We start from the raw sequence: 57,671 nt of genomic DNA, 5'->3' as shown, positions 1-57,671 counted from the left end.
TATGTACAAATGTTAGCGAAACGTTATGTGACAGCAACATTATTTTTACAAAATTTAGATGTGAAGCCGTAAAAAATAGGAGTAGAAGTGCTCCTATTTTTTTAATTTCTATACTATTTTGCACTCCTTAACTCTTTGCATCTCATACATTTTCAGCTGATTTTCTACATACGATTCAGTTTTTTTGAACCCAGCTTTCTCATAGCATCGCATTGCCCTCTTATTATCTTCCCTAACTTGCAATACAACCGCTTTTATATCAGGGTCTAAAAATGATTTAGTGATAAAATAATTTGTAATCTCTGTTCCGAGCCCTTTTGAGTATAAATTTGAGACGCCAATCAAGATTGAGTACTCCATCACATATATATCGTCATTTCTCTTCTTTTTTAATCCAACTCTCCCTATTACTTCATCCTCTACTACGATCACATGATAACTTGCATAAGATCGAGACAGTTTTTCTGTCCAATACTTTCGAAGTTCTTCTATTGTATATCGTTTGAATGGTCTCACGTCCGCTATGTTATGTAATTCTTCGTCATTATACCACTCTAAAATAATTGGTAAATCATCCATTTCTAATAAACGTTCATGCCAATCCATATTTTCACCCCATCCACTTTTCGAATTACTCGGCTAATCAAATTGAATACGCATATTCTTTTTTCGGCAAATTCACTATGTCTTGAATGTAAGATGATCGTTCCATAATATCTTCTAACTGACCATTCCTATAAACATAAATACCACTTACATATGAACTGTAAGCCCTTTTCTCAGTTATTATCGCTAATTTATTATTTTTCTCGTTAAAATCACCTTCAAGCCCTTTTTCAAATGGTAAGCTTTTGGATGTTGAAAAATAAAGCTGAATTAACGATGCTATTTCTACGTGATTTGATTTTGCAAAGCACTTTATTTCATTAGAAATTATTTCATCCTGCAACGGAAGAAAGTCCTTCACTTCTATTCTCTTTGCTTTACGAAAGAAATTTTGCAGCTCCGGAGTATGGAACGAAATGTGTTTCTCTTCTATCTTTTTGAAAATAAATTGCAATAATAAGTCTTTACCTACTACAAATGGATGACCAAATCCATGATTATAAAGATCTTTTTTCATTTGAATCAATTGTTCAATATAAGGTATACCATTCTCTTCAATTACAAGCTTTCCATCTATAAAACGCATAGTCGAGATTAGTGCTTTAATCTCAATACCTTCTAACTCAAGCGATGAATAATATAAATCTCTATTCCAAAAATCTAATTGATCCATTCCTAGTGAGTTAAATAATAGCTCATCTATAATCGGAAAAACTCCATCTTCTGTTAAACCTTTCGTTACATCTTCTAATAATCCAGTAGTCTTATTTAAAATCGCACGTATTTCATCATCCTCTTGAATAATTCGAACGGTCAAATCGCCATGATCCTCACCTGAGATTTTCTGAAAGCAATGCGAATATGGACCATGTCCAATATCGTGTAGAAGTGCTACAGTAGAGACTAATTTCCGTTCATATTTTGATAAATGAATATCACCAATCTCTATAAGATGTTCTATTACTTTATTTACCAGTACATATACACCTATCGAATGTTCTTTCCTTGTATGTATTGCGTTCTTATGTAAAAAATATGTATGCCCTTGCTGTTTTATATAGGCCAATCTTCGAAACGCTTTAGTATCGATCAATCGTATGATGTCTCTATTGTGAATAATAATTGGTCCGTAAATAGGATCTGTAAAACGCATAACTTCTCCCCCTTTGTAAATTCAACACTTACATCATTACACAAAATTTTCAGTCTACTATCCCTTTTATTCTCTTTAAATATGAGAAATTTTTAATACTCCTTTCATTCTCTCTTCATGAAAACTCAATTTATATCGTTTACTATAAAAAATAGGAAAACTAATACAAAACATAAAAACTATTAAAATGGCAATACATTCATTAAATAAGGTATAATTTGCATATAGTGAACTTTTTATGTTATTAAATAAAAAGAGCTTTTACTCGAAAAATCTTATGAACTAGAAGGTGCAACAATGTTAAGTAGTTTTATTCATTCAGTATTAACATTTTTTGAAGGATTAGGTTATTGGGGCATAATGCTCGGACTTATGATTGAGATTATTCCAAGTGAAATTGTCCTTGCCTATGCGGGATACTTAGTATCAAATGGAAGTATCTCATTTGTAGGCGCAGTTATATTCGGTACCATTGGTGGAGTCATTGCCCAAGTCTTTATTTATTGGATTGGACGATACGGTGGTCGCCCTGTATTAGAACGTTACGGAAAGTATATTTTCATTCATAAAAAACAAATTGACGCTGCTGAAGATTGGTTTAATCGTTACGGAACTGGCGTAATTTTCACTGCACGTTTCATTCCAGTCGTTCGTCATGCGATTTCAATTCCTGCCGGGATTACAAAAATGTCAATTTCACGTTTCATTACTTTAACAGGACTTGCGATTATTCCTTGGTCTATCATTTTCATTTATTTAGGTGAAAAACTTGGAGAAAACTGGGGTAATATAAATGACGTTGCCGGACCATATGTGCAATCTTTCGCTATTGGCGGCGTTGTTCTTATTATTTTGTATTTCGCAATAAAAAAATGGGCAAAGAAACGTAAAAAGCTGGCTTAAATTTTTAATCAAACCGCTATAAATTCATTTAGAATTATAGCGGTTTTTATTATTGGCTTCGCTAAGTTTTAGGAATTGTATAATTTCTTCTTTATGTTTTAAATCATGTTGAATGAGTGATGAAAAATAATCGTTTAATCTCACTCTTTTTGTGCCGAATTGGTAGTCACCATTAAAATTCTGGGCAGGAATTTGATTAATTTGATCAACTAATTGTTTACGGGTGGATATAAACTGATCTATTAGTTCTTCTTTTGAAATACCAGACCTCGCATATCTCATTGCACTCTTGTTCATTTCTTCCACATCTGTTGGAACATCAGGTACATATTGCGAGCTTATAAAGTACAAAATTCTATATTTCATTAAAAACCCATCCCAAACGATAAAATGCGAAACCACATCCGCAATTCCCCATGAACCTTTTCTAAAAGGTTCAAACCATACATCATTAGTTACACACTTCAATGTTTGGCACCATTCTATTAGTCTTAACTTTTCTTCTAGAATACTTTCTTTCTCCATAATTCATTCCTTCCTCTTTCACACTAATAATCGATTCATATATAACTTCTAGACATTACATAAAAACCCCTCCAGTTTAAGATTTACGTGGATAAGCAACAATTCAGTCATATAATTCGTATAGTAACTCAAAAGGAGTGATTCCCCTATGCACTGGCAGCAAAAAGTACCATACTTAATTGGACGCCCTGTTGGTGTTTCTCTCATTAATGGGCAAGGGACATCCGGCGTTTTATGCGGCGTACAAAATAACCAATTATTTGTTTATGAATACCTTTACCAAGCTCAATTTGCAATGAAACATTATGATTTTAGACAAATTCAAGATATACACGCCTTTCCAAATTGCCCACACCAAAATCCTTTATACTAAAAAACAGGAACGGCTTAATTGCCATTCCTGTTTCTAAGTTGTTATTTCTCAGAGTAAAACTTCTGCACTGCTTCATCGAAATAAATCCAGCCTTTCCAGCCCAAATGAATCGTATCTTTTAAGAAATACTTATCATATTCATGGCTAGAGAAATCGACTACTGGGTATCCCGCTTTCTCGACTTGATCGCGAACCTTACTATAATACACATCACGGCGTTCTTTTGGGAAACCAGCGTAATCATACCACGGTCCGTTTACAGGTACAGAAATAAAGAGTGGTTTTACATTTTTTTCTTTGAAAAGATCTAAAACAATTTGTAAGTCATCATATTCTGGTGATTCATCATACGATTCATTTGCTCTAAAGTTTTTTAACCCTTTTAATTTTTTCTTTAAATTATGTTTATAATAATACGGATTTTCAATTCCGAATGTATTTGTTGTGGATTCCGCCTTACCTTCTTGTTCCGCTTGTTTACGTGCATCTTCCCAAGAAATTGAACGTAGTCCCGTATTGGTTTTCTCTTTCATCGGTTCGATCTTAAATAGAGAATTAAATAAATCTCGATGATCTAAAATATTCCGGTACATATATGCTAGCGGTTTAGCTAGTCCAGCTTTTATATTATGCTTCGTATCGTTATATACAATACTTTCTAGAGAACTACTTAATATCGCATCTTTACGAACAACTTTGTAATCTAATAAACGCTTCGCGATTTTTTTCTTCATTTCAGGATTTATTTCGTCATTAAAAATAAAGTGATAGGCTTGTTGTTTGGAGAAATTATTTGTAAAATCCCCTTGTGATACACCGGTTTTTGTAAACCATTGTGGTGAAAGAACAAAGACTACCTTTTTACCTTCTAATTCATCCATTGTAGACGTCATATTTAAAATATGGGCCAAGCTTTGCGTACCACCAGTCCCTATTAAAAATGGAGTAAAACCTGCCGGATTTACTTTAAAATAATTAGACGGATGATATGCATCCATTCGTAAAAATTCTGATGAACCATACATCGGTAAATACTGCGAATTCTCTAACATTTTTTGCTGTAAGAAAACACTTTGCAATTTTTCTTTTTGCAAGGAAGTTGCTGCATCTTCTACCTTTTTATCGCTTATTAGTGATACTAAACTCTTAGAGGGAATAAGCAATACAATGAAAAAAAGTACGCAGGCTAAAATAATTGGTCCGAAAGCATGCTTCATCTTCATCTGCTATTCCTCTTTCTAGTACTATTAAATTGTAACCCTTGTTTTTGACACGTCATCATTTCTCTCCTTTTTCTCTATACATGCTCCATTCTATTTATCTATTATTTACATGTATGTATTCCATTTCTTTGCACTATTAAGTTAAATACTTATAGAGCAAGAAAGTGTTTCCAAAGAAACATGTTAATTATACAAGATTCTACATAAATTTCACACTGGAATTTTAGTAATAATTTTATTTTTAAGTAGTGAAAAAACACATAAAATGTCTATAATTCATCAGATGATGTATTGAGTTCAAAATATGATAATAAACGCCCACTATGATCAACATCTTGAGTATATGTAAAGCCTTGCTTGTGTAAAAGTTTTTTCGAATTCTCATTAGCTACTTTAACCCTAGCAATTATTCTTTTTAAATTCATCGTCCCTGTTGCATATTGAATGGAAGCCTCTGTTGCTTCTGACGCATATCCATTCCTCCAATACTCTGGATCAAGGAGATACATAATTTCTGTTTCCCCTGTTTCATTTACCTTTCTTAAACCACAATGTCCTAATAACTGGTCTGTTTCATTTTTGAATAACAGCCATACACCAAAATCATACTGTTCCCAATGCAATATAAGTTGACTAATATAATCTTTAGTTTCATCTATCGACATACCTCTTGATTTAGCAAGCCATTGACCAACAGCTTCTTTTTTCAATATGTTATACAATTGATCAACATCTTCTATATTCGGTTTTCTCATCACCAATCTTTTCGTATGTATTACTTTCCCCTTTACAAATACAGACATAGTGCCCCTCCTAATACTGTTTATAGACTAGTAAATTATACCATGAACTATCATCGGCTTTAACTAAGAAAAAACAGACTATCACATACGTGAAGTCTGTTTTTTCTCTTTCTTTACTTTTGTATGTCCGCCCATTTCAAGCTAGTTGCTGGACCAAATTGGTGAACATATAAATCTTTTACATACGGTTTTTGTAAGTAAGATAGTCCACGCTGGAATACCGGTGCAATTACTGCATCATCAAGAAGTACTTTTTCAGCATCTTGCATTGCTTTCCAACGAGCTTTTTCATCATTACCTAATTCTGTTTTAATATTCTTAATTAACGCATCGTATTCTGGATTTGCATACCCTGTATTATTAACGGTACTTCCCGAAAGGAAAACTTCTAAGTATGTCATTGGATCTGGATAATCAGGTAACCAACGTGATAACGACATTTCATATTCTTTTTTCTTCTCTAACGCTAGTTTTTGAGTATGTGGTTGTAGTTTCACATTTACTTTTAAGCCTGGTAAGTTTTTCTCAAGCTGTTCTTTAATATACTCTCCTACTTTTTTAAAGTTTTCTAAATCATAATTTAATAGTTCTAACGTAACTTCATTTGTACCGGTCTCTTGTTTTGCCTTTTCCCAATATTCCTTCGCCTGTTTTACGTCCGTCTTATTAAACTCTCCTGCTGCACTTCTAAAATCTTTCTTATCTGGTCCTTTTAAAAATCCTTTCGGGACGTAGTAGTTGGCAGCTACCGAACCATCATTTAAAAATGAAGTCGCAAGTCCCTTCTTATCAAAAACTGTGCTAAGTGCAAGGCGTGCGTTTTTATTTTTAAGAATCGGTACATTTTCATTGAAACGGAAGAAATACATAACTGGATCTGTATATTGTTTCAATTCTTTATTATTTTTATATTTATCTACGAATTCTGTAGAAATGACAGCCCTATCTACCTTATCTGTTTCATATAAATTTACCGCAGTTGAAATTTCTTTAACAACTTGGTAGTTTACTTCATCTAATTTCACTTCTTTTTTATCCCAATATTTATCGTTTTTCTTCATTGTAAAGCTCGCTTCGTGCTTCCACTCCGATAATGTAAACGGCCCATTATATATCGCTTTACTTGCCTCTAACCCGTATTTATCACCTTGCTCTTTCGCAAATTTTTCATTAATTGGATAGAAAGACGGTAAAATAAGTAGTTTCGTAAAATACGGTACTGGATGTTCTAACTCAACAACGAATGTTTTATCATCCTTTGCTTTCACACCTAATTCTTCTAAGCCTAATTGTTTCTTATTTATCTTTTCCGCATTCTTCACATCGTACGCGATATATGCATATTGAGAGGCTGTATCTGGATTTATAAGTTGCTTCCAAGCATATACGTAATCTTGAGCTGTTACCGGATCACCATTAGACCATTTCGCATCACGCAAGTGGAATATATATGTCTTTCCGTCTTTACTCACTTCATATTTTTGTGCCCCGGCCTGAATCACTTCATCATTTTTCGATAAACGAAATAATCCTTCCATAACATTGTTTAAAACATTAAACGATACTGCATCTGTTACTTTTCCAGAATTCAGTGATGGAATTTCACCCGTTTCTAGTAGTTGTAATACTTTTTTCTCATCTTTCGGCTTCGTAGCTGTTTTTTCTTTCGCACAGCCTACTAAAAATGAAGAGACGAGTAAAGTACTAACTAATGAATAGCGAACAACCTTTTTCATATAAAGCCCCCCTATCTTTTTTAAGGTAAGTAACGACGAGCACCAGCGTATTCTTCTATATATCCTGGTGTATTTAACGGTATAATTTCTACCGATCTTTCAGCTCTTGGTGAATGAATCATATTCCCATCACCAATATACATCGCAACGTGATGAACACTGCCTTTTCCTTGATTGTGTGCAAAGAATATTAAGTCGCCCTTTTGTAAGTTTTCTTTATCAACCGCAATTCCTGCTTTTGATTGTGGTCCAGAATCCCTCGGTATTGTTATGCCATGCGATTTATAAATTGTATGTGTAAATCCAGAGCAATCAAAACCAAACCCACTTGTACCAGCCCATATATATGGTAATCCTAAAAACATTTTACCGGTGTTTATTAAATCATCAGCTGTTGGTGCAGGAATGTCATTTTGAGAACGGTGAACAGTTCCATCATTTTTCCGTAGCCATGCCTTTTGACCATTCGGCAACAACACGCGGTATGAAATCGTATCTTCACTTAATAGCGGTAAACGCGTATTATAGCTGACTTCAAGGGATTTATATTTTTCAGAAGGATTAATATATAAAATAGCTGTCGGTTTCGTTATTAATACGAAAGGTTGGTCTGTTTTATCTGCAAATTCTTGATTATACGTTAATTGCTTTTCAGGCACCCATCCCGGGTAGCCTTCTTCATTTCGTGGTGTTGGTTGTCCGTGGACTACTACTTTCACCCAATCACCTTTCTTATCAATAACTGTTACTTCTTGACCTAGCAGCGCTTGCGTTTCTAATTTATTCGCACTCGTTAACCATAACTTCTCATCAAGAGTCATTGATTTCGTCCATTTCCATAAATCAACTGGATTTGTTGCGCTTGGTGTATCAATTGGTCGTAATGAATCAGGCGCAGTCCAAAGCGTTGCAGCAGATACATCTATAAATGCTTTATTATCTTTCTTCTCTTCAGCATTTGCCGAAGTAAACGATGAAAATATAAATAAAGTTGTTAAAAATGCAGTTCCTACTTTTTTCATATATATCCCCCTTAAAAGATAGTTTACTAGGTACTACTTCTAAGATTGTATATTCACTACAGAATGCAGGTTTACCTTTGGACCAGTGTAAGTCATCCCTTCTGGCTCTTCTACTAACCATAACGGTGCATCAAGATCAAAGTAATGAATATTCGGATGAGCCGCAGCTAAATGTGCAACAGCGCTAACTGAAAGTGAAGATTCCATCATACTTCCAACCATACATTTCACACCTGCTGCGTCTGCAATATCCGCAATTTTCCAGGCTTCTCGAATACCACCGCATTTCATTAATTTAATATTAAGTAGGTCTGCATACCCTCCTTGGACAATCTTTAATGCGTCGCTTGCCGAAAACACACTTTCATCTGCCATAATAGGCGTTTGTACATTGTCCTTCACGTACTTTAATCCTTCCCAATCTTTCGCATGAACTGGTTGTTCTACAAATTCTATATTTAAATTTCTATTCTCCATTTCTCTAATAATAGAAACCGCTTCTTTCGGATTCCATCCTTGATTTGCATCTAAACGTAACGTCGTGTTCTTTGACACTACGTTTCGAATTGCCTCTATGCGTTCCAAATCTAAATGCGCCTCTTTACCCACCTTAATTTTTAATGTTTGGAATCCCTTTTCGATATGCTTTTTCGCTTCTTTTGCCATTAATAAAGGTTCATCCACACTTACAGTAATATCAGTATAAATCTCTTTCTTTCCACCTAGTAATGCGTATAACGGTATGTTGTGAAATTGACAATATACATCGTATAAAGCCATATCTACCGCCGCTTTCGCACTTGTATTTCCTATACAGCTCATTTGAATGTGTAACAATAACGTTTGAAATTGCAGTACATCTTTATCAACTAATGCAGAGCGAATTGGCCCTAATATTGCTTCCTCAATCCCGTTGGCAAAATCACCTGTAATAACCGGCGTTGCTGTAGCAGCTCCTTTTCCAACATCCCTTCATCTGTATGAATAACCACATCTATACTTTCGATTTCCGTTACAGTACGAAGCGCTGTTTTAAACGGTGTATGAAGTTTTACGTGTCGGCGTTTTACCTTCACATCAGTAATTTTCATTTTGTTCATCCTTTCGTTATCTTTAGAGCGAAATTTTAATCCACATGAGGTTTTTATTCTGCCTATTAATGCGAAATAAAAAAATCCAGCCATAAGAAAATTCTTACGGCTAGATTTTGTCTATGAATGGGTAGACAAAGCAGCGATCTGATTATATTTTTTCTGTGCATCCTTTAGCGCTACAAGTAGCGCCTTTTGAGACGAACCGAAATACCGATTTTTTATTTCTGTTACTAATGCTGGATCATTAATATTTTTATGTAGAAACAAATATTTAACAAATTGAGATGTTAATGCAATTGTCGCTGAGCAATCTGCATCTACAATTTCCCCTGTATCCTTCACAAGTACAAATGCTACAAAATAGCTTTTAAACTTTTCGGTAATAGGATTATTTTGAGGTGCTTTCGCATCCCCTACGACATAAATTGTATTTGAAGCGTACACAGCTATCTTCCTTTCTTATACGAGGATAACGGTTTTCTTAACAGACGTATGAGCTGTTCACTCAACATTGATTAAAAAATGTATCCGCTTACCTTGTATTATATACAATTGACAGAATTTTAACAATATTTATCTCGGCATATATTCCATAATTATGAAAACATCTTAAAATAATTAAAAACGGCTCAAACTTCTCATTTTTACAATATGCCATTGCTCCTTGTACCATGACATTCACACTACAAACTCCTTTTCTCTCATACATCAAAAAACAGTTAGCTATCGCTAACTGTTCCACCACTTTACTTCGGCAATACGAATATCGTTTCGTTTGACTTTGAAAATTGATACTCTTTTCTCGCAAACTTCAAAATTTCTTCTTCATTATCCGTTAAATTCTCGATGTTAGTCTTTAAAGAACCTTGATCTTTCTTTAAAGAAACTAATTGTTTCTTTTGATTCGTTATTGTATCTTTTTTTTCATTAATTATTTCTTGTTGTTTCGTTAATATATATTGAACGTACAAAGTAGTCGCAGCAATAAAGATAAACATGAATATAAATCGCCTTAATTTCTTCTTATTAATTGTTCGATTTTCATTAGGCTGTGATAGTTGCTCTGGTATATTGGGAACATTTACTCTTTTGAGTTTCCTCATTTTCAAATCCCCCTAACCCATATTTTTTCACTACCATCGGCACGATCCTCTTACTAACTTAAATTCTATTCTTATAAAATAAGCTCCTTCACAAAAAAATCTCACAAATTAACCAATTAGAGATAGCTTTCGACGACATTTCCGTATTTGATATAAAAATTTTTATTTATGCTGCTATAAAATAGTAGTTTATGTTATTCTTTTTCCCCAATTGTAGAAAACATTTTTACACACATTACCTCCTGCTATGCATACCGATGTTATAACATGCTTACAAGGAGGAAAAACGATGCACTACCGTACATTAGGCAAAACTGGGATTACCGTTTCGGAAATTGGCTTTGGAGCGTGGGCAATTGGCGGCGATGAATGGGGACCTGTTAACGACAAACAATCTATAATCGCTATGAAGAAAGCAATTGAATGCGGCGTAAACTTTATTGATACTGCTGATGTATACGGTTTAGGACATAGTGAAAGGTTAGTAACTCAAGCAATAAGAGAGCACCGTAATAATATCGTTTTATCAACGAAAGGCGGTTTAATTGGGCATCACTATGATCCAAGTGGAGAGCCTGTTTATAATACTGCCGAAAAAGTGATCGCAATATTTGAAACTAGCTTACTTCGCTTAGAAACAGATTATATTGATGTTTATTTCTGTCACATTTGGTGGGATAAACAAGAAGAAACAGAAGCATTTTTACGCGCATTTGAAATATTAAAACGGGACGGAAAAGTAAGAGCTGTTGGTGTTTCAACTCACGACCTACAATATATAAAACATTTCAATAAAAACAATGAAATTGATGTTGTGCAACTTGATTACAACATATTAAACCGAAAACCAGAAAACGACATACTGCCCTACCTACAAGAGAACAATTTAGGAGCTGTTATACGCGGGCCTTTAAAAATGGGGATATTAACTGGGAAATTTACAAATAAAACAACTTTTCCTGACGGAGATTTACGCAAAGAATGGCCAAAAGAAAAGTGGTTTCAAGAAGATTTACAAAAAGTAGAAAAATTAAAGTTACTCTCAAATAAAAATCAGACACTAGGGCAACTTGCACTTCGCTACGTCCTCTCCCATCCAGCAGTATCGGTCGCAATTCCTGGCGCAAAAACAGAAACACAAGCGAAAGAAAATGCAGATGCAACTACCCGTCCGATCCTTACAGATGAGGAATTAGCGTATATTCAGTCAATATAAAACAAGACCAGCAGCTGGATTTTTCAACTGCTGGTCTTGTTTTACTTTTAATATTGTAAATCTATATCATATTCCATTCTCTTCGCTGTTTCTTCAGCAATCCGAGCACCTAACAAGTTTTTCACAATATGAAATGACATGTTAATTCCGGCTGAAATTCCACCCGACGTAATAATATGCCCCTCATCTACAAACTTTACATTTTCTAATACTTCAATATTCGGAAAATCATTTCTAAAACTTTCAATACTTGCCCAATGTGTTGTCGCTTGTTTTTCTTCAAGTAAACCTGCTTTCGCTAACAAAAGCGCTCCAGTACAAACAGAGGCCATTAGCTTCACTTCTTTCATCTGCTTACGAATCCAATTTATTACAATTTCATTTTCCACTTCATTTTCTCTAACACCTAACCCACCAGGAATAATTAAAATATCGACTGGAGGCAAGTTTTCGATACTATAGTCCGGTTGTACCTTTATTCCATTTCTTGCTGTAATCATTTCTCCATCTTGACTAACAGTATGAACTGTAAATGGTTGACCTTCACTTGTTGCTGTAACGGAAAAAACTTCAAATGGGCCGGCAAAATCTAACACTTCCACTTCATTAAAAAGAAAAATCCCTACATTCCAGTGGCTAATCATAAGCTCACTTCCTCTTGCAAATGATGTAAAAGATGCTCATGCCCTTTCTCTACAGCGATATCAAATGCAGTTTTCCCATCATTTTTCTTAGTCGTTTTATTGGCCCCATGTTCAAGAAGCAATGTAATTATATCTTCATCTCCTAATAATGCAGCTTCATGAAGTCCTGTCCAGCCACCACTTTGCACTGCATTCACATCTGATTCCTTTTCAATTAAGAAAGATACAAGTTCGATTTGTTTGTTTGCAATTGCCGCTTGAAGTGGCGTATTTTCATTTTCGTTTTTCGCTCTAATATGTATATTTGCTCCATGTTCTAAAAGGAAACTTGCTATTTCTTTCTGTCCAAAATAAGCAGCTAAGTGAAGCGGTGTCCATCCATCTTCACTAAATGAGTTAACAGCACTTGGATCCGTATTAATGATTTCTACTACCTTTTCTTTTTCCCCACTTATGACTGCTTGTGATATTGATATGATTTGTTCCATAATGAACCTCCATGTATACAAATATTAAGTCCCCCTTAATAAATTCCATTAATAATCACATGTTCCTTTCTAAATAATTAAGTTTACATAATAATATTATTTTTATAATTCGTTATCCTAATAAAAAAACAACCCACTCTTGAGTAGATTGTTTTTGGATTTCATTTTTATAATTAAAAATATCATTTTCACTTGCGACTAATTAACATTAATAAAAATGAAATGAAATTATATATTTAGTAGCCATGAGCTCTTTACATATCGAAACCGCTATTTACTTAAAATTAATAGTTTTTTATCATTCGAAAGCTAAAATGAATTTTATCCTTACATTCGAAAAATTTATATGTAGTAAGCGTCTATAACGGTACTCTTATCATACTAATCTATAACAATTCTGCCTTCTTCCCTTACCTGTATCCTTTAAAACATAAGACTTTAAAACGAGTGCTGTTAGTGAATCTGTTAATGTTTTATATGATAAATTTGAAAGAGCTAATAGATCGTTCGTATATAACATTCTATGTTTCTCTAATAATAATAGTACTAATCTTTCTGACGGTTTTAATGTTTCATCACTTTCTAGTATAAAATCTATATTTTTCATATTTCTACTACTTACTCCTTATATAAAAAAATGATATTAGTAGTTATTTAATATAAAAATACTACATAACAAATTTGAAGATATATCGAAATAATATAGCATTCAAACACTATTATACTATAACATATAAAAGGCATTTCCCCAAATTGGAAATGCCTTTTATATTTCTCCCTCTTACTTATATAATTGGTATGATTGTTCTAGTCCTATATTATATTTCGTATTATTGTCCGTCCATTCTCCCCCTAAGTTTCCTGGCCATCCTGATGTATTGGCAACATATTTAAGTAACTCCCAATCAACCAATCCTTTTTTCACACCGCGTTCATACGATTTAACCATATTAGAAATCGCTATTGTTGCATTTATTTGTGAATCCATTAAGCTCTCTTCCGATAATTGCGCTGGCGCTAAACCATCACGATGTAATTGAAACAGACCGAAAGATGTGCCTTTATCCCCTATCGCTTTTCGATTAAATTTTGTTTCATGATCAGCAATAGATAATGGTATCCAATCTGGAATACCATACCTCTTTGCAACTTCACTAATTACTTGTTTATTATTTTTAATCTCTTTCTGCTTTTCATAGTTAATATAAATTACATAACTTAAAGTAACTAACGTAAGTAATATGAATATATATTGTAGCGCCTTTTTCATCATTTCATCCCCTGCTTTGTATATGTTTCACTTTCTACATCTACTATAAAACTTTTATGTGACATTCATTTGACGAAATGATTTTAATGATACTAAGTCGTTACATTTTTAACTATCAATCTGAAAACTGCAATTCTTCTAAAAGACTCCTTCAATACATAAAAACAGTCAGCCTTTCATGTATAGTACATGAAAGGCTGACTGTTTTCCACTACACTTTTTTATGTATACAGTATATCCCCACTATAATAAAACAAATTGAAATTATCGATAAAGCTGTACCATGAATTTCATAAAATGCAGTAAAGAATTTCCCGTTTGATCTATCCCAACTTTCTAATGTACCCGCGTAATATATGTAAGACTGAATAGGAGAACACCCGAAAGAACATAAGTTACTCCAATATTTTTCATTATTAGCTCACCTCCATTAATTTTATTTGTGAATAAAACAAAAAAGACCTTTATACGTTAAAGATCTTTTTCATCTTATTTTTGTTACAAAAAACGCCAGAATCTAAAATAAAAACTCATTTCATTATATATATCCATATAAAAATTAAATACTATAAGGTTACCAGCATCTTCTCGATTAACATTTATTACATTAGATGTTTCTTGCAATATGCGGTTTGCTGTAATGACTCGTTCCACCGCCACCTACTACTACTTTACCGCCTTTTTCGAAGATTAATAATTTACTTGAACCATCTGAAAGTAGCACTATTACTTCAGCATGGTCACTTGTCGCTACATAGATTACATAACCACTTTTGGAAATACAAGTTTCCCAATGCTTATCAAATTCTGATCTTACTACCCGATTTGAATACACTTGATTTTCAATTCTTCCTTGTTCTTCGTTTTCCAAATTTATTCCCCCACTTCCCTAAAGTGTCATTTATATTAAAATAACAGTCCACTTTATAATAGTGACTGGCTTTAATATAAATAGTATATGTGGTTATTAGGAGAATGCTTGGACAATGAAAACATAACAACATTTTAAATTTTACAATCGAAACTTCTCCTTAATGATTTCCGCTACTTCATTAGCACTCAAATGAGAATTATTAATTTTTATATACTCTTCTTTTTCAATTTCACCATGAAGAGAGTTTAATCTATGTGGTTTTTTAATTACGCTCTAATCTTTCAACTATTTCTGCTTCAAGTTCTACAAAATATACTGCTGCACCTTTTGATTCAAAATAATGAAAACTAACAGAAACATTTTTAATAAAACTCTAGCAAACAAATACAACCAATATAAAAGAGCTTACCTTAGTAAGCTCTTTTATATCATCCCTCTCATATACCTTTACTTCACAATCGGCAATGTTACTTCACTCAATTTTACCGCTAGTTTTGTTCCTGCTTTCGGTCTAATTGTATAATCGTAGTCACTTGCGATTAAGACGACTCCTATTTGATGCCCTACTTTAAATACGTAATCATCTGGCTGCATGTCCCATGTAAATGTATAATTCTTACCGGGTTGAAGTGCCGTTGAATTTTCTATACTATTTAAGTTTTGTGGATCCATCCAACCTCTCGTTACAATTTCAGGCTTCGCTCCGCCGTAATCAACGAGTAAAGCGGTTAAATTTGAAACAGACCGATCAATATTACCTGTTATTGAAATTTTCGGCGTACCGCTTATTCGCATTTCATTTTGCAGTACAGGCATTGTATATACTAATCGATTTGCTACTTCTAGCTCTGGGTTTTCTACTAATTGATTCGATTTTATTTTTGCATCATCTACTAATGAGAAAACGTTGTTTACTGATCCCATACTTAATGGTAGATTGACTGCTTTATTACTTAAATACATACGAATTTTTGATGGTACAGCCGCTGGATCTGGCCAATTTTTTATTTTTTGCCACGTTTTATTTTCACGTTGCACATCAACCATCGGTTCATCCATAATTCCATTTTCAATTCCATATAACCAATAATCGAACCATTTATTTTGCGTTTGCTGCCAGTTATTACTTGTTGTCCCGCCATGTCCTCCTTGGTGTAACCACATTTTACGAGGAACATTATTTTCACCAAGAGCTTCCCACCACTGTACGAACTGCTTCGTTTTTACATTCCAATCATTTAGTCCATGAACAACAAACACACTAGCCTTCACATTTTTAGCATCTTTTACATAGTTACGCTTATCCCAAAATTCGTTATAATCGCCTGTTTTACGATCTTGCCCAGCAGTAAGTTCTTTAATGATCGGACCACAAACTTCAGGGTTCTTTCTTGTCAGTACTGCTTCAGCCATATTATCTGTATCTTCTCCTTGATAACCTCCTGGCGCAATAACTGCTCCATTTGCACGATAATAATCGTACCAACTACTAATTGCTGCAATTGGTATAATTGTTTTTAACCCTTCCACTCCAGTCGTTGCGACAGCATTTGGCAATGTCCCATTATAAGAAGCTCCTGTCATTCCTACATTTCCTGTAGACCAATTTGCATTTACTTCCTTACCATCCTCTGTATATGCTTTTGCACGACCATTCACCCAATCAATAACAGACTTAGTCCCTAATATTTCTTGTTCATCTCCGGTTGTCGGACATCCATCTGATTTTCCAGTTCCGATACTTTCACCTAAAATAACTGCATATCCTCTCGGAACGTAATAATTTCCGTATGAACCAAGATTAACAGCTCCATACGGTTTTCCTCCATATGCATTCAATTCTTCATCAACATTATAAACAGGAACATCTTTTAAACCAGCTCGATATGGACTCATTTCATAAATAACGGGGACTTTCACATCTGGATTCGTCTTTGGACGCATAACCTTTACTGATACACGATCTTTTTTACCATCTCGATCACTATCAACTTCTGTCTCTACAAATAGATTTTCTACGATGGCTTCATCAAGTGAATAGATTGGCTTCGTCATCCCATTTTCTAATTCAATTTTCGTGTTTGACATTAAAGCCTCTGAAATTTGACCATTTAACATAACATTTTTGTCTTTTACGGAGCTCCCTTCATTATTTTCTGCATGTGCAGTCATACTAGAAACCCCTGAAGTAATTGTTAAAGATAATATAATCGATAGTGTAATTGCTATTTTCTTTTTCTTCATACCCTTCCCTCCCCATATATTCCTTCCCTTACTATATATCAAAAATACAGAAAATTCAGTTTATATTTCATGTAAAAAGTTGAGAAATTTGTAGAACTAACTATCAAATCTTTTCATATAAAAGAAAAGGAACTAATCACAATTAGTTCCTTTCTATATACATATAAAATTGTATTTCCCCGTCTACTACCGAAACCCCGTATTCAAATCCATGCCTTTCTAAAATACTTTTTACTATCGCTAGTCCTAATCCTGTACCTGATTTTTCTTTACTACGAGAAGATTCTAATACGTAAAAAGGTTCCCAAATTTTATCTATCTCTTTACTGCCCTCAGCGGCAATACCATTTTGGATTTGAAAATACACAACGCCATTTTTCTGTTTTAATGTGATTTTTATATTTTGATTTGTTGTATATTTTATCGCATTAGAAATTAAATTTTGAAAGACCATTCTCATTTTATTTAAATCAGCATAAACAATTGTATCACCAACATTATAGTTTACTTGCAACTTGATTTCTTTCGACTCCAGTTCAATCTTATGCTTATCTATTATACTTTGGACTAGTGATTCAATAGGGAATTTTTCTTTTTGTAAAATATCTCTTTCTAGTTTAGAAAATCGCAATAACTCTTCAATTAAATTTGAAATTTGATCTGTTTGTTTAATGATTGTATCAACATATGTGCCATCATCTAAACCGTCTTTTATTCCCATAGAATATGCTTTTACTAATGCGATTGGTGTTTTTAATTCATGAGTTACATCGCCCATAAATCGTTTTAAATGTTCATTTCGATTTGTTAGATCTTGATGTGCTTCATGTAATTTATCACTCATAATGTTTATACTATTTGCTAAATCACCTATTTCATCATTCGTTTTAACTTTCGTCCGTTTAAATTTCAGACGTGAAATATCTTCTGCGACATCACTCAATTCATTCAGTGGTGTAGTGATTGTTTTTGAAAAAATCCAGACGAGCACGATAATAAGAAATAGTGAGAATCCCAAAATGTATAAATAAAATGAGTTAAGCGTTTTAATTACTTCATTGGAATGCGCGATAGAAACTCCTACTAAAATCAACATATCATCTTTCGCAATGTATTTCGCAAAGAAACTAGATTTTATCTTTTCTTGATCATATATTTTATTCGATTGTCCGAGGTTCTTCACTTTCGTAATTTCTTCTTTTGTAATCCAAAGTTTATTCAATGCAACTCTCTTTTTTGTAAGTTGCATGCGTAACTCTTCATTAATAGCATCTTCTGAACTATTTATTAATGTATAAGCAATCGTAACATTACCTTCATTTTCAATACGATTTATAGCATCATCCAGTTCTTTACGCGGTATTGACTGTATTTGCGCTGTAATGCCTTCTAAGCTTTCGCGTGTTTTGTGCACATTATATTTTGGTAAAAAATAGTTAATTAATAATAAAGAGACCGTATAAATAAGGATGACTGTTAAAGAGATGCTGAAAAATAACTTTTTGCCGAGTTTATTCACACTCTTCCTCCAAACTGTATCCTAAACCGCGATGTGTCTTTATAATATTTCCTCCTATTTTTATACGTAATCTTCTTACATGCGTATCAACCGTTCGCTCTTCCCCAAAATAATCAAATCCCCAGACGATATCTAACAACTTTTTCCTCGTTAAAATCGTTCCTTTATGATTTAAAAAACATTTTATTAATTGTAATTCTGTCTTTGTAATGTCTAGTTCTTTCTCATTTTTATATACTTTATTTTTGGTGAAATCTATTTTCAAATCTTGAACTTGAATAACATCTTCATGCTGTACAAGCTTTTTCGCTCGCGTAATTAGCACTCCCGGGTGAAATGGTTTTTTCACATACTCATCCGCCCCACTTTGAAGAGCTGCTAATTCATCTTCACTTTCACTTTTCGCAGTAAGCATTAATACTTTTACACTCGAATTCTTTTTTATTTCCTGACAGACAGTAATACCACTACTTTTCGGCATCATCCAGTCTAAAATAGCTAAGTCAATTTTCTCATCATAAAATATTTGAAGTGCTTCCTCTCCATCTTTTGCTAATAAAACTTCGAAGCCTTCTTTTTCAAAATACGCTTTTAAAATTTTCAGCATATCTTGTTCATCATCCGCGATTAATACTTTCATTACATTTCCTCCATTACTTATAAACAAATATCAATTTTATCATACAACTTCTTTGTTACATCAATGTGACATAAAAATATTTACAACGTTTGAGGGTATAGTAAGTGTGAGGTGTTGTTTCATGTTCAAAAAAATAGGAGTCATTACTCTTCTCTTCTTTTTATTATCAACAAATGCGTTCGCAAATACAAATCAACAAATTGAAGTATTTGATTGCAAAAAAGAAATGGTAGTCCAAAAACAATCTTTAGATTCAGCCATTCAAAAAGAAGCAGTTCAATACGCAAAATCAATTACTGGTCCATTTAAAAACTTAAATGTCGTTCCGAAAGATGGTCATATGATAAAAATCCCGTTATCAAAACCTGTTCCTATTACAAATCAATGGTTACATACAACAATCGATGAAGTACTCATTCTTCTCCCACTTAATGAAAAACCTTACATTATGCTTTACGATGATGAGAATAATCCACATTTTTATTATGTAAAAGGTGATCCGAAAACTTTATTGAAACAAATGAATGTTAAATTATAATAAATTAAAGAAAGATCCCACAAGTATCATTCGTGGGATCTTTCTTTATCAGTTAACAAGTTGATTTATTAATATGATTTTCATTTAAAAAATTAATAATCTGCCTTTTGTGATGATTATCGTGATCTACGAATTCCTTAATAATATATATAAGAGAATACGGCGTTCCAGTATGAGGACAATACGATACTCCATTGGCAGTTAAATGTTCCTTTAGCTTTCCAATAGACAGTCGGTTAAGCTCTTGAACAAGTAAATCTCTTTTAGCTTGTGCTTCTTCAAGAAGTTTCATCTTAGATACACCTGATTTTGCATAATTAGAGGCTAGTTTATTATATGTATCAAAGTCAGGGAACTCCATTCCCTGTCCATCTCTCACTGATGACAATGTCTCGCGTAAAAGATAGTCATCCCAGTTCATAATATGAGATATGATTTCACTAACAGTCCATTTCCCCTCTGATATTGGCGCTGTCCACATTTCTTCTTTCATATCTTTCAATGTGGTTATCCAAATTGAATACTCTTTAAAATCATTAATAATTTTATTGTCTCCCATCATCTAATCCCCATTCTAATAATAGATTCAGATAAATTATACCATTAATCCACACGAAGAGGAACAAATGTTCTTATTGAAAAGTCAATAATAATTCACTACATCCTTTTATCTAAGTTTAGATAATGGCTCGTTCCTACATACATTGTCCCTTTCACAAATCCACTCGAAGTATAAAAGTAATCCCCCTGTTTAGTATCTGTATGTAAGACAACAATAGTAAAATAGGTTTTTGCATCGCTTAAGATTCTCCCTAACAGTAACCTCCCTAATCCTTTCCGCCGGTAATCTTTTGCAATATAAAATCTCCTTAATCGACCAATTTTTTTATCTTTCGTATACGGATCTTGATTTATCCCCCCAATTCCAATTAACGTATCACCTCGAAAAATGCCATATAAACATTCTCCCGTTTTACTAAATGTATTTCTTCTACTTTCATATTCATTTATTAGTTTTATTAAGAAGTTAAATCTTTCTTCTTTACTTTCCATAACAAGATGATTGATCTCATATTTAAACAAATCTTTAATCTGCTTAATTTGTATATTTTCCAGTTTAATCCCTCACTTTCTCTATCCAAATGTATCTTTTTGAAAAATAAGAATGCCCAAGAATATATCATCTCGAGCATTCATTTGAATGTAAACTTATTTAATTTGTTATGTAAGTATTCTTCAATTCTGGTAATATGCCCTTCAGTTCCATTAAATCATCAATTACTAAATCAGCATGAGCAAGTTCATCTTCTTGTGCAAAATCAAAATTACATCCAATCGCAATCAAGCCATTATCTTTAGCTGCATTTATATCAGATAAACGATCGCCAACTACCGCTGCCTCTTTTAAATCATATTTTTTCAAAATATTTTTTACTAAGTCACCTTTATTAAGCGATGAAATTTGTTCGATACTAAAAGTTTCAGTAACCCATTGCTCTAAATCATAATGAGATACGATTGCTTTTAAATAATCCGTTAAACCATTACTAGCTATGTAAATTGAGCAACCAATTTCTTTTAAATAATTAAAAACTTCTTTTACATTCGGATATAAAGCACCTTTCCCACTCTTTATGTTTTCAATTAATCGCTCTAAAAAATAAGCATCTGTTTGTTTTCTTACTTCATTTGAATGATCAGGTAATAGCGCTTCCCAAACTTTAGGTAAAGGAACACCCATAATTTCACGGTATTTATCAATAGGTGTTTCCGCATCCCATAATTGTAGTGAGCGTAAATGATCAAATGTATCATCTAGTGATAATTCTAAGATTTTATCTGTTTGAAATAAAGTTCCATCCATATCAAAGATTAGTGCTTGTAACATTTTATACTCTCCCATTCTTTACGTATTAACTAAAATACAGTTTTACTCGAAATATGTTTAAGCATCTCAACAATAATTTCTGAACAATAATTCGCCGCAGTTTTCGCGAAATCCTCATATGAAACTTGCGCCTCATCATCTGCACTATCAGAAATACTTCTTATAACGAGAAATGGTATGTCATTTATATGAGCGACATGTCCAATTGCCGCGCCTTCCATTTCAGTACAATGTGGTGCATATTCAGTGACTAATTGCTCCTTTAATTTTGAATCCTCGACGAAGCATTCTCCGCTGACGATTCTTCCTTCATGTACAGGAACATTTAAACTACTACTATTACAAGCTTCTCGCGCTAACTCTCTTAACTCTTTACTTGCAATAAAAGATTCTTGGAACGGAAATAAATTCTTCATTTGATTTTTACTAACATCATGATGAGTAACATTTGTAGAAATAACTAAATCGCCAACTTTCACATCAGGATGCAATCCACCCGCAACTCCTGTATTAATGATAGTGTCTACATCAAACTTATTAATTAATATTTGTGTACATGCGGCAGCATTTACTTTTCCTACACCACATCGCGTAATAATAATTTCTGTATCCATGTAGTTTCCTTTATAAAAAGGCATTCCCGCAATTGTATGTTCCTCTTTTATATGTAGTTTTTCTAAAAGTAAGTCTATTTCAATTTGCATTGCTCCGATAATACCGATTCTGTTCATGTATGTAGTCCCCTTTGTTAATTTGTAATCCCTTTAATCCTCTCCGCCATAACCGAAAGTAAAAACTTCGGCAATACAAGTTGTCTCTTTATTCTTTTTGGCTGCGACATTAATCTATACAACCATTCTGTTCCAGTATCTCTCATTATTTTCGGTGCTCTTTTTACAGTACCTGATATTATATCAATCATGCCGCCTATACCAATAGATAGTGGCACGTTTAATGTTTGTAAGTTATCATAGATGAATTCTTCTTGTTTAGGTGAACCTAACCCTACTAACAATAAATGCGGATTGAATTGCTTGATTTGAGCTTTTACTTCTTCTATTTCTTCACCGTTTACAAATCCATGCTGTCCTTTAAAATGTGCATATGGATTTTGCTCTTTTAATTTTTCTAATGCTTTTTCATTACTTTCTGGTGCAGCTCCAAAAAGAAAGACACGATATCCATTTTCATTACAACATTTTATTAAATCGCGAGTTAAATCTGCCCCAGTAACACGCTCTTTCAACGTTCCTTTTAATATTCTCGATCCAATTATGACGCCAATCCCATCGGCTGTTATTAAATCCGCAGATAATAACATTTTTTTAAACTGCTTTGATGTAGCCGTGTTTTCCTTAGCTGACATAACAATTTCAGGATTTGCAGTTACTACAAATCTTGGTTTCTCTTGTTTTTCATGTAGCCAACCTTTTAATAAGCTTATAGCTTTTTCATATTCTAAAGTTGAAAAAGGTATTCCCTTTATAAGTTGGTGATCCACTATACTCTCCCCTTACATAAACTGCAAATATTCATCAATATCTTTAGAAATTTGTATAAAAGCTTTATCCCAAAATTCATAGCTTGTTATATCTATTTGAAAATGTTTTTTCATGAGTTCTTCTACTGGAGCTTTTCCGGTTTCTCGTAGAAATTCTTTATACTTTAAATGGAATGTACTTGAGTTTTGCTTCGCTATTTCTAATAAACTAAAACTTGCTAAATATCCAAATGAGTACGGATAATTGTAAAAAGGAACATCCGCAATATAAAATTGAATATATTTCATCCACACGAACGGCTGATATTCACATAGAGCATGTCCATATGCTTCTTCTTGTGCCAATATAGATAACTTCTCAATTTCGTCAGCACTTATAGGACCTTCTTTACATTTTTCATAAAAATTCTTCTCAAACTGAAATGATGCTCGAATGGCCATAACATAATTAAAAGTATTTCTTATTTTCCAGCTAAGTAATGACTTTTTCATTTCTATACACTTTGTTGTTTCAATTAAATAGTTTATGAGTACTGTTTCAAAGAAAATAGACGCTGATTCAGCTGTACTCATTGGCAAATAATCATCTAAAAAAGAAGTAGATTGTTCAAAACTCATATTATAAAAATGCCAAGCATGTCCTAGCTCATGAGCAAGTACTCTTACACTATCTATACTCCCATCATAACGCATGGAGATTCGCGATTCTTTCTCACTGAAAAATGGAGCACAAAAACCACCTGGTGGTTTATTCTCTCTCGGTTCCGCATCTACCCATCCACTTTCTATCGCATTACGTGCAAATTCTGCTAATTCTTCATCAATATCTTTTAATGCATCATATATGTTTTGTACTGCTACTGAAAAAGGAATAATAGCCTCATTATTTTCCTTTACTGTCATAAGTTCATGCCATGTAATGGAAGCTTTCCCGTTCTTATACACGTTTAAAGCGCTGGCTAATTTATCTAGATTTTCTTCTGTCGCATCCCACATTTGTAATAAAACAGTTTCAGAGATTCCATTCGCTTGAAGAGATTGTGATAAAATCTCACTATCTTCTATTTCGTTACTTTTTATATTACGTAATCTCCCTATTTGATTTAATACAGTAGCAAAGATTTCTTTTTCCTTATTTAATGCGTTTGTTAGTAACTCGAAGACTTCTAATCTTTCCTTTTCATTATCACTATTCATTGCAATATTATTTGCTTGTCCAAATGAAAATTGCTTATTATTGTACTCTATTTCTAACCTATTCCTTAATTGTATGTACATATTTTCCCATGCACTTAGTTCGTCTTTTATTAACGTAGTATTAATAATCTCGGCAGTTTCCGCTTCACTTTGTTGTATTACTTGCTGTACTTCACTTTTTAGTTCTTTTACTTTCACAGTCAATATAGTATTATCAGATGAAACACTTTCTTCAGCCGATCGACAATACAAATAGTATTCTGCTTTTTCAATAGCTTTTATAAGTTTTGAAAGAGCCTCTACATCTTTTGCTACAAAATATTGTTCTTTCAACTCCATTATTGGAACGAGTAAGTCCTCATTCGAACACAAACGATCTAAGTCCCACGTAGCAATTTCATACATTTTTATAGCCGCCTCCTATTTTTACAAATAGTTACAGATATTTCTCCCTACCCAATTATATATGAAACCGCAATTTTTTAATATCTTTAAATATTTCGTTTTTTGATAAACAGCACTAGATTTATATTCGTTTCTTTCACCACTCAAACACAAATAGCATAAACACATGAATGATACGATGTGTAAAAAAGACAATAAAGTTATTTACTTTTAAACCTAAAACAAGCATAACCCCGTTCTAAATTTAGGACGGGGTTAAAATATAGTTGTATAATTTTCGATATAAGATACTTCACTGTACTTAAAAATATAACAATAAAGTCGTTTAAAATTGAACATTATTCAACAATAGCGCCTATTGTTGAATAATGTTCAATTTTAAACGAATAAAGCCATTAATATTAAATTTTGATAGCCGTCATCCAATTTTACACCCTTTGCTTTTCTACCCTCTTCAAAAAAGCCTAAATTCTTATATAACTGGATTGCACCTAGATTATCTTCCATTACCTCAAGACAAACTTTTTCAATCTTACTGTTATTTTTAGCCCAATTGATTAACGTTTCTAGAAGAGCTCTTCCAATACCATAATTTCGATATTCAGGTAGTATGGTCATTGCAAAAGCCCCTTGATGACTAATTTTTTCTTTGTTTCCGTTCTTAAAATCTATTGCACCGACTAACTTACCATCAACTTCAGCAATAAACTGTACATAATTTGGATTTTCATGATAAGCTTTTAACGTTTTTTGAATAGCATCAACACTCATCTTTTTTACACCCTCAACCGTACTTAGCATGTATGGAGCGTTTATTAAAGCTTTTGAAGCAGCATTTAGCATTCTTTCTGCATCCTGTTCTTTAGCTTCTCTAATTATTACTGTTTTTCCATCCTTAGATTTATAAGTAAAAACGTTAGTTGATAATATATTACACACACCCTTTCGGAATATAATTAATCGGATTTTTTAACTATTCCACAATTCTTAAGTAAGAGAAAGTCGTATCACCTTTTTCTGCAATCACCCTCCTTTAACTTAATAACAATTATTTCAAATATTTTTAATTTTGACAAGAAATCGTTCCGTTATATAGCTCGATTGTTGAATAACATGACTGGCGTTTTTTAAACAACTTTATTGTGTTTTAAACGACTTTATTGTAAATTAAACAACTTTATTATCTCTGTACACGATGACTGATATAAGTAACACTTCACCAATACCATATCGACCAATTATCACAGATTAAAAATAAAAAAGGATTGATCAAAAGATCAATCCTTTACTCTACTTCATTTAAGAAAAATAACGTTATAACGCCAGGACCTGTATGTGCACCGATTGCTGCACCAATTGTATTTACAATAAATACTTCACAGCCAAATCTTTCTGTAATTAATGCTTTTAATGCTTCAGCTGTTTCTAAATCGTCACCGTGAGTCATACCGATTGTTTGACCTTTAAGATCTTTTCCGCGCTCTTCCATAATATCTACAATTCGGCCAAGTACTTTCTTTTTCCCTCTTACCTTTTCAAGTGGTACAAGTTTTCCTTCTTCTACGTTTAAGATCGGCTTAATGTTTAGTAAACCACCGATAAAACCTGCTACTTTACTTAAGCGCCCGCCTCTAACAAGGTACTGCAAGTCAGCTACAGTGAAAATATGTTCCATATGGTTCATTAGAAAATCAACACGTTTTAAAATATCTTCTTTTGCTGCGCCTTCTTTTGCCATTTTAGCAGCTTCTAAAACGACAAGTCCTTGACCAAGCGAAGCACATTTCGTATCAATAATTTCTAAATCTAAATCTGCATATGTTTCTTTTACTTCCTCTTTAATGACAACTGACGATTGATATGTACCAGACAGTTCAGATGAAAAAGCTAAATATATACAAGAATTATCTTCTTTTGCATAAGAAACAAATTTTTCTTGGAAAGTTTCAAGTGAAGGCAATGACGTTCTATAAACAGCGCCTTCTCTCATTTTTTGCAATAATGTAACTGAATTTAATGTAACTCCATCTAAATACTCTGTTTCTGCTTCATCATATACACGGAGTGGAATTAAATCAATATCATATGCCTGCAGCAATTCTACCGGTAAATCCGCCGCACTATCCGTAATGATTTTAACACCCATTTTTAAACCTCTATTCTGTTATAAATATATAAGAAATAAAATAAAAAATATTACTTTTAAATTATATACGTAAAACTAAAATGAAGAAAGGAAAAGACTTTATATTGTATGCACTATTATTCAAAACTTGAACTGCAAATAAAAATGATTTCATTTTAGCCTCTTTTTACGACTTATTACACTGTGTATAATGAGAATATTACATTTTTTCTGAGGGAGGATACATATGAGTATTCAACTAGCTACATCTAATGATTTAGAATGGATTAATAATCACTATGAATCGATAGGATTTGTACCAAGTGATTTAACACGAGACACAGTTGCGATCGTTACATATCACAACGAGTATGCAGGTGTTGGACGATTAGTCCAAATAGATGAAGATACTATTGAAATGGGTGGGATTTTTATTCTCCCTAAATTTAGAGGTCTACAATTAGCTGGAGAACTTGTCTCATTTTTAGTACAAACTGCGAAAAAATTACAAATACAAAATGTGTTTTGTCTTCCTTTTGAAGAACTAGAAAGTTTTTATAAAAAATATGGCTTTACTGAAGTTAATACTACGAAAGAAGTTGTCCACCCAATTATTCTAAAAAAATATAATTGGTGTTTGGAAAATTACGATAAACATGTTTTACTATTTAAGTTGTGAGTTTTGTAATAAAGGAGTGAATACATTCTATATTACGGCTTAGGTTAAAACAAGGAATTAACTATGTTATTTAATTAACTTATTTATTCAAGCAACATATACGCCAATCTTATGTCCGTTTTAAATAAGTGTTAGCAAGTTCGTTGACAAACTTGTTAGCACTTTTTTTAAACATACCCTTGAAGAAATTCATACAATTAAGTAACTATCCTAGCTAGCAATAATATCATCCTTCATAAATATGAAAATGAATTCATTGAGGATAAACCGTTTGGAGGATATTCTATAGCACTAAATGATTTACAAAAGATTACGCCTTGGTACGCAATGAATAAAAATAATGAGCTAATCAAGGGAATATAATCATTTTTATGTAATTCGCACTTGTACTTCCTGTTCTTGTATCACTTGAATGATTAATTCCAATACAATATTTTGTGCTAACTGATACACATTATCATGAAATGTACTTTGTTCTGATATGTATTCAATACATTGATAAATATAGCCTTCTACAAATAAGCTACCTTTTTCAACTGTAAATGCATTTTGTCCATTCTTTTTTACTTTTGGCACTAAGAATTCAGTTTTTGTCAAAACAATCTCCTGTTCCACCTCTTTTATTCCTATGACTTTTTCTGTAAATACAACTTTTTCTCGTAAACTAATTTCACCTTTATACTTCCCTATTTCTATTGGTAGTCTGGCTGTTATACTATTATTTACTTCTCCTTCATTTCCACTCTCTAATATTATACTGTGGATAGGTATCCATGTAGATGTCTCTACCTTATTCTCTTCATTATTCCCTTTAACTTTTTGATTATATAATTCAACAAGCACTCTCTTTTCATGAAGATTTAAAGAAACTAATTTACAATAAGCCTCCGAATGATACTGTTGCACTGTAGTTAATAACTTAGAATCTAATTCACTCCCCTCTGCATCTTTTTCATTTCGAAATACAAATTCATCTTGATTTTTCACATTTATTTTTGGAAATACTTTAAAGCTAGACACTTCTGAAATAATAGAAAATGGAGTTTTCACTACCATTGAATGCACTGAAGTCTCTATTTTTGATCCTAAACCTATACTTTCTCTCTTTGATTCAGTTTCTTCACTTTTTTTCTCTGATTCATTTACTACTTCTACTTTCTCTAATCCAATCACTTTATTTTCTTTTGCTGGTTCAGTCTCTTCACTTTCTTTCTTTGATTCTATTGTTATTTCTTCTTTCTCTAATTCTCTTTCTGCATACTCTTTTACTGATTCAATTTCCACCTCTTCTTTCACTAATCCAATCGCTTTATTTTCTTTTGCTACTCCAGTTTTTTCACTTTCTTTCTCTATCCCAATTACTTTATCTTCTTTTTTTGACTCTGTTTCTTCACTTTCTTTCTCTGATTTAATTGCTTTATCTTCTTTTTTCAATTCAGTTTCTTCACTTTCTTTCTCTATTCCAATTACTTTATCTTCTTTTTTTGACTCTGTTTCTTTACTTTTCTTTTTTTCTCTTATTTCACGCGAATCATCTTGAACATTCAGCATTTTCCCTTTGTAAACTTTGTTCCATATTCCTTTACCAACCAATGGCTTATCCATCACCATCCCCCCATCTGATGAAATCCATAAAAATATATTATTTTTACGCGACCATTTCATCATTATATATGTTTTATAATAATAAAAAAGACATTGTCTTTTTAATAAAGACAATGCTTTTTTATTTTTATACTTGTACTTGTTGTACTTGTAAAACTTTTAAAGTAAGATCTAGTACAATTTTTTCACGAAGAGTTCCAAATGGCTCGTTTAATTCTGTTGGACAAGGTGAAAAGTCTAATTCGAAAAATTGTGCGCTTACTAATTCACAATATGGTTGTTCGTTATAAAAAACTGCATTTTCGAAGAAATATTTGTCTAAACGTGGTAAATCACCGTTGTTAGGATTAATAAAATGAGAAGTAGTGTCTGAGGAAGAAGCTACTAAAGCTAGTGATAGGAAATCAGCTTCTGTTAGATCTGCAAAACCAGAAAATGGAACATTTGCAATGCGGTCATATAGAACCCCATTACACTCATCATTTGCATATTCAATATTTTTACGAATATACCCTTGTACAAATAATTTTCCTCTTGTAACTCGGCGGTAAGGTGTACCAACTACCGGAGTAAATGCTACAGGAACTAACTTACATTGTGTTAAAAATACATTTTTTAACACACGTTTAATCTCAGTTGCTGGAGGATCTAATGAAATATCAGATTCTACAACAATTTGAATTGTTCTTTCTGCTAATACAACTGGTATTTTTACGATTGGTGCTCCTGGAGTAACAATTGGTGTTGCCGCAGCATCACTTAATGGTGTTTGGGTTTGTCCCGCTACCTGACATGGTACATTAATTGGGCATTGTTCACTCATATTTTATAATCTCCTTTATATGAAAAATTTAGAACTTTTTAACTCTCTATACTGTATATGTTTGTCTTCTATTAATGCGTGGGTTTGTATCATAGACACTTTTATCATTTACAAATAAAAAGAGTACTCTCTCTTTAATAGTCAAATACACATAACTTAATATACTTAATTTTCATGTATATTTACCTATAAAAAATAGAATTTCTTAACTCTCAACGTGGAAAAATACAATGATACGTTAATTAAGTTCAATAGTAAAAAAGATAACCATATTTTCGAAGAAACTTTCAAAATCTATTCTTCATTTTATAATATCCATGTAACAGCAATTTAATATTGAAAGCACCTTATTGTTTATAAATAAAAACCGACTTAATAAAGTCGGTTTTTATACCTAAATTGTTGTGGAATCACTTCATCTTTATGATTCATATCGTTTTTTTACTCTCACCTTTTCCAATAGAATTTATCAATACTTCTAATGAAAACAATCTTGTCGTTGTTCTCCCCTCTAATACTATTAATTAACATCTCTCTTAATGCCTTTAGCTTAGGTAAAATTATCTTTGTATATTTTATCTTTGTAATTATAAAAAAGGACCAATTGATGTTAATTTAATTAGTCCTTTTTTATGTTGTACAATTCAATTCGTACAAACTCGTTCAATTACCTATTATTCACAAAATAAGTATCATACGTCTTATCAAAAACATATCCTAGCTTTTCTGCTAGTTTTGCAGATGTAGTATTTGCTGCATCCCAGTTTGGATATATCCCTTTTTCTAAACAGTCCAAGATTAACGCTGCACTAACTATAGTTGCTAATCCTTTTCTTCTATGATTGTGATCAGTCGCAACTTCAATTTCAATGCCATTATCATATATACTATACGATGATGCACCGCATACAACTTCTCCTTTATACAAAATACTATAACCTATACCTCGATTTATATAATCTTCTACCGTTTGAAATTGACTTGTAAAATCTTCGGAGACCTTATGTAATGTAGGGATATTTACGATATGTTCATCGATTCTTCGTAACTCGTATCCTTTTGGAAGCGCTGATATAAACGATTGTAATTTTGAATGATCGAAAACTTCCGCATTCCGTTTAAATTTATAGCGTAAAAACTTATCTATTTTTCTTTCGTAAAATGTTTCTAAACGCTTTTTCCACTCTTCACTATTTACGATTACTAACATTCTATCAGGAATGTTACGTAATAACTCGTCTGTTTCCTTCACATTTGGATCTCCAGTATAAAATGTGAAAATCCCTACTGTAACTTGCGCTATTGTCGGATTTTCAAGATTATTTACCCAAGCGGTGCCCATATGTCCTTGTAAATAAGAAAGTAACACAACATTATTAAAATCCTCAAACAGAGAAACTAATTTTTTCTAGTATGTATATTTGCTTCATATATCATTTACATTCCCGCTTTCTATAAAGTCAATATAACTCTATATCTTTATGAATCCACTTAAATAACTTTTTTTACTCATCCGTTTATTCGTCATATAAGCAAACGCCTATTACACTTAAACTTCATATAATTATAAATTATTCACAAATATAAAATTATTATAACATCTATTCAAAAAAGAAAACTTCACTTTTTTGATTTTAAAATACACATCTTTTTATCTAAATAAAACATATTTATTGATAAAATTTTATACGTATACCAAATCTATCTAAATAACTGTAAGATTTATTTATAACTAAGCTTTTTAAGGGGGATTATAAAATGTCTGATTTCTATTCTCGTCTTTCAAAAAGTGATGCCGCTGTTCTTCTAGTGGATCATCAAACTGGCCTGATTTCTAGCCTAGTGCGTGACTATGGTGTTGATGAGTTCAAGAATAATGTTTTGGCTCTTGCTAATACCGCTAGTTTTTTTGATTTGCCGGTTATTTTAACGACTAGCTTCGAAGACGGTCCTAATGGTCCACTCATGCAGGAATTAATTGAACTATTTCCAAATGCTCCTAAAATAGCGCGTCCTGGACAAATTAACGCGTGGGACAATGATGAATTTGTAAAAGCTATTGAAGCAACGGGTAAAAAACAGCTAATTATCGCAGGCGTAGTTACTGATGTTTGTGTTGCGTTCCCGGCTCTATCAGCTGTAAATGCAGGGTATGAGGTATTTGTTGTAACGGATGCATCTGGAACTTTTAGTAAACAAGTTGCTGATGCCGCTCTTATGCGTATGGCTCATGGAGGGGTACAACTCATGAACTGGTTTAGCGTTGCAGCTGAATTACAGCGCGACTGGCGAAATGATGTTGAAGGCTTTGGAGCTTTACTTGCTAAGCATCTTCCAAGTTATCAAAATATCATCGGAAGCTATATGGGAGCTCAAAAAGAATTTAGTAAATAAATTAATCAATCCTTGATTTAACTTGATATCAATTCCGAATAACTATGTAATGTAAAGACTACCAACAGTAATCTACATAATTAAGAAAAGGGCTATTGAAGTAGCCCTTTTCTTAGTTGCTTTACAAATTGACCTCTTTCATTACATTTAAGTTCACTTAAATAATATTTTTCTAGCTTTACTGTAATGGGTCCCTTCATAAATTATTGTAAAAAACCGTATCCTGATAGAAATTTGTACATAGCAATAAAAAATATAACTAACCATCCTATTTACTTCTAACATTCATATTAACAAAGCAATTTTTTCGTTCATACAATCCAATTCGTATATGTAAAAACCCTCATTATCTTGTAAGAGGGTTAATCAATATAAATACGTTATTTCTCCTTCTTAGAAGTAAAGGATTCTGTAGCGCCATTTGTATATATTTTAGTCAACTGAATAATTGATGTGTACGTATTATCGTCATTCTTTACCATCTTTTTCAACTCTTCTATTTCAGCATTACCAGTTCCACTCTCTATTCTCAAACAGTTCGAAATGTTGAGGTATCCACTCGATGCGAAAAGAATAATAAACGTAAGATCTGGGAAATTAATGAACAGTAATCCGAAGTTCAAAGGATTTGCAGCCGTATCCGATAATATCAATCGAAAATCTAATAGTTCTGGCACTTGAACAAAATCTTTAGAAACAATCGCTTCACCTACTATTGTAATTTGCTTTACTACATTCCCAAGTTCATCTGTAAATTCAATACATCTAGGCGCATCAATTGTTTCTGCTTGTAGAGATAAATTCAATTCAGAATTATAAAAGTCGAAAAAGAGTGTGCTTCCCTCCGTTAAACACTGTGGACAAACATTTCCAAGGAGACTAAAATCCTCTTCAATAAATTTAACTTTTGCTTTACAACTACACACTTTTCCTATTCGAATCGCATCAATCTTTGAACAATCTACAAAAATAACATCATTGTCCTCTTGTACAAATGACACGATACCTTTCATCTTGTTAAATGAAAGAAAATAGGATACAACAATTTCCTTTCCGGCTATTACGATACTCTCAACCTTAGTAAAAGGTTCTAGACTTTGTAAAAATTCACATATGCTATTTTGACAACATTTACAATTTCGTTTCGGCTCGCAATCCACTTACATTCAATCCCTTCCCTATATGTTTTTATCTAATACACATAATATGAGCGGGATATAAGAAAAGCTTGGACAATATAATTTTAACGTAAGGATATAATTATTTATTCATAACATTAATAAGGAAATTACATCAATAATAAGTAATAACACATAATTTTTACTATAAATACATATAACAATTTCATCTTTCAATGAAAAAGCGTTATAATGAGGTGTAGCCTCTACGATTACGTTATAAAGGAGATTAAAACAATGGCTAAAATTAAAGTGTACCAAGCAAAAGAAGAAAATATGGAAGCAATAAAAAACATCATTGATGTTGAGGAACAAAACCCAGCTGCTGAAAACTTACAAAATCTATACGCATGTGTATTAGAAACTGAAGATATGGCATTGCCTGAATCATACATTGAAGAAGATATCTTAATTGATTCTATGGAAGTTATGGTTAACGCTTCTCAGAGCAAACTAAGAGACTTAGGTACATACGATGTAATCGAAGTTCAAAACAAGGGTAAGAAAACACAAATTTTATTATTAGCAGACGAAGAATACGAAATTATCGAAGGCTAATCTAAATCCGTACATATGAAAAAAGCTCCTTTCAAAATTGAAAGGAGCTTTTTCTTTACGCTTTTGATGTTTCACTTTTTACCTTGTTTTGTTTTTTCTTAAATACCATGCGCTCATTTCCCATAAAGAAAATGAATACTAATGCTAAACCTGCTGGTACTAACGCCCACATAAATGTTTGAACGATTGAACTAGAAAGAGCGTCAATAATTTTATCTAATATTTGCGGCGGAATTTGAGATCTTGCCGATTCTGATAGAATAGCTCTTGAATCTCCTAAAGCGTTCGTATTCATCCCCCCGCTCATACCTTTAAATGCCTCTTCTAGCTGGTTCTGGAAACCAGTTCTTTGAATCATTCCAAAGATCGTAATACCAAGCGTCATACCTAATGAACGAATGAAGTTACTCGTTGAAGTCGCAGACCCGCGTTGTTCCATACCGAAGTTGTGAATAGCTGCCATACTTAGTACAGAGAATGAGAAACCGACTCCAAATCCGATAATAATCATATAAATCGTTAATAATACACGACTTGTTTCTGGCGTTAACGTGCTTAATAAGAATAATCCAAGTAGCATAATAACAGCAGAAATAATCATAATGTTTCGGTAGCTAAGCTTAGTCGTTAAAAATCCGCCTAACTGCGCTGTTACGACTGATCCTAACATCATCGGTAAAAGTAACAATCCTGAGTTTGTTGCAGTCCCGCCATATACACCTTGAATAAATAACGGAATGTACACAGTTGCTGACATAAATGCAGCCCCGTAACATAATGCAATAATTGTACTCATTCCGAATAAACGTTGTTTAAACATCTCAAATGAAATGATTGGTTCTTCTACTTTTCGTTCAATAACAATAAAAGCAATTACTAAAATAGCGAACCCAGCAAATAAACTTAAAATAAAGCTAGAATCCCAATCATATTTTTGTCCGCCTAGTTCTAGGGCAAACATTAAACAAACTACTGCACCAACTAAAGTAATTGCGCCAAACCAATCAATCTTTTGCTTTCTATGAACTCGTGACTCTTTATAAAATAATGTAATAAAAATAAGTGCTAAAATTCCAAGTGGTAAGTTAATATAAAATACCCAGTGCCAGCTAATATAATCCGTAATATATGCGCCAAGTAATGGCCCGAAAATACTTGATAAACCAAATACTGCTCCGAATAATCCACCCATTTTCCCGCGTTTTTCTGGAGGGAAAATATCAAAAACGATAGTAAATGCGATCGGCACTAGTGCCCCGCCGCCAATACCTTGAATGGCACGATAAATACCTAACTGTGTAATATTTTCAGCAGTTCCACAAAGTGCCGAACCAATCATAAAGACGATTAAACCGAAAATAAAGAATCTCTTTCTACCATACATATCTGATAGTTTACCGAAAATCGGCATGCCTGCCATTTCTGCGACCATATAGGCAGAAACGACCCATACAAAGTTTTCAAGGCCTCCTAAGTCACCAACAATCGTTCCCATCGCTGTTACGACAATGGTATTATCCATTGATGCCATTAAAATACCTAGCAATAAGCCCGCCACAACAAAGCCGAGCTTATTATTCTTCTCAACCATAACCTTGCTCTCCCTCGCATTACTTATATTTGTTTATGTTCTTTTACGACTGCATTACCTTTTTGGTTAAAACTAGTATGATATTCTACAACACTAATTTCACATCCTGGACCAATGGTAACGTTGTTTCCTCTTACTACTTCAGCAATCGTATGCTCTAAATAAATCTCATCTCCTTCAATGATAGACGTTTGAAGGCTTCCTGCGTCACTTGTAAATGGAATGAATCTCGCTTTTTTACGAACGGAAATCTTCTTACCACCAATTTCTCTCACTTTACTTCCTTCATAACGAAGTGAAATTTCTATATTTTCAGCATTAAGTAATCCATCACTTTCAAGACCACCCGTTAATGATAATTCCTCTAGTTCGATATCTCCTTTCACATTTAAAGCGCCTTTCACATCTACGAAATCACCAGTTAACTTCCCCTTAACTTCTATCATACCCCTTACTTTTATTTTTTCAATATGAGCATCACTATTCATTTGTGTATTTCCGTATACTTTTACATATTCCGCAGTTACATTTCCTTGTACTTCACTATCTCCATACACGACATAATTTTTCACTTTCATATTGCCACGTACATCACTCGTGCCGTACGTTTTAAATTCATTACAACTCATATCATTAGAAATCGTTCCTTCGCCGCGTATCTTCACTTTGTTATAATCTCCACCTGCTGAACTACCAGAACCATTGACAGTAAGACTATGTTGATGTCCCATACTCATTTCTCCCTTCCTTTAAACCTGCTTAATTTCTTTTACATTTGCACTTTTATCAACAGTAAGAACACCAGTATATTCAATAAGTTCAATCTCACAGTTCGGTCCTACTGTAACATTGTTTCCCCTTACCGTTTTTATGTGCGCATAATCAATATCGATATTGTCACCTTCTAACAATTCAGCTTCTAACTGTAAGCCAAATACTGTTTTAAATAGTCTACTAAAAGCGCTCAATCTATGTTTTACTTTAATGGTTTGGCCACCAATTTCTTTCGCTCTACATGTACCGTGAATATTTATATTAATTTCATCTGCGCTTAGTAATCCACCAACTGTAAATTGCCCTTCTGAAGAAAAAATATCAACTTCACAATTACCATCAATCGTCGCTTGACCATTGATTTTAAATTCTTCACCAGTTACATTACCACCTATCGTCCCTTTTCCTGCAATTTTCAAAGTGGTCGCCTTTACATCTTGTGTAATTGTCCCTTTCCCATCGATTCGCATCGTTTTTGCACTAACTGTACCCTCAACTTTGCCTGATCCGCTAATTCTCGCATCGCCACTTTTCAAATCACCAGTAACAGTTCCGTAACCATTACATTCAAATTGGTCGCATTCAACGTTTCCATTAACAGTTCCTTTTCCATTTAGTTGCACTTTATGAAACTCTCCACCGTTTGATGAACCATATCCATTTATAATTAAATTTTCTGTACGCATTATTTCTCCTCCACTACAACAGTTTAGTTTTTAATGCTTCGGTATATTTCATAATTGCTACACGTAAAACAATCTTTGTTCCCTTTTCAAAGATTAAATCCTCAACGCTTGATACTAAGAAGCATGTAGAAATCCCTAACTTCCGAATAATAACTAAGTCACAATTTTTATGTTTAATCGCTTCATAATTTTCACGTAAAACTTGTAAAACCATTTTCCCTTCTTCTAAGCTAACGTCTCCTGATTGAAGAAGTTCTTCTAACACGTATACATAAAGAATATCTGCAAATTGAAAATCTGCCGTTTTGTTCGTTTGCTCCATGAAAAATTGTAAAACAGTCTCTGATGTAATTCCTTTACGGATGAGATCTTCTTTTGTTAAAAAAATCTCTGTTACGCTTGGTGAAAACATATTTGCCAATTCATCAAGTGATAGATCTTCTTTCATCGTTTGAATTTTATCAATACGCTCTAATATCTTTTCTTTCGGAAAAAATGTTTCCTGACCTGTGAACGTTGACTTCCGTACAAACCAATCTTCCGGTATTAAATTTTTTCTCTTCCACCTATATAACTGTCCGTATGAAATACCAGTTAGCTCTAATAAATCTTTTTTTGAAATTAAATCTGTACTCAACTGTATAACACTCCTTCCTAATATCAATGTAACATAACACTGTTACGCTGTAAATAGACTTTTATCGCAAATAGCGTAACAATGCGTAAAACAAACATGTCTTGCACACAAAAAAGGCTCTTACACATCTCATAAAAAATGCGTAAGAACCCTTATATATCATAGCTTAAACCATATTTCATAAAAATCAATCCAACCTTGTGAATTAATTATTATATTTTGTATTTTTTCGTGTGAACTTACTTGCTGTTTGTTACGATACAAAGGAATGATATGAATTTGACGTAACAGTGTATCCTCAATATCGCGTAACAGTGTAAGTCGCTTCTCTACTTTACTCTCCATAAAGTACGGCTGCAATGTTTCGTTAAAGTTTATATTACTTTGCTGATGAATAAAACTGTTTTTTGTAAGAAACATGTATAGTAAACTTTCTTCAATACGCTCGCTAATTGTCGCACTATCATGCATAATATCAGCCTTTTGTATCGTACTTATTTGCAACAACTCTTCTGTTTCAAGAAATTCAATATCAATTTTAATTCCGTATTTCGTACACTCTTTTTGTATCCAATTGGAGTCTTCAACATGATCTTGTCCTGTAAATGTGTATAGTCGCAATGTCTCATTACGGTAAGAACTTTCTTTAATAAGAGTATTTATGTCCTCATTTATATGTATTGTACCACTCTTTGTTAGCACCAATTCTTCGGCTATCTCTCCGCGCGCTCCTTGTAATTCCGCAACAATCGCCTTGCTATGAATGATTTTATATAAAGCTTTCCGAAACGTCTTATCTTGCATGGGCCCTTCTTTTGCAGTATTTAACGTAATGTATGTTACATTCGACTCAAGTCGAGTTAGTTCTTTATGATGCTTTTCTATATCTTTATATCGTGCTTTCGCTAAAACATCGTACGTATTAACACTGTGCTCTACATTCCATAATTCAATTCGGTTGAGAAAAGGTCGCTCTCGAAAATAATAATCATGTGCTTCTAGTACGAATACATCCTCATTATTTTCACATAACTGAAACGGTCCTGTACCAATTAAATTACCTTTTTCATCTTCACTCACAATAGAACACTGTTCTGAACTTAAAACATGTAAAAATAACTTATTATCTGTAGATAAATGAATCTCCACAATGTAGTCATCTAGTATATGTAAGCTTTCTACATGCTGTAACATCCAAGCATGCGGATTATTTTTAGCTTTCAAGAACCGTTCAAATGTATGTATAACGTCATGCGCGATAAATTCTTTCCTGTTATGAAACTGAACACCTTTTCGTAAGTAAAAGGTCCATATATGTTTCTGATCATCATACTCCCAATAAAACGCCAGTCGTGGCTCTACATTGTTTGTACTTCCGTCTACATACACTAACGTGTCATATATATGTTTGACCATATGACATTCCGAACGCATCGTAGCGTATACAGGATCTAATGCAATGTCTAGATTCATTTGAACTTGCAAGCGGAGCACATCTCTTCTCCCTTGAGATGTCCTTTCAACTTGATAACCAAATATCGAATCTATCCAAGTTTGAAATTGAGCTTGGAGCGATGGGAAATACGAGATATACCTTTCAATAAACGCGTTTCCGCTTTTTACGTCCCCTTGTTTCGTTATTTCTTTTCCTCTTTCTAAAATTAAGGAAAGCGGATGTTTTTGAAATAACAACTTTGAACGATTCCCTCTTCCTCGGCCAGGAAACCACACAATCCAATGTAATTCTTCTAATTTTTTTATGATTAGTTTACTATTCCGCTCTGTACAAAATAATGTTTCGGATATATTTTGTATTGTTATTTCTAATTGCTCCCCCTCTGCTCTCCCTTTTCCATACTGGAGCCATAGGCTCATATATTGCTCCAAAATGCTCATAAAACGCCCCCCTAAAAGATGAAAAATCTTCCCCTTTCATTCTACCCTTTTTCATTTGTAGCTTCCATCTTATCATTTTAATATAGAAAGGAGGAATTAGAAATGAATCATCTTTTAAAACGTTATAACAGGCCAATCCTCATTCGGTTGTTCGGTGAATTGTTAGTCCGGACGACTGAAGCAATGTTAGCTATCATTTTTATCGTTCACGTTAATAAAGTGTTAAATGGTAATGTCATCGTTACAATGCTTCTTTTCGGATTACAGCCTCTCGCTGATATTGTATTTACATTAATTGCTGGAGGTGCAACAGATAAATACGGTCGTAAGAAAATCATGTTACTCGGCTTAATTTTACAAGCTTTCGCCGTAAGTGGATTCGTTTTTGCTGAATCCGTCGCCTTTTTCGCCTTATTATATGTCGTAAATGGTATTGGCCGCTCTTTATACATTCCGGCACAGCGCGCTCAAATTGCTGACTTAACAAGAGCAGAACAACAGGCCGAAATATTTGCGGTTCTGCAAACGATGGGAGCAATTGGCTCTGTAATCGGCCCATTAATCGGTGCTTTTTTCTATAATAGTCATCCTGAGTACTTATTTATTGCACAAGGTGTGACTCTTACTCTTTATGCTGTACTCGTATGGACTCAGCTTCCTGAAACAGTTCCACTCATAAAAAACGTTAATAAAACGAAAGAAGTATATTCACCAAAACATTTCATTTCGAAACATTACGCTGTGTTTGGACTTATGGTTTCTACGCTACCTATTAGTTTTTTCTATGCTCAAACCGAATCGAACTATCGTATATTCGCCGAAAGTATATTTCCAGATTTTCTATTCATACTTGTATTTATCTCAACTTGTAAAGCAGTCATGGAAGTTATTCTTCAAATTTTCCTTGTGAAATGGTCTGAGCGATTTTCTATGCCTAAAATCATTGTTATTTCTTATACTAGCTTTACTTTAGCTGCGATTGGCTACGGTTATTCCACAACAATATGGTCATTATTCTTTACATTACTCTTTTTAGTAATTGGGGAAAGTATTGCTTTAAATCATTTACTACGATTCGTTTCACAAATCGCTCCAAGTCATAGACGTGGATTGTACTTTTCTATTTACGGTATACATTGGGATATTTCAAGGACTTGCGGGCCTTTTGTAGGTGCACTATTATTAAGCAAATTTAGCGGCAGTACTCTATTTTATATTTGTGCCTTCTTATTAATAATTGGCGGTATTATTCAAGCTTTTTTTGTTCAATCGTTAGAAAAAAGCAAAGTAAAAGAGCTGTCCCTATAGGAACAGCTCTTTTATTTAACCTGCCATTTTATTAATACTATCCTCCGGTGAGAACACAGAAATATGATCTACTTTACCAGTAGATTTCGGAATAACGAATTTCAACTCAAACTGATTATTTACTTTATAAATGTATATTTTATCATTACCGTTGGCTTTAACAGACGCTGGTTTTCCTAAAGCCTTTTCGATCTCTTGTAACGTAATCACTTTAAGTTCTGAATGGTAAGATCGCACGTCAAAGACTTGTGATCCTTTATTAAAGCCAAATGCAACATTTTTATTTGTAAACGTCGCATACATCCCGTTTCCTGCTTGCTCCGTCTTATTTGCTTTCCCCCATGCCTTCTCTATTTCTTCAATATCACCTGAATGTGCTGCATATGGAACATTAGGTACTTTACCTTCTTTCGCTAGCTCAAATAAATCTTTAATATGGTTAATTGATTTTGGATTAGAGTCTTTTGAAGGTTTTGATGAGTCTTGATCTTTTGGTTTTTCCACAGGGTCTTTCTCTTTTTTCGGAGCAGTCTCCTCATTCTTTTTACTCGTTTCCGGCTTATCGTTCTTTTCTTCCGTACTATTTTCTGATGTTGGATTTGTTTGTTTCTTTTCTTCTGTACTCTTACAAGCGGTTAATGCCATTACACACGTTAAAATCAGAAAAAATATAAGTACTTTCATATATACTTTCATCATTTTCAGCCCCCTCTTCAACATATTCACTTTTGTAACCATTCCATTACACTACTCTTCAAATTATTTTCACTCCAAAAAGTAAGTGCTTCTCTTTCCCCGAAAGTATGTACTGCATACTCCATATAAGATGTTCCCAAAAAATAACCGAGTCGATTGTATCCGAAATAATCCCCGCCTGATAGACGGAACCATTCTTTCTCTTTTTCAGCTGTCCATCCTTCAATGTAATCTTGTAAAAAACGTTTCTTAATCTGCTTCTCATTTTCTTTATAACATTGGAACCATGGATCACCGTCACTATTATATGAATAGTAAACAGACTCACTTAAATCTTTAACAATTTGTTTTGACAGATAAGTTGCAACACCTTCACGATACAAACTTACCGACGCATCAGTCCATTCAGCATTAGTCCAATCCATTCCGCTCTCTTGTAATACGAAATTATGATATATATGTCCGATTTCATGAGCAACGATAACACGAAGATGTTCCCTTACAGGAGGTAATTTTTCTACCGCAAAATAGATATCCCCAATAATCTGTCTTTCCACAAATGCATTGGAACCAAATGCGCCAACAAATAAATGAAATGTTACATTTACCTCAAGGCCAAATTGAGCACGATAGCCTTCACTTACTTCTTTAATAATAGATGGTAAAGTTTCCGAAATCATAAGAATATCTTCTAGTTTTGCAGGATACTTTTCAATCGCACTCGAAAGGCGTTCTTCTGTTTTCGGACAATGAAACTTAAAATACTCTTCGAATGCTTCTGGGTGCATATCATAATATTTGTTCAAGTCATGTAATCCTATATCATTGCTTTCCAAAAGCTTTAAAAAGCTTGGAATTGTATTGTTAATCATCTTATTCATCTCCTTGTATACACACCTTCTCTCCTTACTTGTTACAATCCTCTTTATAAATCTTTAAATAAGCTGTCAAAAAAGCTTATTTAAATGCAAAAAACCAGCAGGAAATGATTAATCTTTCCCTGCTGGTTTCATATTGTGGATTTCTGAAGTTTAATCAAACCATTTGTCGCTATCAGAATTCCATTTATTGTTATGTATATCGCAGTATTCATCATAATCATGAAAAGTAAAAAAACTGCCCTATTAAAGGACAGCTTCAATTATGTATTTTATACTTCAATAGATTTACCATCTTCAACAATATGGTAAAGTAAGTGTGCTAAATGATGAATCGGACCATATTCTTCCTCTTCTTCATTTGTTTCACCTTGGAATTCAAGATCGTTTAAATATAATGCTAAAAATTGATAGTATAATTTCAAATCAAATCCGTAGCAAGCACTTGGCTCTTCGTGATCTCCTTCATATTGTAACATTAAGTATTGATCATTTCCTTCTGCATCTTCTGCGTCAAAGAATACAAAGAAACCAACGTTTGTATCTAAATCAAATAGATGACGAGTACCTTTTTCTGTTGCTTTATTGAAGTCCTCTTCACTTAATTTATGTACTGTTGTCGCTTTTGCATTATCTTCTTGATGGAAATTTACTGTATATGATTTCAAATGCTGACACCTCCTGATTGTATAACAGTAGCATAACAGATTAGACCACATAATTCAAAGGGACTGCTTACAAATGTAAACAGTCCCCTGTATTCATTTCCGCATTGCACGGAATATAAAGCTTACGATGAAAATCAAAACAATCGCGCCTATTAAAGCCGGAACAATCGCATATCCGCCTATAACAGGTCCAAATTTACCAAGTAACGCTGTTCCAAGCCAAGAACCGACAATACCCGCAATAATATTACCAATTACACCGCCCGGTACATCTTTTCCAGTAATTAAACTTGCAAACCAACCTAATATACCACCGACTATTAAAGACCAAATCATATCATTTCCTCCTTTATAATTGACCAATAAAAATTATAATTAGAAACAATTGCTTACCATTAGTTATGTTACATTTTTCATAAGTTATTCGTCCTTAAAGAAATCATATATTTCTCTAACCATTCAAACCGTGTAAACTTATTCTTTGAATCAAATTTCAGCACGTATCGAACTTACATTTGATATTTAACTCAAAATTCATTATAGATAAAATAGAATAACTTTAAAATGGGGGATTCATTTGAATAACACTGACCTACTATTGTTAAATTTATCAGAAATACGAAGACGCAGTATAAAAGTTTGGACAGCTATCCCAAAAGATCGATTGGATTGGAGACCAGATACTGAAGCACTAAGTTGCAAAGAAATGATTAGACATGTACTAGAATGCGATTACTATTATTTACAAATATTAAAAAATCATGGCAAGGCTCAAAATGTACAATCTCCTTTTGAAACAAAAGCATTTACTACACTTGACGATGAACTTAATTTTTCTAAGTCTTTTCGTAATCAATTCATCAATTTTATTGCCTCTCTAGCAGCAGAGGATTTAACAAACATACAAATCGATCGTTCAGAACTAGCCGAACTTGGGTATACTGACTATATTCGAAGTTTAGGGGACATGCTTTTAAGAACTGCATATCATGAAGGTGTCCATACAGGACAAATGTTAGATTATATGCGGACAATGAATGTAGAACGTCCGGATATTTGGGACTGATTTTATATTTATAACCTTCAGTACAGATTGTTCTTTTACTGCTCAGATTCATATACTTATCTACACTAAGAACAATCTGGCTTCAATATCGTCCTCATAAATTCTTCCTTAAAGGCTTCATAACTAAAATCGACCGCAATTCTTTGTACAGGCCGATTATCAAATGTTGTCGGCTCAGCTATTTTTCTAAAATCCGCAACACTTTGACCTCTCGTTACATCATTCGTCGTACTAATCCAAACTGCCGATTTTTCATATTCAAAAATATCATCATTAATAAACGAAATAAACGGAAGTAAATCATGAATCGGACTCCCACCAATACCTGGATATTCTTTTTTGTAAAAGTTCTCGTAATAAAAATCAATCATTGGTTTAATGAGTTTCGCCTGTCCTGTACCTTCTTTATCAATAATATCGACCATTTTAGGGGTAATAAGAGCACGTTGTGTTACATTTAAAGGGTATATAGTAGCGTTCTTTGCATATTTCATAACAATATTCGCCGCAATTGGATCGCCGTAAAAATTAGCTTCCGATACTGGTGTTACATTACCTGGAAATAGAAAAGCACCGCCCATTATATAATAGGAACAAACCCGATTCATTAAATTGGGATACAATAAAAATAATGTTGCAAGTGTCGTTAATCTTCCCGTCGCCACAATAATAATATCTTCTGGACAAGGCTCAATTAATTTACTCAATTCACAAAAATTTCCCCTACCACAAATCCTCATTTTCGGTGGTATGATGGGACCTAAACCGTGATCTCCATGAATTTCAGGGAAAAATAAAGGTTCTTCAGCTGTCATCGGTCTACTAGCACCTTCAATAATCTTCACTTCTGTAGCATAATATTTTTCTAAAAAATAAACATTTTCCGTGACAATTTCCCGTGATACATTACCATACTCTGCAACGATACCTATAATATCTAATTTGCATGTTTTATTCGCATAAATTAACGCTACTGCATCATCAATACCAAAATCTCCGAAAAAAATTATTTTTTTATTAACTTTTCCCCCCCTCTCCAGCATAATCTACTATCATTATTATGCGAAAAAGACAAGGCGGTGAAACGGAGCTAATTAAAAAAGCCGCCTATTTATTGGCGACTTCAATCTTCTTATAAGATAAATATGCTAGTACATTTTTGCTTGAATCATATTTTGGATTATTCCCTTTTCTCGGTTCTCTCATATGTGTTTTTTCAAATCCAGGAATGTCAGGCATTTTCTTCAAAAATTCAATCATCTCTTCCTCAGTTCCCTCAATACGTACACGAATCATTGTTACTATTCCTCAATTCTCATTTTCTCTGTACTAAGTATAACGTACTTCGGAAAGACTGCAAGAAATTTATCTTTTTAATGTTGAACTTTTTTTACATACGAACAGTGCCATTTCAGTATAAAATGACTCTATTTTATTATTTTCAAATTTGATTTTAAAGAATTCCTGCATTTCATTTGATGTTTTCATCATACACTCTGTTAACTTTACGCGCTTTTGTACTGGCACATCCATCATATCGCACCACCAGTCAAAATCGAACTTCTTGTCAAAAGTAATGCATGATTGCATTTGTAAACCATGTTTTTCTAATAAAGTAATCCATTCTGTTTTTTTCAAAGCTCGTTCATGGCTCGGATCTCGCTTCTTTTCGATAAAGTTATAAAATGTATCAAATTCATTATTTTCTGGTGAAACATTATCAATTAATATAAATAAACCATTATCTTCTAACGTACGATTGACTTCAATAATAAATTGCAAAGGATCAACAAAGTGATGTGCTGCAATTCGACATGTAATTGTATCAAAGGATTCTTCAGCAAATGGCAAACTTTCTGCATTTCCTGCTACAAAAGACACATTTTCATGCCCGTTCCCCTCTATAAAACCTTTTGCTTTTTCTACCATTTTTTCTGTTAAATCAAGAGCGACTACTTCTTTAAACATTGGGGCTAGCAAATTTGCAACATGCCCCCCACCAGTAGCAATATCAAGAAGACGAGTATTATGACGAGTTTCAACTTGCTTAACTACATATTGTAAATCCGGTCCATTTGCATGTATTTTACTTTTCACATACTTTTCTGCATTACTACCAAATTGTTGTTTCACAAGCTCTTCTTTACTCATTTTTATCATCTTCTTTCTATAAGTATTCATATAATTAATAAGTTCTCTTTATATAATTTCAAATCCTTTTTTAGGCTCCATTCCTTGTATAAGAGTACTAGTATCCCCCAAAAATATAACTCTTACATTTTTAATTACAAAACAAAAAAGGTTACGAGAACTTATCCCGTAACCTTGAAAAACATCTCTTACATTAGAGTACATACATTTATGTCTAAAAAATTTATATCCTCCTTTAACTTCATAAGAACTTCCACTTCCTTATAAGTAGCCTCTCTCGCATACAATCCAAATTGATCCATACCAACCCATATCCATCCTGGGGTATCATAAAGTATATCTATGTTAAAATGATGCAACTTAGTAAGTTCTGATCTAATAAACCTGTCCCTACTAGCGATTTGCTTATCTATTAAACCATATTCTTTCCCATTTTCAGAAAGCGCTATAACCTTTCCTATTAGTGGATGTTCACGAACAATAAAGTGATATTCCTTTTCATCTATATTCGCCACAATCGTACGCGAATTGGATACATCAAATCCAGAATTCAGTACATTCATATCGATCAGCTCCTTTATTGTTTTCAGTAACATCATAACAAATGAATATTTAAATAACATTAATATAATGTAAAAAATATAAAGGCTGACTTCCCTTTAGAAATCAGCCTTTACACGTTATTCGTCTTTAAACTCTTTACAAAATTTTATAATACTTCTTTTTTTTCATCATTTCCGGACACTAAATTCCCTATAGCATCCGCAGTAACTTCAACTACAAACTCACAAATCCCCGCTACAACTTCTCCAATTACTTCCTCCATCTTTCTACCCCCTAGTTTTATGTAACTTATTTGTAGTATAGAAGATATTGGTTAATTTTAACTATCGGTAAAGGTGACAAAAACATTACAAATTTGTAAGCTATTTCAATGTTTTTTTGAATTATACATCCCACTTTTAAACTTTAAGTATTATTAACAACCAGATAGGTCATCATAATATAAAGTATTTAAGAATCCTAATTTAAAGGAGGCGTGTAAAATATACTACGTAAAATTAATTAAAGGTCAATCTTTCTATGCTTTTGATCATCGATTCTTAGTGTCTCATGAAGAAGAGGTTTCAGAAAAAATTTTTAATTACTTACGCCGGAATGAATTCTTCGAAGTACGTAAAGAAGAATATTCTGCCTAAAGTACGAAAAGCATCAAAAAATGACTCTCATAATTGGGATTTTTTCTTGATGCTTTTATATTATCTCCCTATATTCAACATTACTCCTCAATTATTTTAAAATCTTATAGTATATGTCCAAGCTAATTCATCGTTACCTTCATATTTTAGTATATGAGGAGGTGACGAATATGACTCATATCATTGATTACCAAGCTACTCAACCTTTAAATAAAACTGGTGAAACAACTTTTACAATTCCCGATTCCCCAGAAAAAGCAATTCTAGCAAATATTAAATTAAAAATTTCAAGAAGAGATTCACGTAATAATCGAGTAGAATTAATTGCAACAGTTGGGGTTAAAGGTATAACTGACATTGCACAAATATTATTTAGAATTTTTCGTGACAATACAGAAATCTTCAACGCCCAAGTAGGGATTGAATCTACAGGTTCTGAACAATTTTACGCACAAACATTTCAAGCTATAGATCAAAATGTTAGCTGCGGGACTCACGAGTATTCATTAACTGTAGAAAACCTTACTAGTGGTGCAAGTGCAGACATTGTTGGTCCTCTGTCTTTTAGCGGTTTAGCTATTGGACAAGATCATAAGTGTTGCTAAGTAAATTTATTGTTTAATTTTGTATTTAAGAAAAGCGAGACGTAGTATATACGTTCTTGCTTTTTTATTTTTTCTATGTTTATCTTTACTATCAATTGGTATTTAAGCATAAGTTTTTTTACATTTTGAATTGCTTATTTCAGTACTTAACAAAGTAATTTTTTTACAAATCAAAAAAATTGAAATCCACTAATGAAACACGTAATATAGACTCTGACTGTAAAAAAGCACGTTAAAAAATAACGGATAAATAAGGAGGTTTTATATACGATTTGTAAATTATAAATGACTGCGAGGTTTTTAATTATGTGGCGTAATAAAAACGTTTGGATTGTATTAATTGGGGAGTTTATTGCTGGTCTCGGTTTATGGCTTGGTATTCTTGGTAACCTTGAATTTATGCAAAAATACGTCCCTTCTGATTTCATGAAATCAGTTATATTATTTATCGGGCTGTTAGCTGGCGTTCTAGTTGGTCCAATGGCTGGTCGAGTAATTGATCAGTATGAAAAAAAGAAAGTTCTTCTTTACGCTGGATTTGGTCGTGTTATGAGTGTTATTTTTATGTTTTTCGCTATTCAATATGAAAGTATCGCTTTTATGATTGCTTTTATGATTGCACTTCAAATTTCAGCAGCTTTTTATTTCCCTGCATTACAATCTGTAATCCCACTCATCGTTAATGAACATGAGCTATTACAAATGAATGGTGTACATATGAATATCGGTACAATCGCTCGTATTGCAGGTACTTCACTAGGTGGAATTCTTTTAGTTGTAATGAGTTTACAGTATATGTATGCCTTCTCAATGGCAGCATACGCTTTATTATTCTTCTCAACTTTCTTCCTGCAATTTGAAGATAAAAAATCTGCTACATCAAGTAAACAATCTGCTAAAGATAATAGTTTTATGGAAGTATTTCGTATTTTAAAAGGAATCCCTATTGCTTTTAAAGCACTTATATTAAGTATTATCCCTCTTTTATTTATAGCTGGATTCAATTTAATGGTTATTAACATTAGCGAAATACAACATGATCCGACGATTAAAGGATTCATATATACAATTGAAGGTGTAGCGTTTATGTTAGGTGCATTCGTAATTAAACGTTTATCTGAGCATTTCAAGCCTGAAAAATTACTATATTTCTTCGCATTTTGTACCGCTTTTGCACATCTTTCCTTGTTCTTTAGCGATATAAAATGGATGGCTCTTGCCTCATTTGGTTTATTTGGATTTAGTGTTGGCTGCTTCTTCCCTATTATGTCGACAATTTTCCAAACAAAAGTAGAAAAAAGCTATCACGGACGTCTCTTCTCATTCCGTAATATGTTTGAAAGAGTTATGTTCCAAATCGTCTTGCTCGGCACTGGCTTCTTCTTGGATACGATTGGATTACAGTATATGGTTCTAATTTTTGGTTTCATTTCATTAGTAATTATTTTTATTTCCCTTTCTAAGCAGAAACAATTTGAAAAACAATCGTCACAATCTGCGAATTTATAAAACTAATACTTCTTAAGAATGGATCCCGTATTTTACTGGGTCCATTCTTTTTGAATTTCAAGGATTAAAATCTATTTTCTTTATGTAATTCAAATATTTAAAGGATTATCCCCAACTACTTTCGAATAAAATAAATTATAGATTTTTCAAAAAGGAGCTGTGGAAATGTCTGATGGCATCCAATTATTAATTATCCTTCTTTTTTCATTGGTCATGTTTGGCGTCCTTAATTTTTTAGCCATTTCCTTATCTCAAAATAACTTTAAAAGAAGGATTGTTGCAGGTTTCCTATTTTTATTGTTAACTCCCATTATCTTTTTGACTACTACAGCATTCACCACTATATTCGATAAAGATGGTTTGGGAGCAGCTAACCTAGTCTTTGTTATTGTAAATGTATATATTGTAAATGGAATTGTCATTCTTCTTTCCGCTTCATTTATCCTCAAAAAACATAACATAAGATAGATTACTAGGCATGAATCTGGCATTACACTAGATTCATGCCTTTTTATTTTGAAAATTTCACCTTTCTCCAAATTTTTATGTGAAATTTAAAAATTCTTTATAAAAATTTAAACTTTATTTTTTACAATATTCCTATCGTATTCGCACGTTTATAAAAACTAATAAGAAAGGAGTACACAATGAAAAAGCTTCTATTTATTTTTCCTATATTAGTCGTTCTACTTAGTGGATGTAGCAATAATGATATATACGGCTCTTGGGAGGTCATTGATAATAAAAAAGGTGAATGCCCTGTATATTATAAATTTGAAACAGTTGTAAAAGAAGAAAAGAAAGAAAAAATTGTTCAAAACTTAGTAAAGATGCATACAACGAATAAAAAAGAAGATTTATATAAAGGATCATTTGTAAAAAACTCTAACGTGTATCACATTGATTACGGTAACTCGTTTACATCAGATCAATCTATAAAAGTTGTCGATAATAAATTAAATGTATACTTCATGAATGCTGAGAAAATGTGTACATATAAAAAAATAAATAATTAACTATTAGAATTCAGCAACTTTCAAGTACTACAAAAGCGCAGAATGTATTTTCTGCGTTATTTCATTTTAGACGTCTTCCTCTAAAAATATATTCCCCCTTTTAAATCTTTTAATTTGAATGTAAAATTATATAATAAAACAAATTACTGTGAGGTGCTTATTTTGAGAAGCTTAAGTTCTTTAATTATATCAACAATTTGTTCAGTAGCCCTTATCATATGGAACGCTATTTCATTTTATGAAAAATTCACTACAGGAAATTCATACTATTGGATAAGCGGCATATTAGGTATGTTTTTCGTGTTCTTTTTCATTCAAAACGTGCGAGATTTTATTAACAAAAACTACAAAACCTCTTAAATGATATGAGATGAAATATGTAATAAACTTTTAAGTTAGCTGATCTATCATATAGCCACCCTCTTCTAGAAAAATTGGAAGAATAATCACCTTATGAAGTATGACATTTATTCCAATCCCTCCCTCTAAATTTGTCAATCGTTTTAATTTTCATAAAAAAATGATAAAATGTAAACATGTGTTTTCAGAATAATTAAAAACGCAGAAAGAAAACACTGTTTTTAGGAGGGGTTTTGATGACTTACACGTTAGCAACTAGAATGAAAGCATTCCAATCTTCTATATTTAGTGAATTAGGGGCCTATAAAAAAGAGAAAATTGCAGCAGGTCATACAATGATTGATTTAAGTATCGGGAATCCCGATATGCCTCCTGCTGATTTCGTAAGAGAAGCAATGGTACATACGGCGAGTGAAAAAGAAAGCTATGGATACACATTAACAGGCATACAAGAATTTCACGAAGCTGTAACTGAATATTACAACAACACTCATAACGTTATATTAAATGCTGAAAAAGAAGTTTTATTATTAATGGGTTCACAAGACGGACTCGTTCATTTACCGATGGTTTTTGCAAATCCGGGTGATATTATATTAGTTCCTGATCCAGGATATACGGCTTATGAAACAGGAATTCAAATGGCCGGCGCAACATCTTACTACATGCCATTAAAGAAAGAAAATGATTTCTTACCTAACTTAGAAGTTATCCCTGAAGAAATTGCCAATAAAGCGAAGATGATGATTTTGAACTTCCCAGGAAATCCAGTTCCAGCAATGGCTCATGAAGATTTCTTTAAAGAGGTAATCGCATTCGCGAAAAAACATAATATTATCGTTGTCCATGATTTTGCTTATGCTGAATTTTATTTTGATGGCCAAAAGCCAATTAGCTTCTTATCTGTACCTGGCGCAAAAGAAGTTGGCGTTGAAATTAATTCTTTATCTAAAAGTTATAGTTTAGCTGGTAGCCGTATTGGTTATATGATTGGTAACGAAGAAATCGTCGGTGCGCTTACGCAATTTAAGTCTAATACAGATTACGGCGTGTTTTTACCAATTCAAAAAGCTGCATCCGCTGCATTACGACACGGCGCTTCGTTTTGTGAGAAAAACCGTGGAATTTACCAAGAACGTAGAGATACTTTAGTAGATGGATTCCGCCAATTTGGTTGGAATGTCGATAAACCAGCTGGAAGTATGTTCGTTTGGGCTGAAATTCCGAAAGGATGGACCTCTCTAGAGTTTGCTTATGCACTTATGGATCGTGCGAATGTCGTTGTCACACCAGGTCATGCATTTGGTCCTCACGGCGAAGGCTTTGTACGTATTGCACTCGTTCAAGATAAACAAGTGTTACAACAAGTTGTTGAAAACATTAGAAATAGCGGTATTTTTTCTCTTGAAAAAGTAGATGAATTAGTTAAAAATTAATTACAACTCCCCCTGCTTAACTTTTGCAGGGGTATTATTATTAACTGGAGGTACGGTATGAATATTAAAGATACTCTTCCCCATCGCTATCCATTTTTAATGATCGATAAAATTACAAACATTAAAGAATCTCAATTAGCTACAGGATACAAACTAATTACAAATAACGAATGGTTTATTAATGAAAGTCAAAACCACATGCCTCATATGTTAATTGTAGAAGCACTTGCCCAACTTAGTGCATTTGTAAGCACAAGTGAATCTGATGGGTTAGGTTTCCTCTCCTCTTTAGATGGAGTTGAATTTCATGAAAAAGCGTATCCTGGTGATAAACTAGATTTACATTATGAGCTAACACGTAACCGACGAGGTTTTATTCTCGGCAAAGGAACTGCAACTGTTAACGGCCAACCAATTGTTACAATGGCGAAACTATTAATTTATCAAGCTGATTAAACAACACATAGTTAGGAGTAGAAAAATGCAGCGTGCTATCGGGATTGATGCTGGAGGAACATTAACGAAAATTGTTTACTATAACGTAGAGAATAAAATATCTTTTGAAAAATTTTATTCATATGACCACCAAAAGATTAAAGAGTGGCTTCATCAAAACAAATTCATTACAAAACTATGCATTACAGGTGGTAAATCGGCCCAATTGCAAGATCTACTTTCGGATTCATATGAGACAGTAACATTAAATGAATTCGACGCTACTATAACTGGTGTTCACTATATCCTAAACAAAGAACAACAAACTATCAATAATTTTGTATTAACAAATATCGGTACAGGTACATCTATTCACTACGTTTATGACAAGCAATATGTTCGTGCTGGCGGAACTGGAGTTGGCGGCGGTACAATTATGGGACTTTCAAAGCTATTAACAAATTTAGATCATTTTGAAGACGTAATTCCTCTTACAAAAATAGGTTCAAGAAAAAGTCTAGATATTACAGTTGGAGATATTTATGGTGGTATTCTCTCTCCTATCGATAATAGCTTAACAGCTAGCAACTTTGGGAAAGCAGCCATTACAGACTCGAATTTTAGTAGTTCAGATATAATCGCAACCGTTCAAGGACTTGTCGGTGAAGTCGTCACAGCATTAAGCCTTCAATTCGCCGAAGCGAAAAACATTGAACATATCGTTTACATTGGTTCTACCCTAAGTAATAACGTACACCTTCAAAACATTATAAGTAGCTATACAGAATATCAAAATAAAATACCAGTCTTTATACAAGATGATGGGTATAGTGGTGCAATTGGTGCTTTGCTCCATGTTACGAAATAAAAAAGCTGACTTTTGTCAGCTTTTTTATAATGGTACTTCAAATTCAATAATTGATTCTCCGTTCTCCCCAATACGTTCCACACTAATTCTATCGATTACACAGTGTAGCTTCTTATGAAAACAAGGAAGATCCCTTGCTAGTTCAGTAGCTAACTGCGAGCTTTCTTTTCTTCCGACTGTTACATGGGGTATGTACGGAATGTCTTTTCTCAAAAGTGGTAGTAATGGTCCTGTATATAATTTATCATGTAGCTCTTCTATTTGTTCTTTTCCTTGCTCAATTTCTAAAAATAAATAGTCTCCTATACTAGTTACACCACTTGCAAACTTAATCTCAATTGTACCTATCCCTTTTACCAGATTCGAAATATGTGATTTCAATTCATCATTTGAAATATTACTTTCAAAAGGAAATACAATTGTTATGTGAGGAGGAATTAAACCAAATAAAGGATCGTGTATTTCTCGAATACTTTCTATCTCATCAGTAGACATGTTATTTAGAAAAAGTAAAATTGTACGCATTTTTATATCCCCCACTCTCCTCAATTTTTTATATTTATCATATTGCATGGTAGCTTGCACTTCAACAAGTTATTTCACTTACATAGAAAAATAAAAAACTTCTCAAATGAGAAGTTTTCATATAGCATGATTATTATTTTCCCGCCAAACTTTCCTGAACTTTATATAACAAGCAATTCTCCACGGAATAATATATGATATTGCAACTACGTAAAATAATAAACCTATTGTTTGCTGATCTAAGTCAACAATATATTGTCTTGAACCATATCTTAAAATAACAATTCCAATAAAGGTAATTAAAAAGGCTGCACTTTTTTTCGTATAAATGTTCCCATCTTCTCTTCGCTCATAATTTGTTAGAAATATAAGTGGTACGGCGAAAAGACCCCCAATGAATACTGCTATAGTCACTTGTAATATAGCTGGGTGTACTGGACCAAAAAACAATAAAATACCTGGTGTTAAAAATAGTAATGGCCACAAAATACGTTTTCCCTTTCCCTTTATCGGCTTATACATAGAACGATATCGTCGCCAAAAAATCAGCAATGCTACGCATAAAAAGACGGTTATTAGTGAAGAAGTATCTCCCATACAGTCTTCCTTCTCTCTTAAAGTAATTGTACTTAAATCGCATCCTCAAAAGAAACTTTACGAATAAATAGAGCGCTAATTATAAAGTATATTAAAATAAGCACTATCGAAATTGATATAAAATTAGGTATATCAAGTAACGATTTACTATCAATAAATACCAATTCTTTCAAACCTACCTTACCATAAATTGTACTCGTCAACCCCAAGAAAAAAATCACACTAAAAGCAAAGCCTATCCAATTAAATCTTTTTTGAAAAATAGTTGTTAATTGAAATAAGCTAGCTAATAATAGATAGAACACGAACTGTGCAAAGAATTGTTCGATTGTATGTGCTCCTAAATTTATATGTTTCGTTTCATAGAATGTACCTTGTAAAAGCAAAACTTGTAGAAATGAAAAAATTACTGATTGTAATATGATAAAACATACTGAACCAATAAAGAATTGTAATCTAGTAACACCAAATGAGACAACTGTACGAAATATGTCATCTTGAACAAGAAAAACACTTGCCACAATAAATATTGCAATTGCAATAGATGAATTATTGAAGATATCATGTAAAAATGCTACCTTTAGTCCCTTTATATCAGTTGCAGTTGTTGTCCATTTTATAAGTAATGCCACACACCAGAAGATTAGAACAGCCTTATAATGAAATTTCATATGTAACTTTAATTGTTTTAAAAGCATTTTTATTTCACCTCATTATCTGTTAGATAAATAAATAGTTTTTGCAGTGTTACTCTGTCTATTTCTAACCCTTCAGTTTCTATCAGCTCATAATCTCTAGCAGAAAGATCTTCCCATATCGCAGAAATCTCTTTATTCCCATACAACTCTTGTTTTACAACATTTTTCCCCATTAAAAAATTTGTCACTTTATCTTTATGTCCTGATATTATGTGTCCTTTTTCTAAAAAATCTTCCACAGAGGATTGAACAGCTAATGATCCTTCTTTTAATATGATTACATTTTCTATAACATGGGACACTTCCTCAACTAAATGTGTTGATAAGATGATTGTTCGTGGATATTCACTATAATCTTCCAATAGCAATTCGTAAAACAACTCTCGATGTGCTGCATCTAAACCGGTAGTCGGCTCATCAAAAATAGTAATTGGTGCTCTACTAGCTAAACCTTTAATAATACCAACAATTGTTTGCATACCATGGGATAAATCATAATATTTTTCTTTTGCACTCAATTGAAATTTTTTAATAAGTTCCTCAGCATATTCTTGATCCCAATTTTCATAAAACATGTTACACAAATAAAAAACATCTTTTACCTTACTACTTAAATTAATGTTTTCTTTCACCTTTACGAAACAAATATTTTGCATCGCTTTACTATTTTCAAATACATTTTCGCCAAATACAGCTACACTTCCACTACTTGAAATAATTTGACCAGCAAGAAGGTTTAATAATGTTGTTTTCCCCGCTCCGTTTCTTCCAAGCAAACCATATATTTTATGTTCTTCCAATGAAATTGTTACTTCATTTACAGCTATATAAGTTGAATTAAAAGATTACAATCGAATGCATAATCGATCGATCACTTTTTCAGGTGTGCGATTTAATTCCTGAATAAAAGCCTGTACATTTTTTTGAATTTCATAAATCGATGAATAAAAAACATTATGAATGATGTCTGATTTGAGCCATTTCCATACCCCTTCAATTAAATTTAAATCGGGACTGTAGGGAGGTAAAAACACTAATTCTAAGCGATGACAGTGTTTCCTTAAAAGTGGTTGGATGAGCTTCGCATGATGAATACGCGCATTATCTAGAATAAGAGCTATTTTCCCGTTGGGATACAGTTCAAGTACATGCTGAAGAAAACGAAGAAATGCTTCGGCATCATACCGCTCCTCTTCTACACAAACTAACTCACCTGTTTCATAATTAAGTGTACCAATAAGTTTAACACCTTGGTGTTTCCCATAAGTAGGAATACTGCGTTGTTTTCCTTTTAAAAACCATGTATGCTGCAGTGCTTGGTAATCGCGGATCATGGACTCATCTTGAAACAGAAGATGGTCAATCTCCTCGTTTAAAAGTTTTTTTTTTATAGGCGGGGAAGGTAACTTCCCTAAACTCTTGTTGTTTCACCGGGTCTGCTTTCGCTAATGTATACGTCGGTTTTGTGTAACTAAGCCCTAAATCATGTAAAAGTCGAGACACCCCGCGAAGTGTGTAACTTACGTTCCATTCTCTTTTAATGAAAGAAGCGATAATGGATAAAGTCCAATTATGTTTAGCTGGAAATCCAACATCAACGGGTAGATGAGATGCAATCACTTGAACTAACTCCTGTTCTTGTTCAGGGGCTAATTTACGTGGTGCTCCTGTTGATTGTCCCATGAGTAAGCCATGCAATCCTTTTTCTTTGTAAGCATTCACATAATTATAGATTGTTTTTTCAG

The 57,671-nt window shown here is 33.0% G+C and carries 65 protein-coding genes and 5 pseudogenes (2 of these 70 running past the window's edge); 19 read left to right on the top strand and 51 right to left on the bottom strand.

What is annotated here, in order from left to right; all coding sequences use genetic code 11:
• On the top strand, window positions 1-72 hold the 3' end of the coding sequence (locus ACP6L7_RS08210; protein WP_071772772.1) for a DUF1836 domain-containing protein. 693 nt of this gene lie to the left of the window's left edge; only the last 72 of its 765 coding nucleotides appear in the window; its start codon lies off the left edge, out of view; the stop codon is at window positions 70-72.
• A gap of 36 nt (window positions 73-108) precedes the next feature.
• On the opposite strand, the gene ACP6L7_RS08205 is transcribed toward ACP6L7_RS08210, so the two are convergent.
• Both ACP6L7_RS08205 and ACP6L7_RS08200 read right to left on the bottom strand, forming a co-directional pair.
• Entirely contained in the window at window positions 109-606 is a 498-nt protein-coding gene (locus tag ACP6L7_RS08205; protein WP_071772773.1) for a GNAT family N-acetyltransferase, read from the bottom strand.
• A 37-nt stretch (window positions 607-643) separates the two neighbouring features.
• Complete coding sequence (locus ACP6L7_RS08200) at window positions 644-1,759, bottom strand: HD domain-containing protein (RefSeq protein WP_097829423.1); 1,116 nt, start codon at window positions 1,757-1,759, stop codon at window positions 644-646.
• Between the two features lie 297 nt (window positions 1,760-2,056).
• On the opposite strand from ACP6L7_RS08200, the gene uptA reads away from it, so the two are divergent.
• Window positions 2,057-2,662, top strand: a complete 606-nt coding sequence (gene uptA / locus ACP6L7_RS08195; RefSeq protein ID WP_430529020.1) for an undecaprenyl phosphate transporter UptA — start codon at window positions 2,057-2,059, stop codon at window positions 2,660-2,662.
• A gap of 24 nt (window positions 2,663-2,686) precedes the next feature.
• Here the strand turns inward: uptA and ACP6L7_RS08190 are convergent, their stop codons facing one another.
• Window positions 2,687-3,187 (bottom strand): DinB family protein, encoded by a 501-nt coding sequence (locus ACP6L7_RS08190; RefSeq protein ID WP_097829425.1) that lies wholly within the window; start codon window positions 3,185-3,187, stop codon window positions 2,687-2,689.
• A gap of 148 nt (window positions 3,188-3,335) precedes the next feature.
• Here ACP6L7_RS08190 and ACP6L7_RS08185 point away from each other — a divergent pair, with 148 nt between their 5' ends.
• On the top strand, window positions 3,336-3,560 hold the full coding sequence (locus tag ACP6L7_RS08185) for a hypothetical protein (RefSeq protein ID WP_002032598.1): 225 nt from the start codon (window positions 3,336-3,338) through the stop codon (window positions 3,558-3,560).
• A gap of 41 nt (window positions 3,561-3,601) precedes the next feature.
• Here ACP6L7_RS08185 and dltD read toward each other — a convergent pair whose 3' ends face one another.
• The 8 genes and pseudogenes from dltD to ACP6L7_RS08145 form a co-directional block, all read right to left on the bottom strand.
• Window positions 3,602-4,783 carry a D-alanyl-lipoteichoic acid biosynthesis protein DltD gene (dltD, locus tag ACP6L7_RS08180; RefSeq protein WP_097829426.1) on the bottom strand — a complete coding sequence of 394 codons (1,182 nt, stop codon included), beginning with the start codon at window positions 4,781-4,783 and terminating at the stop codon, window positions 3,602-3,604.
• Between the two features lie 269 nt (window positions 4,784-5,052).
• Window positions 5,053-5,586, bottom strand: a complete 534-nt coding sequence (locus ACP6L7_RS08175; RefSeq protein WP_097829427.1) for a GNAT family N-acetyltransferase — start codon at window positions 5,584-5,586, stop codon at window positions 5,053-5,055.
• A gap of 113 nt (window positions 5,587-5,699) precedes the next feature.
• Window positions 5,700-7,322: a peptide ABC transporter substrate-binding protein gene (locus ACP6L7_RS08170; protein ID WP_097829428.1), complete on the bottom strand. Its 1,623-nt coding sequence runs from the start codon at window positions 7,320-7,322 to the stop codon at window positions 5,700-5,702.
• Window positions 7,323-7,342: 20 nt separating this feature from the next.
• Window positions 7,343-8,344: a C40 family peptidase gene (locus ACP6L7_RS08165; RefSeq protein ID WP_097829429.1), complete on the bottom strand. Its 1,002-nt coding sequence runs from the start codon at window positions 8,342-8,344 to the stop codon at window positions 7,343-7,345.
• Window positions 8,345-8,383: 39 nt separating this feature from the next.
• A pseudogene (locus ACP6L7_RS08160) lies at window positions 8,384-9,435 on the bottom strand (dipeptide epimerase).
• Window positions 9,436-9,555: 120 nt separating this feature from the next.
• Window positions 9,556-9,882, bottom strand: a complete 327-nt coding sequence (locus tag ACP6L7_RS08155; protein ID WP_071772783.1) for a DUF3870 domain-containing protein — start codon at window positions 9,880-9,882, stop codon at window positions 9,556-9,558.
• 88 nt (window positions 9,883-9,970) lie between these two features.
• Window positions 9,971-10,246, bottom strand: coding sequence for a hypothetical protein (locus ACP6L7_RS08150; RefSeq protein ID WP_097829431.1), 276 nt, complete (start codon window positions 10,244-10,246; stop codon window positions 9,971-9,973).
• A complete protein-coding gene (locus ACP6L7_RS08145; protein WP_097829432.1) occupies window positions 10,185-10,541 on the bottom strand; it encodes an FtsB family cell division protein in 357 nt (118 codons plus the stop codon). The genes ACP6L7_RS08150 and ACP6L7_RS08145 overlap by 62 nt, the downstream gene beginning before the upstream one ends.
• A gap of 289 nt (window positions 10,542-10,830) precedes the next feature.
• Between ACP6L7_RS08145 and ACP6L7_RS08140 the strand changes: the two genes are divergently transcribed.
• Window positions 10,831-11,757: an aldo/keto reductase gene (locus tag ACP6L7_RS08140; RefSeq protein WP_097829433.1), complete on the top strand. Its 927-nt coding sequence runs from the start codon at window positions 10,831-10,833 to the stop codon at window positions 11,755-11,757.
• A 47-nt stretch (window positions 11,758-11,804) separates the two neighbouring features.
• Here ACP6L7_RS08140 and ACP6L7_RS08135 read toward each other — a convergent pair whose 3' ends face one another.
• From ACP6L7_RS08135 to ACP6L7_RS08090, 10 genes and pseudogenes are all read right to left on the bottom strand, one after another.
• Window positions 11,805-12,401, bottom strand: coding sequence for a DJ-1/PfpI family protein (locus ACP6L7_RS08135; RefSeq protein WP_097829434.1), 597 nt, complete (start codon window positions 12,399-12,401; stop codon window positions 11,805-11,807).
• On the bottom strand, window positions 12,398-12,889 hold the full coding sequence (locus ACP6L7_RS08130) for an ankyrin repeat domain-containing protein (protein ID WP_097829435.1): 492 nt from the start codon (window positions 12,887-12,889) through the stop codon (window positions 12,398-12,400). The genes ACP6L7_RS08135 and ACP6L7_RS08130 overlap by 4 nt, the downstream gene beginning before the upstream one ends.
• 376 nt (window positions 12,890-13,265) lie before the next feature.
• On the bottom strand, window positions 13,266-13,496 hold the full coding sequence (locus ACP6L7_RS08125; RefSeq protein WP_000789035.1) for a hypothetical protein: 231 nt from the start codon (window positions 13,494-13,496) through the stop codon (window positions 13,266-13,268).
• Window positions 13,497-13,670: 174 nt separating this feature from the next.
• A complete protein-coding gene (locus ACP6L7_RS08120) occupies window positions 13,671-14,162 on the bottom strand; it encodes a transglycosylase SLT domain-containing protein (RefSeq protein ID WP_097829436.1) in 492 nt (163 codons plus the stop codon).
• 208 nt (window positions 14,163-14,370) lie between these two features.
• Window positions 14,371-14,573, bottom strand: a pseudogene (locus ACP6L7_RS08115) (hypothetical protein).
• Between the two features lie 193 nt (window positions 14,574-14,766).
• The gene (locus ACP6L7_RS08110; RefSeq protein WP_002147285.1) at window positions 14,767-15,030 is read right to left on the bottom strand and encodes a hypothetical protein; all 264 of its coding nucleotides are present in this window, start codon (window positions 15,028-15,030) and stop codon (window positions 14,767-14,769) included.
• Between the two features lie 141 nt (window positions 15,031-15,171).
• Window positions 15,172-15,370: pseudogene (locus tag ACP6L7_RS08105) on the bottom strand (shikimate kinase); the annotation flags it as partial.
• Window positions 15,371-15,480: 110 nt separating this feature from the next.
• Complete coding sequence (locus ACP6L7_RS08100; protein ID WP_097829437.1) at window positions 15,481-17,277, bottom strand: Xaa-Pro dipeptidyl-peptidase; 1,797 nt, start codon at window positions 17,275-17,277, stop codon at window positions 15,481-15,483.
• Between the two features lie 142 nt (window positions 17,278-17,419).
• Complete coding sequence (locus ACP6L7_RS08095; RefSeq protein ID WP_097829438.1) at window positions 17,420-18,796, bottom strand: sensor histidine kinase; 1,377 nt, start codon at window positions 18,794-18,796, stop codon at window positions 17,420-17,422.
• Entirely contained in the window at window positions 18,789-19,436 is a 648-nt protein-coding gene (locus tag ACP6L7_RS08090) for a response regulator transcription factor (protein ID WP_097829439.1), read from the bottom strand. Before ACP6L7_RS08090 ends, ACP6L7_RS08095 begins: the two co-directional genes overlap by 8 nt.
• Window positions 19,437-19,557: 121 nt before the next feature.
• On the opposite strand from ACP6L7_RS08090, the gene ACP6L7_RS08085 reads away from it, so the two are divergent.
• The gene (locus ACP6L7_RS08085; protein ID WP_097829440.1) at window positions 19,558-19,974 is read left to right on the top strand and encodes a hypothetical protein; all 417 of its coding nucleotides are present in this window, start codon (window positions 19,558-19,560) and stop codon (window positions 19,972-19,974) included.
• 52 nt (window positions 19,975-20,026) lie between these two features.
• On the opposite strand, the gene ACP6L7_RS08080 is transcribed toward ACP6L7_RS08085, so the two are convergent.
• From ACP6L7_RS08080 to ACP6L7_RS08045, 8 genes are all read right to left on the bottom strand, one after another.
• On the bottom strand, window positions 20,027-20,533 hold the full coding sequence (locus ACP6L7_RS08080; RefSeq protein ID WP_097829441.1) for a DinB family protein: 507 nt from the start codon (window positions 20,531-20,533) through the stop codon (window positions 20,027-20,029).
• Between the two features lie 98 nt (window positions 20,534-20,631).
• Entirely contained in the window at window positions 20,632-21,027 is a 396-nt protein-coding gene (locus ACP6L7_RS08075) for a GNAT family N-acetyltransferase (RefSeq protein ID WP_373605117.1), read from the bottom strand.
• Between the two features lie 160 nt (window positions 21,028-21,187).
• Window positions 21,188-21,862 carry an HAD family hydrolase gene (locus ACP6L7_RS08070; RefSeq protein WP_097829443.1) on the bottom strand — a complete coding sequence of 225 codons (675 nt, stop codon included), beginning with the start codon at window positions 21,860-21,862 and terminating at the stop codon, window positions 21,188-21,190.
• A gap of 29 nt (window positions 21,863-21,891) precedes the next feature.
• Entirely contained in the window at window positions 21,892-22,593 is a 702-nt protein-coding gene (locus ACP6L7_RS08065; RefSeq protein WP_097829444.1) for a 5'-methylthioadenosine/adenosylhomocysteine nucleosidase, read from the bottom strand.
• A 17-nt stretch (window positions 22,594-22,610) separates the two neighbouring features.
• Entirely contained in the window at window positions 22,611-23,363 is a 753-nt protein-coding gene (locus ACP6L7_RS08060) for a WecB/TagA/CpsF family glycosyltransferase (RefSeq protein WP_097829445.1), read from the bottom strand.
• A 12-nt stretch (window positions 23,364-23,375) separates the two neighbouring features.
• Window positions 23,376-24,965, bottom strand: a complete 1,590-nt coding sequence (locus tag ACP6L7_RS08055; RefSeq protein ID WP_097829446.1) for a M3 family metallopeptidase — start codon at window positions 24,963-24,965, stop codon at window positions 23,376-23,378.
• Window positions 24,966-25,343: 378 nt separating this feature from the next.
• Complete coding sequence (locus ACP6L7_RS08050; RefSeq protein WP_015000610.1) at window positions 25,344-25,904, bottom strand: GNAT family N-acetyltransferase; 561 nt, start codon at window positions 25,902-25,904, stop codon at window positions 25,344-25,346.
• Window positions 25,905-26,250: 346 nt separating this feature from the next.
• The gene (locus tag ACP6L7_RS08045) at window positions 26,251-27,111 is read right to left on the bottom strand and encodes a DegV family protein (protein WP_097829447.1); all 861 of its coding nucleotides are present in this window, start codon (window positions 27,109-27,111) and stop codon (window positions 26,251-26,253) included.
• A gap of 226 nt (window positions 27,112-27,337) precedes the next feature.
• Here ACP6L7_RS08045 and ACP6L7_RS08040 point away from each other — a divergent pair, with 226 nt between their 5' ends.
• Window positions 27,338-27,769 (top strand): GNAT family N-acetyltransferase, encoded by a 432-nt coding sequence (locus ACP6L7_RS08040; RefSeq protein WP_097829448.1) that lies wholly within the window; start codon window positions 27,338-27,340, stop codon window positions 27,767-27,769.
• 369 nt (window positions 27,770-28,138) lie between these two features.
• Here the strand turns inward: ACP6L7_RS08040 and ACP6L7_RS08035 are convergent, their stop codons facing one another.
• From ACP6L7_RS08035 to ACP6L7_RS08025, 3 genes and pseudogenes are all read right to left on the bottom strand, one after another.
• Entirely contained in the window at window positions 28,139-29,374 is a 1,236-nt protein-coding gene (locus ACP6L7_RS08035; protein ID WP_098361716.1) for a BC_2427 family protein, read from the bottom strand.
• Window positions 29,375-29,501: 127 nt separating this feature from the next.
• Entirely contained in the window at window positions 29,502-30,197 is a 696-nt protein-coding gene (locus ACP6L7_RS08030; RefSeq protein ID WP_097829450.1) for a CsxC family protein, read from the bottom strand.
• Window positions 30,198-30,864: 667 nt separating this feature from the next.
• Window positions 30,865-31,634, bottom strand: a pseudogene (locus ACP6L7_RS08025) (GNAT family N-acetyltransferase).
• Window positions 31,635-31,955: 321 nt separating this feature from the next.
• Here ACP6L7_RS08025 and ycaC point away from each other — a divergent pair.
• The gene (gene ycaC / locus ACP6L7_RS08020; RefSeq protein ID WP_097829452.1) at window positions 31,956-32,591 is read left to right on the top strand and encodes an isochorismate family cysteine hydrolase YcaC; all 636 of its coding nucleotides are present in this window, start codon (window positions 31,956-31,958) and stop codon (window positions 32,589-32,591) included.
• A 380-nt stretch (window positions 32,592-32,971) separates the two neighbouring features.
• On the opposite strand, the gene ACP6L7_RS08015 is transcribed toward ycaC, so the two are convergent.
• Window positions 32,972-33,751 (bottom strand): BC_2878 family exosporium-associated protein, encoded by a 780-nt coding sequence (locus ACP6L7_RS08015; protein WP_097829453.1) that lies wholly within the window; start codon window positions 33,749-33,751, stop codon window positions 32,972-32,974.
• A 255-nt stretch (window positions 33,752-34,006) separates the two neighbouring features.
• On the opposite strand from ACP6L7_RS08015, the gene ACP6L7_RS08010 reads away from it, so the two are divergent.
• Window positions 34,007-34,327 carry a hypothetical protein gene (locus ACP6L7_RS08010; protein WP_430529019.1) on the top strand — a complete coding sequence of 107 codons (321 nt, stop codon included), beginning with the start codon at window positions 34,007-34,009 and terminating at the stop codon, window positions 34,325-34,327.
• 55 nt (window positions 34,328-34,382) lie between these two features.
• On the opposite strand, the gene ACP6L7_RS08005 is transcribed toward ACP6L7_RS08010, so the two are convergent.
• The 5 genes from ACP6L7_RS08005 to ACP6L7_RS07985 all read right to left on the bottom strand — a co-directional run bounded on the left by ACP6L7_RS08005 (window position 34,383) and on the right by ACP6L7_RS07985 (window position 39,911).
• The gene (locus ACP6L7_RS08005) at window positions 34,383-35,918 is read right to left on the bottom strand and encodes an MDR family MFS transporter (protein ID WP_097829455.1); all 1,536 of its coding nucleotides are present in this window, start codon (window positions 35,916-35,918) and stop codon (window positions 34,383-34,385) included.
• A gap of 23 nt (window positions 35,919-35,941) precedes the next feature.
• On the bottom strand, window positions 35,942-36,649 hold the full coding sequence (locus tag ACP6L7_RS08000; RefSeq protein ID WP_097829456.1) for a polymer-forming cytoskeletal protein: 708 nt from the start codon (window positions 36,647-36,649) through the stop codon (window positions 35,942-35,944).
• An 18-nt stretch (window positions 36,650-36,667) separates the two neighbouring features.
• A complete protein-coding gene (locus ACP6L7_RS07995) occupies window positions 36,668-37,378 on the bottom strand; it encodes a bactofilin family protein (protein WP_430529018.1) in 711 nt (236 codons plus the stop codon).
• Between the two features lie 13 nt (window positions 37,379-37,391).
• A complete protein-coding gene (locus tag ACP6L7_RS07990; protein ID WP_097829458.1) occupies window positions 37,392-38,015 on the bottom strand; it encodes a YhbD family protein in 624 nt (207 codons plus the stop codon).
• 159 nt (window positions 38,016-38,174) lie between these two features.
• Window positions 38,175-39,911, bottom strand: coding sequence for an ABC transporter substrate-binding protein (locus ACP6L7_RS07985; RefSeq protein WP_098361715.1), 1,737 nt, complete (start codon window positions 39,909-39,911; stop codon window positions 38,175-38,177).
• A gap of 102 nt (window positions 39,912-40,013) precedes the next feature.
• Between ACP6L7_RS07985 and ACP6L7_RS07980 the strand changes: the two genes are divergently transcribed.
• Window positions 40,014-41,219, top strand: a complete 1,206-nt coding sequence (locus tag ACP6L7_RS07980; RefSeq protein WP_097829460.1) for an MDR family MFS transporter — start codon at window positions 40,014-40,016, stop codon at window positions 41,217-41,219.
• 15 nt (window positions 41,220-41,234) lie between these two features.
• Here ACP6L7_RS07980 and ACP6L7_RS07975 read toward each other — a convergent pair whose 3' ends face one another.
• The 4 genes from ACP6L7_RS07975 to ACP6L7_RS07960 form a co-directional block, all read right to left on the bottom strand.
• On the bottom strand, window positions 41,235-41,918 hold the full coding sequence (locus tag ACP6L7_RS07975) for a YjgB family protein (RefSeq protein WP_141533388.1): 684 nt from the start codon (window positions 41,916-41,918) through the stop codon (window positions 41,235-41,237).
• Window positions 41,919-41,941: 23 nt separating this feature from the next.
• Window positions 41,942-42,787 (bottom strand): DUF5700 domain-containing putative Zn-dependent protease, encoded by an 846-nt coding sequence (locus ACP6L7_RS07970; protein WP_097829461.1) that lies wholly within the window; start codon window positions 42,785-42,787, stop codon window positions 41,942-41,944.
• Between the two features lie 278 nt (window positions 42,788-43,065).
• Window positions 43,066-43,461 (bottom strand): hypothetical protein, encoded by a 396-nt coding sequence (locus ACP6L7_RS07965; protein WP_000844593.1) that lies wholly within the window; start codon window positions 43,459-43,461, stop codon window positions 43,066-43,068.
• Between the two features lie 93 nt (window positions 43,462-43,554).
• Window positions 43,555-43,797: a GlsB/YeaQ/YmgE family stress response membrane protein gene (locus ACP6L7_RS07960; RefSeq protein WP_002013368.1), complete on the bottom strand. Its 243-nt coding sequence runs from the start codon at window positions 43,795-43,797 to the stop codon at window positions 43,555-43,557.
• A gap of 241 nt (window positions 43,798-44,038) precedes the next feature.
• On the opposite strand from ACP6L7_RS07960, the gene ACP6L7_RS07955 reads away from it, so the two are divergent.
• Window positions 44,039-44,527, top strand: coding sequence for a DinB family protein (locus ACP6L7_RS07955; RefSeq protein WP_097829463.1), 489 nt, complete (start codon window positions 44,039-44,041; stop codon window positions 44,525-44,527).
• 65 nt (window positions 44,528-44,592) lie between these two features.
• Here the strand turns inward: ACP6L7_RS07955 and ACP6L7_RS07950 are convergent, their stop codons facing one another.
• The 4 genes from ACP6L7_RS07950 to ACP6L7_RS07935 all read right to left on the bottom strand — a co-directional run bounded on the left by ACP6L7_RS07950 (window position 44,593) and on the right by ACP6L7_RS07935 (window position 47,241).
• Window positions 44,593-45,570, bottom strand: coding sequence for a nucleoside hydrolase (locus ACP6L7_RS07950; RefSeq protein WP_098361714.1), 978 nt, complete (start codon window positions 45,568-45,570; stop codon window positions 44,593-44,595).
• A 64-nt stretch (window positions 45,571-45,634) separates the two neighbouring features.
• The gene (locus ACP6L7_RS07945; protein ID WP_097829465.1) at window positions 45,635-45,823 is read right to left on the bottom strand and encodes a DUF3970 family protein; all 189 of its coding nucleotides are present in this window, start codon (window positions 45,821-45,823) and stop codon (window positions 45,635-45,637) included.
• 69 nt (window positions 45,824-45,892) lie between these two features.
• Window positions 45,893-46,678, bottom strand: coding sequence for a class I SAM-dependent methyltransferase (locus tag ACP6L7_RS07940; RefSeq protein WP_097829466.1), 786 nt, complete (start codon window positions 46,676-46,678; stop codon window positions 45,893-45,895).
• A 188-nt stretch (window positions 46,679-46,866) separates the two neighbouring features.
• Entirely contained in the window at window positions 46,867-47,241 is a 375-nt protein-coding gene (locus tag ACP6L7_RS07935) for a hypothetical protein (RefSeq protein ID WP_097829467.1), read from the bottom strand.
• A 483-nt stretch (window positions 47,242-47,724) separates the two neighbouring features.
• On the opposite strand from ACP6L7_RS07935, the gene ACP6L7_RS07930 reads away from it, so the two are divergent.
• The 9 genes from ACP6L7_RS07930 to coaW all read left to right on the top strand — a co-directional run bounded on the left by ACP6L7_RS07930 (window position 47,725) and on the right by coaW (window position 54,106).
• A complete protein-coding gene (locus tag ACP6L7_RS07930; protein ID WP_080001761.1) occupies window positions 47,725-47,877 on the top strand; it encodes a YqbF domain-containing protein in 153 nt (50 codons plus the stop codon).
• 170 nt (window positions 47,878-48,047) lie between these two features.
• Window positions 48,048-48,482: an exosporium protein ExsC gene (exsC, locus tag ACP6L7_RS07925; RefSeq protein WP_097829469.1), complete on the top strand. Its 435-nt coding sequence runs from the start codon at window positions 48,048-48,050 to the stop codon at window positions 48,480-48,482.
• Between the two features lie 306 nt (window positions 48,483-48,788).
• Window positions 48,789-49,991, top strand: a complete 1,203-nt coding sequence (locus ACP6L7_RS07920; RefSeq protein ID WP_097829505.1) for an MFS transporter — start codon at window positions 48,789-48,791, stop codon at window positions 49,989-49,991.
• 165 nt (window positions 49,992-50,156) lie between these two features.
• Window positions 50,157-50,459, top strand: a complete 303-nt coding sequence (locus ACP6L7_RS07915; RefSeq protein ID WP_097829470.1) for a hypothetical protein — start codon at window positions 50,157-50,159, stop codon at window positions 50,457-50,459.
• Window positions 50,460-50,638: 179 nt separating this feature from the next.
• Window positions 50,639-51,007, top strand: a complete 369-nt coding sequence (locus ACP6L7_RS07910; RefSeq protein ID WP_097829471.1) for a hypothetical protein — start codon at window positions 50,639-50,641, stop codon at window positions 51,005-51,007.
• A gap of 162 nt (window positions 51,008-51,169) precedes the next feature.
• Entirely contained in the window at window positions 51,170-51,367 is a 198-nt protein-coding gene (locus ACP6L7_RS07905) for a DMT family transporter (RefSeq protein WP_097829472.1), read from the top strand.
• Between the two features lie 236 nt (window positions 51,368-51,603).
• Window positions 51,604-52,803 (top strand): LL-diaminopimelate aminotransferase, encoded by a 1,200-nt coding sequence (locus tag ACP6L7_RS07900; protein WP_141533387.1) that lies wholly within the window; start codon window positions 51,604-51,606, stop codon window positions 52,801-52,803.
• Between the two features lie 57 nt (window positions 52,804-52,860).
• Entirely contained in the window at window positions 52,861-53,259 is a 399-nt protein-coding gene (locus ACP6L7_RS07895) for a 3-hydroxyacyl-ACP dehydratase FabZ family protein (protein WP_097829474.1), read from the top strand.
• A 25-nt stretch (window positions 53,260-53,284) separates the two neighbouring features.
• Entirely contained in the window at window positions 53,285-54,106 is an 822-nt protein-coding gene (coaW, locus tag ACP6L7_RS07890; RefSeq protein WP_097829475.1) for a type II pantothenate kinase, read from the top strand.
• A 24-nt stretch (window positions 54,107-54,130) separates the two neighbouring features.
• Here coaW and ACP6L7_RS07885 read toward each other — a convergent pair whose 3' ends face one another.
• From ACP6L7_RS07885 to ACP6L7_RS07865, 5 genes and pseudogenes are all read right to left on the bottom strand, one after another.
• Window positions 54,131-54,631 (bottom strand): 2'-5' RNA ligase family protein, encoded by a 501-nt coding sequence (locus ACP6L7_RS07885; RefSeq protein WP_097829476.1) that lies wholly within the window; start codon window positions 54,629-54,631, stop codon window positions 54,131-54,133.
• A gap of 117 nt (window positions 54,632-54,748) precedes the next feature.
• The gene (locus tag ACP6L7_RS07880; protein ID WP_097829477.1) at window positions 54,749-55,228 is read right to left on the bottom strand and encodes a CcdC family protein; all 480 of its coding nucleotides are present in this window, start codon (window positions 55,226-55,228) and stop codon (window positions 54,749-54,751) included.
• A gap of 32 nt (window positions 55,229-55,260) precedes the next feature.
• Window positions 55,261-55,926, bottom strand: a complete 666-nt coding sequence (locus ACP6L7_RS07875; RefSeq protein WP_097829478.1) for a DUF4052 family protein — start codon at window positions 55,924-55,926, stop codon at window positions 55,261-55,263.
• A 2-nt stretch (window positions 55,927-55,928) separates the two neighbouring features.
• On the bottom strand, window positions 55,929-56,753 hold the full coding sequence (locus ACP6L7_RS07870; protein WP_430529026.1) for an ATP-binding cassette domain-containing protein: 825 nt from the start codon (window positions 56,751-56,753) through the stop codon (window positions 55,929-55,931).
• Window positions 56,754-56,771: 18 nt separating this feature from the next.
• Window positions 56,772-57,671: pseudogene (locus ACP6L7_RS07865) on the bottom strand (IS630 family transposase); it runs 148 nt beyond the window's last position.

Origin of the sequence: Bacillus silvicola, assembly GCF_050524305.1 — a bacterium.
GTDB classification, from domain to species: Bacteria; Bacillota; Bacilli; order Bacillales; family Bacillaceae_G; genus Bacillus_A; species Bacillus_A cereus_AT.
Note: the sequence above shows the minus strand (reverse complement) of the source record. Positions and strands in the feature narration are given on the sequence as shown.

Excerpts from the sequence above, each read along its gene's own strand:
- ACP6L7_RS08100 (WP_097829437.1), bottom strand. The coding sequence starts at position 17,277 with ATGAAGAAAAAGAAAATAGCAATTACACTATCGATTATATTATCTTTA.
- ACP6L7_RS08010 (WP_430529019.1), top strand. The coding sequence starts at position 34,007 with ATGGCTAAAATTAAAGTGTACCAAGCAAAAGAAGAAAATATGGAAGCA.
- ACP6L7_RS08185 (WP_002032598.1), top strand. The coding sequence starts at position 3,336 with ATGCACTGGCAGCAAAAAGTACCATACTTAATTGGACGCCCTGTTGGT.
- dltD (WP_097829426.1), bottom strand. The coding sequence starts at position 4,783 with ATGAAGATGAAGCATGCTTTCGGACCAATTATTTTAGCCTGCGTACTT.
- ACP6L7_RS07940 (WP_097829466.1), bottom strand. The coding sequence starts at position 46,678 with ATGAGTAAAGAAGAGCTTGTGAAACAACAATTTGGTAGTAATGCAGAA.
- ACP6L7_RS07920 (WP_097829505.1), top strand. The coding sequence starts at position 48,789 with ATGTGGCGTAATAAAAACGTTTGGATTGTATTAATTGGGGAGTTTATT.
- ACP6L7_RS07875 (WP_097829478.1), bottom strand. The coding sequence starts at position 55,926 with ATGCTTTTAAAACAATTAAAGTTACATATGAAATTTCATTATAAGGCT.
- ACP6L7_RS08090 (WP_097829439.1), bottom strand. The coding sequence starts at position 19,436 with ATGAAAGTATTAATCGCGGATGATGAACAAGATATGCTGAAAATTTTA.
- ycaC (WP_097829452.1), top strand. The coding sequence starts at position 31,956 with ATGTCTGATTTCTATTCTCGTCTTTCAAAAAGTGATGCCGCTGTTCTT.
- ACP6L7_RS08005 (WP_097829455.1), bottom strand. The coding sequence starts at position 35,918 with ATGGTTGAGAAGAATAATAAGCTCGGCTTTGTTGTGGCGGGCTTATTG.
- ACP6L7_RS08145 (WP_097829432.1), bottom strand. The coding sequence starts at position 10,541 with ATGAGGAAACTCAAAAGAGTAAATGTTCCCAATATACCAGAGCAACTA.
- ACP6L7_RS08080 (WP_097829441.1), bottom strand. The coding sequence starts at position 20,533 with ATGGGAGACAATAAAATTATTAATGATTTTAAAGAGTATTCAATTTGG.
- ACP6L7_RS07970 (WP_097829461.1), bottom strand. The coding sequence starts at position 42,787 with ATGATTAACAATACAATTCCAAGCTTTTTAAAGCTTTTGGAAAGCAAT.
- ACP6L7_RS08135 (WP_097829434.1), bottom strand. The coding sequence starts at position 12,401 with ATGATTAGCCACTGGAATGTAGGGATTTTTCTTTTTAATGAAGTGGAA.
- ACP6L7_RS07980 (WP_097829460.1), top strand. The coding sequence starts at position 40,014 with ATGAATCATCTTTTAAAACGTTATAACAGGCCAATCCTCATTCGGTTG.
- ACP6L7_RS08000 (WP_097829456.1), bottom strand. The coding sequence starts at position 36,649 with ATGGGACATCAACATAGTCTTACTGTCAATGGTTCTGGTAGTTCAGCA.
- ACP6L7_RS07985 (WP_098361715.1), bottom strand. The coding sequence starts at position 39,911 with ATGAGCATTTTGGAGCAATATATGAGCCTATGGCTCCAGTATGGAAAA.
- ACP6L7_RS07915 (WP_097829470.1), top strand. The coding sequence starts at position 50,157 with ATGTCTGATGGCATCCAATTATTAATTATCCTTCTTTTTTCATTGGTC.
- uptA (WP_430529020.1), top strand. The coding sequence starts at position 2,057 with ATGTTAAGTAGTTTTATTCATTCAGTATTAACATTTTTTGAAGGATTA.
- ACP6L7_RS08165 (WP_097829429.1), bottom strand. The coding sequence starts at position 8,344 with ATGAAAAAAGTAGGAACTGCATTTTTAACAACTTTATTTATATTTTCA.
- ACP6L7_RS07895 (WP_097829474.1), top strand. The coding sequence starts at position 52,861 with ATGAATATTAAAGATACTCTTCCCCATCGCTATCCATTTTTAATGATC.
- ACP6L7_RS07950 (WP_098361714.1), bottom strand. The coding sequence starts at position 45,570 with ATGCTGGAGAGGGGGGGAAAAGTTAATAAAAAAATAATTTTTTTCGGA.
- ACP6L7_RS08175 (WP_097829427.1), bottom strand. The coding sequence starts at position 5,586 with ATGTCTGTATTTGTAAAGGGGAAAGTAATACATACGAAAAGATTGGTG.
- ACP6L7_RS07900 (WP_141533387.1), top strand. The coding sequence starts at position 51,604 with ATGACTTACACGTTAGCAACTAGAATGAAAGCATTCCAATCTTCTATA.
- ACP6L7_RS07910 (WP_097829471.1), top strand. The coding sequence starts at position 50,639 with ATGAAAAAGCTTCTATTTATTTTTCCTATATTAGTCGTTCTACTTAGT.
- ACP6L7_RS07960 (WP_002013368.1), bottom strand. The coding sequence starts at position 43,797 with ATGATTTGGTCTTTAATAGTCGGTGGTATATTAGGTTGGTTTGCAAGT.
- ACP6L7_RS07885 (WP_097829476.1), bottom strand. The coding sequence starts at position 54,631 with ATGCGTACAATTTTACTTTTTCTAAATAACATGTCTACTGATGAGATA.
- ACP6L7_RS08140 (WP_097829433.1), top strand. The coding sequence starts at position 10,831 with ATGCACTACCGTACATTAGGCAAAACTGGGATTACCGTTTCGGAAATT.
- exsC (WP_097829469.1), top strand. The coding sequence starts at position 48,048 with ATGACTCATATCATTGATTACCAAGCTACTCAACCTTTAAATAAAACT.
- ACP6L7_RS08055 (WP_097829446.1), bottom strand. The coding sequence starts at position 24,965 with ATGTATGAAATTGCTACGTGGGACTTAGATCGTTTGTGTTCGAATGAG.
- ACP6L7_RS08205 (WP_071772773.1), bottom strand. The coding sequence starts at position 606 with ATGGATTGGCATGAACGTTTATTAGAAATGGATGATTTACCAATTATT.
- ACP6L7_RS08170 (WP_097829428.1), bottom strand. The coding sequence starts at position 7,322 with ATGAAAAAGGTTGTTCGCTATTCATTAGTTAGTACTTTACTCGTCTCT.
- ACP6L7_RS07935 (WP_097829467.1), bottom strand. The coding sequence starts at position 47,241 with ATGAATGTACTGAATTCTGGATTTGATGTATCCAATTCGCGTACGATT.
- ACP6L7_RS08085 (WP_097829440.1), top strand. The coding sequence starts at position 19,558 with ATGTTCAAAAAAATAGGAGTCATTACTCTTCTCTTCTTTTTATTATCA.
- ACP6L7_RS08120 (WP_097829436.1), bottom strand. The coding sequence starts at position 14,162 with ATGATGAAAAAGGCGCTACAATATATATTCATATTACTTACGTTAGTT.
- ACP6L7_RS08200 (WP_097829423.1), bottom strand. The coding sequence starts at position 1,759 with ATGCGTTTTACAGATCCTATTTACGGACCAATTATTATTCACAATAGA.
- ACP6L7_RS08065 (WP_097829444.1), bottom strand. The coding sequence starts at position 22,593 with ATGAACAGAATCGGTATTATCGGAGCAATGCAAATTGAAATAGACTTA.
- ACP6L7_RS08045 (WP_097829447.1), bottom strand. The coding sequence starts at position 27,111 with ATGGGTGTTAAAATCATTACGGATAGTGCGGCGGATTTACCGGTAGAA.
- ACP6L7_RS07880 (WP_097829477.1), bottom strand. The coding sequence starts at position 55,228 with ATGGGAGATACTTCTTCACTAATAACCGTCTTTTTATGCGTAGCATTG.
- ACP6L7_RS07975 (WP_141533388.1), bottom strand. The coding sequence starts at position 41,918 with ATGATGAAAGTATATATGAAAGTACTTATATTTTTTCTGATTTTAACG.
- ACP6L7_RS08040 (WP_097829448.1), top strand. The coding sequence starts at position 27,338 with ATGAGTATTCAACTAGCTACATCTAATGATTTAGAATGGATTAATAAT.
- ACP6L7_RS08070 (WP_097829443.1), bottom strand. The coding sequence starts at position 21,862 with ATGTTACAAGCACTAATCTTTGATATGGATGGAACTTTATTTCAAACA.
- ACP6L7_RS08130 (WP_097829435.1), bottom strand. The coding sequence starts at position 12,889 with ATGGAACAAATCATATCAATATCACAAGCAGTCATAAGTGGGGAAAAA.
- ACP6L7_RS08125 (WP_000789035.1), bottom strand. The coding sequence starts at position 13,496 with ATGAAAAATATAGATTTTATACTAGAAAGTGATGAAACATTAAAACCG.
- ACP6L7_RS07995 (WP_430529018.1), bottom strand. The coding sequence starts at position 37,378 with ATGCGTACAGAAAATTTAATTATAAATGGATATGGTTCATCAAACGGT.
- coaW (WP_097829475.1), top strand. The coding sequence starts at position 53,285 with ATGCAGCGTGCTATCGGGATTGATGCTGGAGGAACATTAACGAAAATT.
- ACP6L7_RS07945 (WP_097829465.1), bottom strand. The coding sequence starts at position 45,823 with ATGATTCGTGTACGTATTGAGGGAACTGAGGAAGAGATGATTGAATTT.
- ACP6L7_RS08190 (WP_097829425.1), bottom strand. The coding sequence starts at position 3,187 with ATGGAGAAAGAAAGTATTCTAGAAGAAAAGTTAAGACTAATAGAATGG.
- ACP6L7_RS08035 (WP_098361716.1), bottom strand. The coding sequence starts at position 29,374 with ATGGATAAGCCATTGGTTGGTAAAGGAATATGGAACAAAGTTTACAAA.
- ACP6L7_RS08030 (WP_097829450.1), bottom strand. The coding sequence starts at position 30,197 with ATGAGTGAACAATGCCCAATTAATGTACCATGTCAGGTAGCGGGACAA.
- ACP6L7_RS08075 (WP_373605117.1), bottom strand. The coding sequence starts at position 21,027 with ATGGAAAGTAAAGAAGAAAGATTTAACTTCTTAATAAAACTAATAAAT.